Annotated in this window: 62 protein-coding genes and 1 tRNA gene (2 of these 63 cut by a window edge); 24 read left to right on the top strand and 39 right to left on the bottom strand. The window is 71.0% G+C overall.

The features are described from left to right. A protein-coding gene (locus tag ABZ815_RS38825) for an XRE family transcriptional regulator (RefSeq protein WP_357706206.1) crosses the window boundary here: on the top strand, nt 1–19 show its final stretch. It extends 536 nt beyond the left edge of the window; the window shows 19 of its 555 coding nt (coding positions 537–555); its start codon lies off the left edge, out of view; the stop codon is at nt 17–19. Here the strand turns inward: ABZ815_RS38825 and ABZ815_RS38820 are convergent. The 10 genes from ABZ815_RS38820 to ABZ815_RS38775 all read right to left on the bottom strand — a co-directional run. Beyond that, on the bottom strand, nt 1–747 hold the 5' portion of the coding sequence (locus ABZ815_RS38820; RefSeq protein WP_357706205.1) for a methylated-DNA--[protein]-cysteine S-methyltransferase. Its footprint begins 6 nt before the window's first position; the window shows 747 of its 753 coding nt (coding positions 1–747); the start codon lies at nt 745–747; its stop codon lies off the left edge, out of view. The genes ABZ815_RS38825 and ABZ815_RS38820 overlap by 25 nt on opposite strands. Next, nucleotides 744–1,304 carry a sigma-70 family RNA polymerase sigma factor gene (locus ABZ815_RS38815; RefSeq protein ID WP_357706204.1) on the bottom strand — a complete coding sequence of 187 codons (561 nt, stop codon included), beginning with the start codon at nt 1,302–1,304 and terminating at the stop codon, nt 744–746. Before ABZ815_RS38815 ends, ABZ815_RS38820 begins: the two co-directional genes overlap by 4 nt. A gap of 103 nt (nt 1,305–1,407) precedes the next feature. Beyond that, the gene (locus ABZ815_RS38810) at nt 1,408–1,710 is read right to left on the bottom strand and encodes a DUF1416 domain-containing protein (protein ID WP_357706203.1); all 303 of its coding nucleotides are present in this window, start codon (nt 1,708–1,710) and stop codon (nt 1,408–1,410) included. Further along, entirely contained in the window at nt 1,710–2,549 is an 840-nt protein-coding gene (locus tag ABZ815_RS38805) for a sulfurtransferase (RefSeq protein ID WP_357706202.1), read from the bottom strand. Before ABZ815_RS38805 ends, ABZ815_RS38810 begins: the two co-directional genes overlap by 1 nt. Continuing rightward, nucleotides 2,546–2,959: a DUF4395 domain-containing protein gene (locus ABZ815_RS38800; protein WP_357706201.1), complete on the bottom strand. Its 414-nt coding sequence runs from the start codon at nt 2,957–2,959 to the stop codon at nt 2,546–2,548. Before ABZ815_RS38800 ends, ABZ815_RS38805 begins: the two co-directional genes overlap by 4 nt. 173 nt (nt 2,960–3,132) lie before the next feature. Next, entirely contained in the window at nt 3,133–3,591 is a 459-nt protein-coding gene (locus tag ABZ815_RS38795) for a thioredoxin family protein (RefSeq protein ID WP_357706200.1), read from the bottom strand. Between the two features lie 28 nt (nt 3,592–3,619). Then, complete coding sequence (locus ABZ815_RS38790) at nt 3,620–4,432, bottom strand: zf-HC2 domain-containing protein (protein WP_357706199.1); 813 nt, start codon at nt 4,430–4,432, stop codon at nt 3,620–3,622. After that, nucleotides 4,432–4,944, bottom strand: coding sequence for a sigma-70 family RNA polymerase sigma factor (locus ABZ815_RS38785; RefSeq protein ID WP_357706198.1), 513 nt, complete (start codon nt 4,942–4,944; stop codon nt 4,432–4,434). The genes ABZ815_RS38790 and ABZ815_RS38785 overlap by 1 nt, the downstream gene beginning before the upstream one ends. A gap of 37 nt (nt 4,945–4,981) precedes the next feature. Beyond that, nucleotides 4,982–5,647 carry a DUF2993 domain-containing protein gene (locus tag ABZ815_RS38780; RefSeq protein ID WP_357706197.1) on the bottom strand — a complete coding sequence of 222 codons (666 nt, stop codon included), beginning with the start codon at nt 5,645–5,647 and terminating at the stop codon, nt 4,982–4,984. A gap of 72 nt (nt 5,648–5,719) precedes the next feature. Further along, nucleotides 5,720–5,971: a MoaD/ThiS family protein gene (locus ABZ815_RS38775; protein ID WP_357706196.1), complete on the bottom strand. Its 252-nt coding sequence runs from the start codon at nt 5,969–5,971 to the stop codon at nt 5,720–5,722. 176 nt (nt 5,972–6,147) lie between these two features. Between ABZ815_RS38775 and ABZ815_RS38770 the strand changes: the two genes are divergently transcribed. The 3 genes from ABZ815_RS38770 to ABZ815_RS38760 all read left to right on the top strand — a co-directional run bounded on the left by ABZ815_RS38770 (nt 6,148) and on the right by ABZ815_RS38760 (nt 10,857). Further along, complete coding sequence (locus tag ABZ815_RS38770; protein WP_357706195.1) at nt 6,148–6,840, top strand: response regulator transcription factor; 693 nt, start codon at nt 6,148–6,150, stop codon at nt 6,838–6,840. Nucleotides 6,841–6,940: 100 nt separating this feature from the next. Next, nucleotides 6,941–10,387 (top strand): tetratricopeptide repeat protein, encoded by a 3,447-nt coding sequence (locus ABZ815_RS38765; RefSeq protein ID WP_357706194.1) that lies wholly within the window; start codon nt 6,941–6,943, stop codon nt 10,385–10,387. 101 nt (nt 10,388–10,488) lie between these two features. After that, nucleotides 10,489–10,857 (top strand): hypothetical protein, encoded by a 369-nt coding sequence (locus tag ABZ815_RS38760; RefSeq protein ID WP_357706193.1) that lies wholly within the window; start codon nt 10,489–10,491, stop codon nt 10,855–10,857. A gap of 20 nt (nt 10,858–10,877) precedes the next feature. On the opposite strand, the gene ABZ815_RS38755 is transcribed toward ABZ815_RS38760, so the two are convergent. Together ABZ815_RS38755 and ABZ815_RS38750 are read right to left on the bottom strand one after the other, a co-directional pair. After that, complete coding sequence (locus tag ABZ815_RS38755; protein ID WP_357706192.1) at nt 10,878–11,312, bottom strand: NUDIX hydrolase; 435 nt, start codon at nt 11,310–11,312, stop codon at nt 10,878–10,880. 36 nt (nt 11,313–11,348) lie between these two features. Continuing rightward, nucleotides 11,349–12,539 (bottom strand): aromatic acid exporter family protein, encoded by a 1,191-nt coding sequence (locus ABZ815_RS38750; protein ID WP_357706191.1) that lies wholly within the window; start codon nt 12,537–12,539, stop codon nt 11,349–11,351. Between the two features lie 102 nt (nt 12,540–12,641). On the opposite strand from ABZ815_RS38750, the gene ABZ815_RS38745 reads away from it, so the two are divergent. Then, a complete protein-coding gene (locus ABZ815_RS38745) occupies nt 12,642–13,238 on the top strand; it encodes a dienelactone hydrolase family protein (protein WP_357706190.1) in 597 nt (198 codons plus the stop codon). 15 nt (nt 13,239–13,253) lie between these two features. Here ABZ815_RS38745 and ABZ815_RS38740 read toward each other — a convergent pair whose 3' ends face one another. From ABZ815_RS38740 to ABZ815_RS38725, 4 genes are all read right to left on the bottom strand, one after another. Next, nucleotides 13,254–14,102: a PHP domain-containing protein gene (locus ABZ815_RS38740; RefSeq protein ID WP_357706189.1), complete on the bottom strand. Its 849-nt coding sequence runs from the start codon at nt 14,100–14,102 to the stop codon at nt 13,254–13,256. A 17-nt stretch (nt 14,103–14,119) separates the two neighbouring features. Further along, nucleotides 14,120–14,815 (bottom strand): zf-HC2 domain-containing protein, encoded by a 696-nt coding sequence (locus ABZ815_RS38735; RefSeq protein WP_357706188.1) that lies wholly within the window; start codon nt 14,813–14,815, stop codon nt 14,120–14,122. Then, the gene (locus tag ABZ815_RS38730) at nt 14,812–15,336 is read right to left on the bottom strand and encodes a sigma-70 family RNA polymerase sigma factor (RefSeq protein ID WP_357706187.1); all 525 of its coding nucleotides are present in this window, start codon (nt 15,334–15,336) and stop codon (nt 14,812–14,814) included. Before ABZ815_RS38730 ends, ABZ815_RS38735 begins: the two co-directional genes overlap by 4 nt. Before the next feature lie 143 nt (nt 15,337–15,479). Next, nucleotides 15,480–16,061 carry a hypothetical protein gene (locus ABZ815_RS38725; protein WP_357706186.1) on the bottom strand — a complete coding sequence of 194 codons (582 nt, stop codon included), beginning with the start codon at nt 16,059–16,061 and terminating at the stop codon, nt 15,480–15,482. Nucleotides 16,062–16,322: 261 nt separating this feature from the next. Between ABZ815_RS38725 and ABZ815_RS38720 the strand changes: the two genes are divergently transcribed. Then, nucleotides 16,323–17,909, top strand: coding sequence for a Coagulation factor 5/8 type domain-containing protein (locus tag ABZ815_RS38720; RefSeq protein ID WP_357706185.1), 1,587 nt, complete (start codon nt 16,323–16,325; stop codon nt 17,907–17,909). Nucleotides 17,910–17,927: 18 nt separating this feature from the next. Here ABZ815_RS38720 and ABZ815_RS38715 read toward each other — a convergent pair whose 3' ends face one another. Next, nucleotides 17,928–19,133 (bottom strand): MFS transporter, encoded by a 1,206-nt coding sequence (locus ABZ815_RS38715; RefSeq protein WP_357706184.1) that lies wholly within the window; start codon nt 19,131–19,133, stop codon nt 17,928–17,930. 80 nt (nt 19,134–19,213) lie between these two features. Here ABZ815_RS38715 and ABZ815_RS38710 point away from each other — a divergent pair, with 80 nt between their 5' ends. Beyond that, nucleotides 19,214–20,131, top strand: a complete 918-nt coding sequence (locus ABZ815_RS38710) for a LysR family transcriptional regulator (RefSeq protein ID WP_357706183.1) — start codon at nt 19,214–19,216, stop codon at nt 20,129–20,131. Here ABZ815_RS38710 and ABZ815_RS38705 read toward each other — a convergent pair. Continuing rightward, nucleotides 20,097–20,987 (bottom strand): hypothetical protein, encoded by an 891-nt coding sequence (locus ABZ815_RS38705; protein ID WP_357706182.1) that lies wholly within the window; start codon nt 20,985–20,987, stop codon nt 20,097–20,099. The two genes, ABZ815_RS38710 and ABZ815_RS38705, sit on opposite strands and share 35 nt — an antisense overlap. 56 nt (nt 20,988–21,043) lie before the next feature. Then, nucleotides 21,044–22,315: an MFS transporter gene (locus ABZ815_RS38700; protein ID WP_357706181.1), complete on the bottom strand. Its 1,272-nt coding sequence runs from the start codon at nt 22,313–22,315 to the stop codon at nt 21,044–21,046. A 54-nt stretch (nt 22,316–22,369) separates the two neighbouring features. Here ABZ815_RS38700 and ABZ815_RS38695 point away from each other — a divergent pair, with 54 nt between their 5' ends. Both ABZ815_RS38695 and ABZ815_RS38690 read left to right on the top strand, forming a co-directional pair. Beyond that, nucleotides 22,370–23,245 (top strand): winged helix-turn-helix transcriptional regulator, encoded by an 876-nt coding sequence (locus ABZ815_RS38695; protein ID WP_357706180.1) that lies wholly within the window; start codon nt 22,370–22,372, stop codon nt 23,243–23,245. 120 nt (nt 23,246–23,365) lie between these two features. After that, nucleotides 23,366–23,620: a hypothetical protein gene (locus ABZ815_RS38690; RefSeq protein ID WP_357706179.1), complete on the top strand. Its 255-nt coding sequence runs from the start codon at nt 23,366–23,368 to the stop codon at nt 23,618–23,620. A gap of 10 nt (nt 23,621–23,630) precedes the next feature. Here ABZ815_RS38690 and ABZ815_RS38685 read toward each other — a convergent pair whose 3' ends face one another. Next, nucleotides 23,631–24,572 carry a WYL domain-containing protein gene (locus ABZ815_RS38685; RefSeq protein ID WP_357706178.1) on the bottom strand — a complete coding sequence of 314 codons (942 nt, stop codon included), beginning with the start codon at nt 24,570–24,572 and terminating at the stop codon, nt 23,631–23,633. A 93-nt stretch (nt 24,573–24,665) separates the two neighbouring features. On the opposite strand from ABZ815_RS38685, the gene ABZ815_RS38680 reads away from it, so the two are divergent. The 6 genes from ABZ815_RS38680 (at nt 24,666) to ABZ815_RS38655 (ending at nt 29,227) form a co-directional block, all read left to right on the top strand. Further along, nucleotides 24,666–25,079 carry a VOC family protein gene (locus tag ABZ815_RS38680; RefSeq protein ID WP_357706177.1) on the top strand — a complete coding sequence of 138 codons (414 nt, stop codon included), beginning with the start codon at nt 24,666–24,668 and terminating at the stop codon, nt 25,077–25,079. 5 nt (nt 25,080–25,084) lie between these two features. Then, entirely contained in the window at nt 25,085–25,453 is a 369-nt protein-coding gene (locus tag ABZ815_RS38675) for a hypothetical protein (protein ID WP_357706176.1), read from the top strand. Nucleotides 25,454–25,554: 101 nt separating this feature from the next. Beyond that, a complete protein-coding gene (locus ABZ815_RS38670; protein ID WP_357706175.1) occupies nt 25,555–26,757 on the top strand; it encodes a hypothetical protein in 1,203 nt (400 codons plus the stop codon). Nucleotides 26,758–26,862: 105 nt separating this feature from the next. Beyond that, the gene (locus ABZ815_RS38665) at nt 26,863–27,669 is read left to right on the top strand and encodes a CPBP family intramembrane glutamic endopeptidase (RefSeq protein WP_357706174.1); all 807 of its coding nucleotides are present in this window, start codon (nt 26,863–26,865) and stop codon (nt 27,667–27,669) included. A 188-nt stretch (nt 27,670–27,857) separates the two neighbouring features. Beyond that, nucleotides 27,858–28,622: a MerR family transcriptional regulator gene (locus ABZ815_RS38660; protein ID WP_357706173.1), complete on the top strand. Its 765-nt coding sequence runs from the start codon at nt 27,858–27,860 to the stop codon at nt 28,620–28,622. Then, the gene (locus ABZ815_RS38655; protein WP_357706172.1) at nt 28,619–29,227 is read left to right on the top strand and encodes a hypothetical protein; all 609 of its coding nucleotides are present in this window, start codon (nt 28,619–28,621) and stop codon (nt 29,225–29,227) included. Before ABZ815_RS38660 ends, ABZ815_RS38655 begins: the two co-directional genes overlap by 4 nt. Before the next feature lie 42 nt (nt 29,228–29,269). Here the strand turns inward: ABZ815_RS38655 and ABZ815_RS38650 are convergent, their stop codons facing one another. From ABZ815_RS38650 to ABZ815_RS38640, 3 genes are all read right to left on the bottom strand, one after another. After that, a complete protein-coding gene (locus tag ABZ815_RS38650) occupies nt 29,270–30,772 on the bottom strand; it encodes a M28 family metallopeptidase (RefSeq protein WP_357706171.1) in 1,503 nt (500 codons plus the stop codon). 122 nt (nt 30,773–30,894) lie between these two features. Next, nucleotides 30,895–31,836, bottom strand: coding sequence for an ATP-dependent DNA ligase (locus tag ABZ815_RS38645; protein WP_357706170.1), 942 nt, complete (start codon nt 31,834–31,836; stop codon nt 30,895–30,897). A gap of 33 nt (nt 31,837–31,869) precedes the next feature. Further along, nucleotides 31,870–32,706, bottom strand: coding sequence for a helix-turn-helix transcriptional regulator (locus ABZ815_RS38640; RefSeq protein WP_357706169.1), 837 nt, complete (start codon nt 32,704–32,706; stop codon nt 31,870–31,872). Between the two features lie 78 nt (nt 32,707–32,784). Here ABZ815_RS38640 and ABZ815_RS38635 point away from each other — a divergent pair, with 78 nt between their 5' ends. The 3 genes from ABZ815_RS38635 to ABZ815_RS38625 are packed head-to-tail and all read left to right on the top strand — an operon-like array spanning nt 32,785 to nt 34,325. Then, nucleotides 32,785–33,549, top strand: coding sequence for an SDR family oxidoreductase (locus ABZ815_RS38635; protein ID WP_357706168.1), 765 nt, complete (start codon nt 32,785–32,787; stop codon nt 33,547–33,549). 38 nt (nt 33,550–33,587) lie between these two features. After that, nucleotides 33,588–34,007: a CoA-binding protein gene (locus tag ABZ815_RS38630; protein ID WP_357706167.1), complete on the top strand. Its 420-nt coding sequence runs from the start codon at nt 33,588–33,590 to the stop codon at nt 34,005–34,007. A 36-nt stretch (nt 34,008–34,043) separates the two neighbouring features. After that, on the top strand, nt 34,044–34,325 hold the full coding sequence (locus tag ABZ815_RS38625) for a hypothetical protein (protein ID WP_357706166.1): 282 nt from the start codon (nt 34,044–34,046) through the stop codon (nt 34,323–34,325). A 13-nt stretch (nt 34,326–34,338) separates the two neighbouring features. On the opposite strand, the gene ABZ815_RS38620 is transcribed toward ABZ815_RS38625, so the two are convergent. Together ABZ815_RS38620 and ABZ815_RS38615 are read right to left on the bottom strand one after the other, a co-directional pair. After that, entirely contained in the window at nt 34,339–34,821 is a 483-nt protein-coding gene (locus tag ABZ815_RS38620) for a hypothetical protein (RefSeq protein ID WP_357706165.1), read from the bottom strand. A 77-nt stretch (nt 34,822–34,898) separates the two neighbouring features. Beyond that, nucleotides 34,899–36,293, bottom strand: coding sequence for a cytosine permease (locus tag ABZ815_RS38615; RefSeq protein WP_357706164.1), 1,395 nt, complete (start codon nt 36,291–36,293; stop codon nt 34,899–34,901). A gap of 113 nt (nt 36,294–36,406) precedes the next feature. On the opposite strand from ABZ815_RS38615, the gene ABZ815_RS38610 reads away from it, so the two are divergent. Then, a complete protein-coding gene (locus tag ABZ815_RS38610) occupies nt 36,407–37,810 on the top strand; it encodes an MFS transporter (protein WP_357706163.1) in 1,404 nt (467 codons plus the stop codon). A gap of 8 nt (nt 37,811–37,818) precedes the next feature. On the opposite strand, the gene ABZ815_RS38605 is transcribed toward ABZ815_RS38610, so the two are convergent. After that, nucleotides 37,819–38,703, bottom strand: coding sequence for a cytochrome c oxidase assembly protein (locus ABZ815_RS38605; protein WP_357706162.1), 885 nt, complete (start codon nt 38,701–38,703; stop codon nt 37,819–37,821). A gap of 141 nt (nt 38,704–38,844) precedes the next feature. Here ABZ815_RS38605 and ABZ815_RS38600 point away from each other — a divergent pair, with 141 nt between their 5' ends. Both ABZ815_RS38600 and ABZ815_RS38595 read left to right on the top strand, forming a co-directional pair. Continuing rightward, nucleotides 38,845–40,212 (top strand): ATP-binding protein, encoded by a 1,368-nt coding sequence (locus ABZ815_RS38600; RefSeq protein ID WP_357706161.1) that lies wholly within the window; start codon nt 38,845–38,847, stop codon nt 40,210–40,212. Nucleotides 40,213–40,251: 39 nt separating this feature from the next. Beyond that, complete coding sequence (locus ABZ815_RS38595) at nt 40,252–40,605, top strand: pyrophosphatase (RefSeq protein WP_357706160.1); 354 nt, start codon at nt 40,252–40,254, stop codon at nt 40,603–40,605. Here ABZ815_RS38595 and ABZ815_RS38590 read toward each other — a convergent pair. Next, entirely contained in the window at nt 40,598–42,424 is a 1,827-nt protein-coding gene (locus ABZ815_RS38590) for a bifunctional metallophosphatase/5'-nucleotidase (protein ID WP_357706159.1), read from the bottom strand. The two genes, ABZ815_RS38595 and ABZ815_RS38590, sit on opposite strands and share 8 nt — an antisense overlap. 107 nt (nt 42,425–42,531) lie before the next feature. Here ABZ815_RS38590 and mshD point away from each other — a divergent pair, with 107 nt between their 5' ends. Further along, complete coding sequence (mshD, locus tag ABZ815_RS38585; protein ID WP_357706158.1) at nt 42,532–43,440, top strand: mycothiol synthase; 909 nt, start codon at nt 42,532–42,534, stop codon at nt 43,438–43,440. 25 nt (nt 43,441–43,465) lie between these two features. On the opposite strand, the gene ABZ815_RS38580 is transcribed toward mshD, so the two are convergent. The 3 genes from ABZ815_RS38580 to dcd form a co-directional block, all read right to left on the bottom strand. Continuing rightward, nucleotides 43,466–44,470 (bottom strand): inorganic phosphate transporter, encoded by a 1,005-nt coding sequence (locus ABZ815_RS38580; RefSeq protein WP_357706157.1) that lies wholly within the window; start codon nt 44,468–44,470, stop codon nt 43,466–43,468. Nucleotides 44,471–44,475: 5 nt separating this feature from the next. Then, complete coding sequence (locus ABZ815_RS38575; protein WP_106243913.1) at nt 44,476–45,093, bottom strand: DUF47 family protein; 618 nt, start codon at nt 45,091–45,093, stop codon at nt 44,476–44,478. A 236-nt stretch (nt 45,094–45,329) separates the two neighbouring features. Next, entirely contained in the window at nt 45,330–45,905 is a 576-nt protein-coding gene (dcd, locus tag ABZ815_RS38570; RefSeq protein WP_357706156.1) for a dCTP deaminase, read from the bottom strand. 100 nt (nt 45,906–46,005) lie between these two features. On the opposite strand from dcd, the gene ABZ815_RS38565 reads away from it, so the two are divergent. Continuing rightward, nucleotides 46,006–46,079, top strand: a tRNA-Gly gene (locus ABZ815_RS38565). A gap of 111 nt (nt 46,080–46,190) precedes the next feature. On the opposite strand, the gene ABZ815_RS38560 is transcribed toward ABZ815_RS38565, so the two are convergent. The 7 genes from ABZ815_RS38560 to ABZ815_RS38530 all read right to left on the bottom strand — a co-directional run bounded on the left by ABZ815_RS38560 (nt 46,191) and on the right by ABZ815_RS38530 (nt 51,705). After that, nucleotides 46,191–47,357 (bottom strand): tyrosine-type recombinase/integrase, encoded by a 1,167-nt coding sequence (locus tag ABZ815_RS38560; RefSeq protein ID WP_357706155.1) that lies wholly within the window; start codon nt 47,355–47,357, stop codon nt 46,191–46,193. Next, a complete protein-coding gene (locus ABZ815_RS38555; RefSeq protein WP_357706154.1) occupies nt 47,357–47,605 on the bottom strand; it encodes a helix-turn-helix domain-containing protein in 249 nt (82 codons plus the stop codon). Before ABZ815_RS38555 ends, ABZ815_RS38560 begins: the two co-directional genes overlap by 1 nt. Further along, a complete protein-coding gene (locus tag ABZ815_RS38550; protein ID WP_357706153.1) occupies nt 47,602–49,212 on the bottom strand; it encodes a replication initiator in 1,611 nt (536 codons plus the stop codon). The genes ABZ815_RS38555 and ABZ815_RS38550 overlap by 4 nt, the downstream gene beginning before the upstream one ends. After that, nucleotides 49,209–50,618 (bottom strand): FtsK/SpoIIIE domain-containing protein, encoded by a 1,410-nt coding sequence (locus ABZ815_RS38545; protein WP_357706152.1) that lies wholly within the window; start codon nt 50,616–50,618, stop codon nt 49,209–49,211. The genes ABZ815_RS38550 and ABZ815_RS38545 overlap by 4 nt, the downstream gene beginning before the upstream one ends. Nucleotides 50,619–50,702: 84 nt before the next feature. After that, on the bottom strand, nt 50,703–51,017 hold the full coding sequence (locus ABZ815_RS38540; RefSeq protein ID WP_357706151.1) for a hypothetical protein: 315 nt from the start codon (nt 51,015–51,017) through the stop codon (nt 50,703–50,705). After that, nucleotides 51,014–51,280, bottom strand: coding sequence for a hypothetical protein (locus tag ABZ815_RS38535; protein WP_357706150.1), 267 nt, complete (start codon nt 51,278–51,280; stop codon nt 51,014–51,016). Before ABZ815_RS38535 ends, ABZ815_RS38540 begins: the two co-directional genes overlap by 4 nt. After that, a complete protein-coding gene (locus tag ABZ815_RS38530) occupies nt 51,280–51,705 on the bottom strand; it encodes a plasmid replication, integration and excision activator (RefSeq protein WP_357706149.1) in 426 nt (141 codons plus the stop codon). Before ABZ815_RS38530 ends, ABZ815_RS38535 begins: the two co-directional genes overlap by 1 nt. Nucleotides 51,706–51,868: 163 nt before the next feature. Between ABZ815_RS38530 and ABZ815_RS38525 the strand changes: the two genes are divergently transcribed. Further along, complete coding sequence (locus ABZ815_RS38525; RefSeq protein ID WP_357706148.1) at nt 51,869–52,261, top strand: DUF6234 family protein; 393 nt, start codon at nt 51,869–51,871, stop codon at nt 52,259–52,261. Between the two features lie 8 nt (nt 52,262–52,269). On the opposite strand, the gene ABZ815_RS38520 is transcribed toward ABZ815_RS38525, so the two are convergent. Further along, nucleotides 52,270–52,962 (bottom strand): GntR family transcriptional regulator, encoded by a 693-nt coding sequence (locus ABZ815_RS38520; RefSeq protein WP_357706147.1) that lies wholly within the window; start codon nt 52,960–52,962, stop codon nt 52,270–52,272. Between the two features lie 288 nt (nt 52,963–53,250). Next, nucleotides 53,251–53,532, bottom strand: a complete 282-nt coding sequence (locus ABZ815_RS38515) for a hypothetical protein (protein ID WP_357706146.1) — start codon at nt 53,530–53,532, stop codon at nt 53,251–53,253. Nucleotides 53,533–53,865: the final 333 nt, after the last annotated feature.

The raw sequence follows: 53,865 nt of genomic DNA, 5'->3' as shown, positions 1-53,865 counted from the left end.
GGCCAAGCCTTCCACCTGAGCGGGCCGGCAGGTGCGGCACGGCCGGTAGCCGGCCGCCCTGGCCTGGGCCAGGCTGCGGAAGCCGTGGCGGTGGGCGGGGGTGATCCGGCGGGCGTTGTGACAGGTCGGGAAGCACACCACGCCGGTGGTGTCGCTGGCCAGGTAGAACACCCGCTCCCCGGCCAGCGAGCGCACCCGGTCGAGATCGACGCCCTCGGCCAGCAGCAGCCGTTCCTTGGCCGCCGGGCCGAACACGTAGTCGCCGGTCACGCCGTCGGACCTGACGACCCGGTGGCAGGGCACGAGCAGCGGCACCGGGTTGGCGCCGAGCGCCGTCCCCACCGCCCGTACGGCCCGCGGCCGCCCGATCTGCGCGGCCACCCACGCGTACGGCCTGACCTCGCCCCTCGGGATCGTCCTGACCGCGTCGAGCACGTCGCGCTGGAAGCCGCTGACGCCGCGCAGGTCCAGCGGCAGCTTGCCCAGGCGGCCGGTGCGCAGCGCGGGCAGCAGCCCGGCGGGCGGCCGTTCGGCGGCCAGCAGCGGCCGGCCGAAGCGTTTCCTGAAGGAGGCGGCGAAGTCGTCGCCGGCGTGCACGTACGCCACGCCCTGGTCGGTGAAGGCCACGCGCAGCTCGCCGATCGGCGCGGGCACGCTCACCCAGCGGGCGGCGATCCGGTCGAGCAGCCCGTCGGGCGCGTCGGTGGCCAGCCCGGCCAGCCCGGCCAGTAGCGAATCGTTGTTCATCGGGCACCTCCCAGTTCACGGAGCCGCCGCAGCCCTCGCGACACGTGTGACTTGACCGTGCCCTGCGGAATCCTGAGCACGGTGGCGATCTCGCTGACCGGCAGGTCGACGACGTGCCGGAGCACCACCGCGGCCCGCTGCTCGTCGGGCAGCAGGCCGAGCAGCTCCGACAGCTCGTCGCCGGTCTCCTTGCGGACCGCCGCCTCCTCGACGTTCTGGGCGGGGTCGGGCTCGTCCACGGGTTCGTCACGCAGGTCGGGCGGCGGTTTGCGGGATTTGGCCCTGGCGCAGTTGCGCCAGATGTTCATGAGGATCGTCATCAGCCAGGCCCGCGGTTGCAACGCGGCCACGCGGTCGGGCCCGTAACCCGCCAGCGCCCGGTACGCCCGCAGGAACGCCTCGGCGGTGAGATCCTCGGCGTCGGCCCAGCGCCCGCTCAGCCGCAGCGCGGTCGAGAAGACCAGGCCGCGGTGGGCGGCGTACAGCTCGGCGAAGCCCTCGTCGAGGTCGTCGAGGAGCGCCTTGCGCACCGGGTCGAGGCAGTCGGTTCCACTCACAATCTCTCCAACACCGCCGCGCCGGTTTCGGTTGCGTCCGCCCGGAACGGGGACGGGGCCCGTGTCCGATGTGGACACGGGCCCCGCCTTGACGCTGTCGGGCTCAGACGGCGACCGCGAGCTGGGAGACCTCACCCAGCCTGGCCTCCACCTGAACGTCCCGGGTGACGCCGCCGCCCGCGATGATGCGGACGGTCCAGTCGCCGGGCGCGGCGAAGAAGCGGAAGACGCCGTCGTCGGAGACGACGACCTCACCGGTGAACTCGCCGGAGTGGTCGAGCAGCCGCGCGTAGGCGGTGGTGGCGCCCGTCACCACGCCCTGGATGACGGCCTGGTTGGACAGATCGATCCCGGCCGGCAGCGCGATGGTCTGCTCCGGCGCTCCGCAACCCTGTGCAGTGGTCATCAGCGGGCCTCTCCCAGCTCGATCGGCACGCCCACGAGCGAGCCGTACTCGGTCCACGAACCGTCGTAGTTCTTCACGTTGGCCTGGTCGAGGAGCTCGTGCAGCACGAACCAGGTGTGCGCCGAACGCTCGCCGATGCGGCAGTAGGCGATGGTGTCCTTGCCGAAGTCGACGCCGGCCTCGCCGTAGAGGGCGCGCAGCGCGTCGTCGGACTTGAAGGTGCCGTCGTCGTTGGCGGCCTTGGACCACGGGATGTTGCGGGCCGTGGGCACGTGGCCGCCGCGCTGGGCCTGCTCCTGCGGGAGGTGGGCCGGGGCGAGCAGCTTGCCGGTGAACTCGTCGGGCGAGCGCACGTCGACCAGGTTGAGCTTGCCGATCGCGGAGACCACGTCGTCGCGGAAGGCGCGGATCGCGGAGTCCTGCTCCTGGGCGACGTACTGGGTCTTGGCGCGCTCGGGCACGTCGCGGACCAGCTCGCGGGAGTCGAGCTCCCACTTCTTGCGCCCGCCGTCGAGCAGCTTGACGTCCTGGTGGCCGTAGAGCTTGAAGTACCAGTAGGCGTAGGACGCGAACCAGTTGTTGTTGCCGCCGTAGAGCACGACGGTGTCATCGTTGGAAATGCCGCGGTCCGACAGCAGGGCCTCGAAACCGGTCTTGTCCACGAAGTCGCGGCGGACCGGGTCCTGCAGGTCCTGCCGCCAGTCGACCTTCACGGCGCCACGGATGTGGCCCTTGTCATAGGCGCTGACGTCTTCGTCGACCTCGACGAGTACGACGCCAGGGGTGTCGAGGTTGGCCTCGACCCAGTCGGCGTCCACCAGGGCGGCGGAGCGGCTCATTCGGAAACCTCCATGTTGGCGGCGGGCAGTAGACGGCGGGTGAGCAGGTACGTTTCGCAGCCGAGGCAGAATCCGAAGGCTGCGTTGAGGAAGGCGGCGAGGAGAGCCGCGGCCGTGGCCCCGAGGGCCAGCGATGTGATCCCGGCGGCGAACCCGGCCAGCCCCACGACCGCGAAGAGCAGCCCGACCCCCTGCGCGAACCGCGGCGGGCGAGCGTCCTCCGTCTCCTTCGGGGCGCTTTTGACGAGCGCCTTGAAGAGCATCGTGTACGGCGAGAGCCGCGCGACTCCGAGTGCGAAGACCACCGCCTGGGCGGCAAGCAGCCACGCGCTGCCCGTCACGAGGACGAGAGCGAGGACCAGGGTGGTGATGGCCGCGGCGAAGCGCAGGGCTCTGGGATCAGCACGCATCACAGGATGCTCCTGAAGGGGGCGATGGGGCGGACCAGATGTCCGCGGTGACCGTCCTCAGGCAGCGCGACAGAGCGCGGTGGCGACGCGGCAGAAATCAACTGCGCGCCGCTTCGTGAGCAGCTCTGTCGACGGGTTCATGGCGTCGACACTACTCGTCGTCTCGCCATCTGTCACATCTCGTCCGAGTTCTGAGACAGTTCGTGAGACGGCGATGACTCCCCGGAGGGGATCGCGGCCCCCAGCGCGGCCAGCACGTCGGCCTTCCGCGGCAGGCCGGACGCCTTCTTGACGACGTTCCCTGACGGATCCAGCACAAGCACTGTGGGCGTGCGCATGATGTCGAGCCGGCGCACCAGGTCGAGCCGGGACTCGGCGTCGATCTCGACGTGCGCCACCCCGGGCACGAGCGCGCTCACGTCGGCCAGCACCCGCCTGGTCGCCCGGCAGGGCTGGCAGAACGCGGTCGAGAACTGCACCAGCGTGGCCCGCTCGCCCATGGCGGCGCCCAGCATGTCCGCGGTCAGCCGTTCTCCGGCCGCCGCGCGCACCCGTCCGTCGCGGCGCAGACGTACCACCCCGATCACCGTACCGAGCGCCAGCGTCGCCAGCGCGATCCACAGGCCCGTCACCTCAGGCTGCAACCATGACGGCCCGCGATTACTTCCGCGCCGGGCCGGCGACCTCGACCAGGACGCGTCCTGCCTGGTCGACGACCTCGAAGCGGGTGATGTTCCGCATGAGGACCGGCGTCTCCATCTGGAAGACGGTCTCTTTGCGATAGCTCTCGCGGCTGACGGTCCAGCTCCCGGCGATCTCGCGCCGCCCTCCGTCGTCGTAGACGGCCAGGCTGCACTCGGTGCCGACCGGCACGTTCCGCACGGTCACCAGCAGCTCGGTGGTCGCGCCGCCGGGCAGGGCGTAGACCGTGGCGTAGTAGTCCTTGGCCGGGTTCTCGCCCTTGAACGCCCGGCCGTCGGCGGTTCTCCCCGTTTTCGTGGGCATCGTGCTCGGTGACGGGACGGCCTTCTTGAGCCGGGTGTCGGGGGCGGCGTCACTGGCGACGTAGGACTCGGTCTTCAGCGAGTCGTCGGCCGCCGAGGACCCGGGGGCGGCCGCGGGCGCGGCGGCCGACTGCTGCGCGGTGTCCTGGCGGGTGACGGTCCAGACCGTGCCGCCGACGGCGATCACCGCGACGGAGGCGGCCACGGCCAGCACGAGCCGCCCGCGCCGGTACCGCCGGGCGCGGGCGTTGAGCAGCCGGTCGAGCACCTGGCGCGGCGGGCTGGCCACCAGCTCGACGTCGCGCTCGGACACCTTGCCGAGGAAGGCGGCGACGCCTTCGAGTTCGAGCAGCTCGGCGCCGCAGGTCTCGCAGGTGGCCAGGTGGTTGTCGATCTCCAGCGCCTCGTCGGGTTCGAGCGCGCCCAAGGCGTGCGCGCCCATCGCGATGCGCACTTCTTCACAGGTCATCACGGCGCCAGCCCCCGCTCCTCAAGTGCCAGCTTGAGCGCGCGCAGCGCGTAGTAGGTGCGCGACTTGACCGTGCCCGGCGGAATGCCCAGCGTCGCCGACGCCTCCTTCACCGATCGCCCCCGGTAGTAGACCTCCAGCAGCACCTCGCGGTGCTCGGGCCGCAGCGCGGCCAGCGCCTCGGCCACGGCCCACGACTCGACCGCCCGTTCCAGCTCGTCGTCGGCCGGCAGGACCGCGAGCGCCTCGTCGCCGGTCTCCTGCGGCCTCGCCTTCCTGGCGCGGTGCTGGTCGACCACGAGGTTACGCGCCACCGTGAACAACCACGCCCGGATGGGACGGCCGGAGAGGGCGTCGGGGTGCCGCCAGGCCCGCAGCAGCGTCTCCTGCACCACGTCCTCCGCACGTCCGGAATCACCCGTGAGTCGCAGCACGTACCCGTAGAGTGGCCCGGCGTGCTCGTCGAAGAGGGTGCGTACGAGCTCCTCGTCCGCGGTGCCTGCTGCGCTCACGCCCTCATCACGTACGGGGGGCCGCAGCGGTTCAGGCTCATCCACGGATGGGCACGTCAGACGCTTCGGCCGAGAACTCCAATCCGTCGGCCACGCTCTTGACCCCGGTGACCTTCACGTCGAAGGGCAGCCCGCCCTTGAACGGGATCGTGTAGGTCACGAAGTGGGCGAGCTGGTCGGGCAGGCCCTGGATCTTCTCCGCCTGGAGCCGGATGCCGCCGTCGGCCACGTCGACCCGCATCTCCGCGTTGAACCGCATCTTCTGCGCCCCCACCGTCACCTCTCCCGACGCCACGAGCCGCCTCCCGTTGCCGCTGATCTTGATGCCCCGGGGCGCGTACTTGTCGATCGTGGCCCGGGTGAGCGTGCCGCTCACGGTGACGCGCCCGGCCCGGACGTCGGCTCGGTTCTGCAGCACGTCGGACAGGGGGGCGGTCACGTCGTAGGCGGCGCCGCGCAGGTTCTGCACCGGCACGCCTCCGTAGGTGAGGGTGCCGAGATCGAACCGTACCTCGGGATAGTGCCCCGAGACGGCCTGAGTGAGAAACGGGATGCCCTCGATGCTCACCTTCGGGGTGTCACCGAGGTCGGAGGCGGCGGCGATGCGGTTGGCGAGGTCGCGCTCCACACCGGCCACGGCGACGCGGTCGACGACGACGAGGAGGACGGCCAGCACGAGCAGAAACATGATCAGCTTGCGCATGGGGCTCCCTGTCGTCGGCGGGGGTTCGAGCCTATCGATCCGGCGGTTCTCCTTCCCCGCCGGAGCCGCGGATCACCCGCCGGCGAAGGGCGGCAGCACCTCGACCGTGACGCCCTCGCCGAGCACGACCGTGTCGTGGGCGCGCCTGCCCACGGGAGCGCCGTCGACGAGGAAGGACGAGCGGCCGACCACCCGGGCGAGCTCGGCCCGGTTTTCTGTGATTTTCGTCATCAGTTCTTCAAGAGTTGTCGCGTCGAACGACTCTTCCGCGACTCCGGCGGCCTCCTTGGCCGCCGCCCAATAACGTACTTTTCCAGTGGCCATGCGCTGCCTCACAATCGACTCGGCTCTATTGTGCGCCGTTCTTAACACGCGTGTTTCAAAGGATCCGCTGTTCACCTGGTGGACGCGCAATGGACGCGACCAGGCCGTGGGATATCCTCGCGTACAGGACCTGGGCGACGTCGCCCCCGGGTCCTTGCGTGTTTGAGGAGGCTGTAATGAGCAACCTGCTGCTGCTGACCAATGCCCTCGAGCCGTCCTCCGAGGTGCTGCCGGCGCTCGGGTTGCTGCTCCACTCCGTCCGAGTCTCGCCGGCCGAGGTGTCGGCGCTCATCGACACGCCGCCCGCCGACGCCGTCGTGGTCGACGCGCGCAAGGAGCTCGTCCAGGCGAAGAGTCTGTGCCGGTTGATCCGCACCACGGGCATCGACTGCCCGTTGCTGGTGGTGGTGACCGAAGGGGGTCTGGCCGCCATGACCGCCGAGTGGGGGGTCGACGACGTGCTGCTCGAATCGGCGGGGCCCGCCGAGGTGGAGGCGCGGCTGCGGATGGCGACCGGGCGCAGGTCGCAGGTGTCCGCCGAGGACGTCCCCGACGAGATCCGCAGCGGCGACCTGTCGATCGACGAGGCCACCTACACCGCGCGGCTGCGCGGGAACGTGCTCGACCTGACGTTCAAGGAGTTCGAGCTGCTGAAGTACCTCGCCCAGCATCCCGGCCGGGTCTTCACCCGCGCCCAGCTGCTGCAGGAGGTCTGGGGCTACGACTACTTCGGCGGCACCAGGACGGTCGACGTGCACGTCCGGCGGCTGCGCGCCAAGCTCGGCACCGAGAACGAGTCGCTGATCGGGACCGTGCGCAACGTCGGCTACCGGTTCGTGCCCGACCGGAGCGATTCCGCGCACGTGTGATCCGTTGACCCGTGTTCGCCCGATGTGACACTTTGTCGTTGGGACTGTTTCCAACCTGTCAGGTCGAGGACACCGCCGTCCCCAGATTGGTGGTGGCGGCGTGGGTCTGTTCAGGTCACTCGTGGACGAGGGCGCGAGCCCCCGCCTCTTCCGCCGCGGCGAGCTGATCTGCTCGCCGGTCCGGCCGGTCAGCCGCGTCCACCTGATCGACCACGGATATGCCCGCGAGCACGTGCCCGGCGGTGACCGGGAGGTCGTGCACGACCTGCGCGGCCCCGGCGACCTCGTGGGCGAGCTGGCCTTCTGGAGCCCGGGGGAACGCGTCAAGGTGGACGCCCTGACCGAGGTCCGGGCCTGGCCGATCGACCTGCGGCGGTTACGCGAGCACGCCTCGGCGGGCCCGGCCGTGGCGACGGCGCTCGTCCAGGAGCTGTTCGCCAGGAACCTGGCGGCCCGCAGGCACGAGGCGCTGGCCCGCGCGCCGGTCGCGGCCCGGCTGGCGGTGTGGCTGCTGCACCTGGAGGAGCGGTACGGGCTGGCCTCCGCCGCGGCGCCGCCGCTGTCCATGGAGACGCTGGCCGACCTCGTGGGCAGCGCGCCGGACGTCGTGCAGCGGCAGCTCGCGCAATGGGTCAGGCGCGGCTGGCTGGTGCGGCCGGCGTACCGGAGGCTGCGGATCGCCGACCCGGTGGCGCTGCGCGAGGCCGCGGGGGCCTGGGAGCACCTGGCGGAGCCGTGGCGCGGCCGGGTGACGCCGTTCCTCACGCGGCCGGGCGCGCAGGCCGGGCCGCTGCCGGTCGGCGAGCTGCCCAAGCCGCGCCAGCTTCCCTCCGACGTGTCCGACTTCACCGGACGGCAGCAGAGCCTCGACCTGCTCACCGCCTGGCTGGACCGGCCACGCCGGACGAACACCATGGTCGTGCAGGGCCTGACCGGCGTGGGCAAGACCGCGCTGGTGACGCACTGGGGCCACCTGCACGCCGACCGGTTCCCCGACGGGCAGATCATGATCGACCTGCGCGGCCAGTCGCCGACCCAGCCGCCGATGAGCTCGGCCGAGGCGCTCGGGCAGATCCTGCGCTCGCTGGGCGTGGGCGAGCACATGCCGGCCGCCGACGAGGCCGAGCTGATGCTGCTGTACCGCAGCAGGATCGCCGGGCGCAGGCTGCTGCTCATCCTGGACAACGCGGCCGACCCGGCCCAGGTGCGGGCGCTGCTGCCGGGCGGCAAGGACTGCGTGGTGCTGGTGACGAGCCGGACGCGGATGGCGCCGCTGCGGGCCACCGGGCACGCCGACCTCATGGACCTGTCGGTGCTCGACCCGGGCAACGCGGTGGCGCTGCTGGTGTCGGTGCTCGGCGCGGGCTCGCCGCGGGCCGCCGACCGGGACGCGCTGGCCGAGCTGGCCCGGGTGTGCTCGTACCATCCGTACGCGTTGCGGATCTCGGCGGCCAAGCTGGCCGAGGATCCGGGGCTGAGCGTGCGGTCGCGGGCGGCGGAGCTGCGTACGCCGGACCGGCCGCTGGCCGGGGACCCGGAGGAGGCGTTCAGGTCGGCCCTGGACCTGGCGTACGAGTCGCTGAGCCACGCGCAGCGGCGGGCCTTCCGGCACGTCGGGCTGCTTCCCGGGCGGGACTTCGCGCCGGAGGTGCTGGCGGCGGCGCTGGGCGTGCCGGTGGGCGAGGCGGTGGCGGCGGTGGAGGGGCTGCACCGGGCGTACCTGGTCGAGCCGCTGCCCGGGTCGCGGTACCGGGTGCACGACCTGGTCAAGTGGCAGGCCAGGGAGCTGGGCCGGCACGCCGAGGCCGGGGTGCGCGAGGCCAGGGTGCGGCTGCTCGACCACTACCTGGCGGTCGCGACCGATCCGGAAACGCCGCGCGAGTGGTTCGAGGCCGAACGGCGTTCGCTGGTCTCGGCGGTGCGGCTGGCCGAGGAGAGCGGCGCGTACGGGATGGCCTGGCAGCTGGCCGAGGCCGTGTTCGAGCCGTTCAGGAGGCTGCGGTACTACGAGAACAACCTGGAGGTCCAGCAGGCCGGGCTGACCTCGGCCATCCAGGTGGGCAACCGGCGGGCCGTCGCGCTCATGCGCAGCCACCTCGGCTCGATCCACCGCGACATCGGGCCCTCCACGCTGGCGGCCAGGTTCATCGGCGAGGCACTGGCCGACTTCACCTCGCTCGGCGACCGCGAGGGGCTGGCCCGCGCGCTCAACGACCTGGCCGAGGTGCACGGCATCGCGGGCAACAGGGACGAGGCCCTGCGCCGCGCGGGCGAGGCGCTGGAGGCGTACCGGGAGATCGGCGACCTGGCCGGCGTGGCCGAGTGCCTGCACACGCTCGCCCTGCTGCACCTGTCGCAGGAACGGCACGACCTGGCCCTCCGGTACGCCGGCCAGGCGCTGCGCGTACGGGTGGAGCTGGGCGACCGCAGGGGCACCGCGCAGAGCCTGATCGTCTCGGCCCGGGTTCGGCAGAGCCTGGGCGAGCCGGACGCGGCGCTGTCGGAGGGCCTGGAGGCGCTGTCGATCTGCCACGAGCTGGGCGACGAGCACGCCGAGTCCGAGACGCTGCTCTGCCTGGCCGAGATCTACGACCGGCTCCGGCTGCAGCAGGACGCCCGGCGCGACGCCGAACGCGCCCTGGCCGGGTACACGGCCACCGGCGACCAGCACGGGTGCGGGCGCGCCCTGGGCGCCCTGGGCCGGATCGCGCGCAACGGCTCGCGCTACGACGAGGCGCTGGCCTGCTACGAGCAGGCGCTCGCGGTGCAGGTCGAGCTCCACCACGAGCAGGGCAAGGCCGAGACGCTGGGCGACATCGGGCTGGTGCACTGGCGGCTGTCGGACTACCTGCGCGCCGACGACTACCTGAACCAGGCGCTCGGCATCAGCCGGGTGATCCGCGACGAGCCCGTCGAGGCCCGCATGCTCAACCGGCTGGCCCGGGTACGACGCCGCCAGGGCCTCCCCCAGGTGGCCTTCGTGTACGCGCTGGAGGCGCTGGACCTGGTGCAGGGGCTGGGCAACCGGCGGGCGGAGGCGGACGTCCAGGAGACGCTGGCGTACACGTACCTGTCGCTGGGGTGGCACGAGCAGGCGCTGTGGGCGGCACGGGCCTCGCTGGCGCTCCGGGAGGAGACGGGCGACGACAGGGCCAGCGCGCTGCTGTCGGTCGCGCAGGCGCTGCACACGGGTGGCGAGCCCGCGGCGGCCCTGAAGTACGCCAGGGAGACCGTCGAGCTGCAGAAGGAGAGAGGCACCAGGGACCGGTGGGCGTCGGCGCTGACGACGCTGGCCATGGTGCTGCTCGAACTGGACCGGGCCGAGGAGGCGCTGGCCCACGCCGAGCAGGCCAGGGACGTGCACCTGGAGTGCGGGACGCGGCGCGACCTGGGCTGCGCGCTGCGGGCGCTCGGCCTGATCACCGCCAGGCTCGGGGACCGCGCGGCGGCGGTGGCCCACCTGGCCGAGGCTGTGCGCACGCTGGAGGAGGTGGGGGACGTCTTCGAGAGCCGGCGGGCGGCGCTGGAGCTGCGGGAGCTCTCCTGAAACACCGCTAAAAGTCGGGAAATCTCGGAAGTGAGGTCGCAGATCTGCTCCGGACCTTCTCGTTAGCTGGTGCCACCAGCGACGACACGGAGGTGATCCGGATGCTCAAGAACCATGTGCGTCGAGACCTGCAGTCACTCAAGCGACAGGCGCGCAGGGACCGGCGGGTGACGCTCGGCCTGCTGGCCGGGATGCTGGCCGCCTGGACCCGCCAGCTCTCCCCCGGTGACCCGCCGCCGGGGCCGGGGGTGCTGCTCGCCCTCTCGGTCGGGCTGATCACCGCGTCGGGGGCGGCCTGGCTGATGGCGGCGTACTTCGCGGTGCGGGCGGTCAAGCCGCGGTCCGAACCGGTGGAGGTGCTGGTCTGGGTGGCTCGGGTGGGCAGGAGCAAGGAGTGGGCGTTCTGCTCGCTGGCCGCGTACGTGGCCTGGCACCTGCTCCAGTTCGTCACCGCGCTGCTCCTGGCCTGAGCGGGGGGCGCGGCGGGCCGTCACCTGCGCGGTGGCGTCCCGCCGTCCGCGCGCCACGCCCTGACGGCCGCCCCGATCAGCGGCGCGTAACCGGCTTCGAGGTCGTCGGGCAGCCGGTCCACGGGGAAGAAGCGCAGGTCGCTGTGCTCCTCGCTGACACGCGGCTCGACCGGCCCGGCGGGGGTGGCGAGCAGGGCGACGACCAGGACCTTGCCGCCCGCGATGTGGAAGATCTCCGCGCCGACGACCGCGCCGACCTCGACGTCGAGGCCGCTCTCCTCCAGGACCTCGCGGCGGACGACCTCGGCGAGGGTGTCGTCGGCCCGGTCGGGCCAGCCGCCGGGGAGCTCCCAGGCGTTCCTGGGGTTCCTGCAGAGCAGGACGCCTTCGTCGGTCAGGACCACGCCCTTGATCGAGGCGTGCATGAAGTACCAGCCGGTCTCCGCGTCGATCACCAGGGGATCATGACACGGTTCGCGGGCCCTTGGGGGTCAGGGGAAGGCGGATCGGTGGGGGCCGGTGTCGGGGTCGAACTCGTGGCGGATTCTGGCGCAGTCGTCGAGCAGGGCGCCGTACAGGGGCCAGAGGGGGCCCTTGGGGCGGGAGTCGGCCAGCTCGGCGGTCAGGTGGCGCTGCTGCTGCTCGCCCTCGCGCAGGGCCGCACACAGGTCCGCCATGTCCCTGGACGCGGCCTTGCCCACCTGGATCAGCCCGAAGTTCCGGAAGATGCGCGACAGCGCGCGCAGCTCGTCGGCGAGGGGTTCGGGCAGGTCGGCGGCCTTCTCACCGGGCAGGCCGCGGGCGCCGGCGATCAGGTCCACCAGCCCGCGGGCGATGCTCCTGAGCTGGTGACCGGCGTGGTCGAGGCAGGTCGCCGCCTCGGCCGACTGGCGCAGACGGCGGTCGTAGCGGCGCCTGCGGCGGAAGGTCAGGCGCAGGGACTCGGCCGCCTGGTCGGCGGTGTCCTTGGTGTTCTCCAGGCGCTGGGACAGCTCGCGAGAGCGGTCCAGCCAGTCGCGGGCCATGTCCTCGGTCCAGTGACCGCTCAGCCCGTCGGCCATGTCCTGGGTCAGGTCGGCCAGCTCGGCCGACATGTCGCACAACTCCCTGGCCGCGTGCTCGACGAAGCGCGGCGGCAGGATGAGCAGGTTCGCCGCGATGCCGATGGCCGCGCCGAGCAGGACGTCGGCCAGGCGCGCGAAGCCGTACAGGCGGCCGAGGGAGAGCACCAGCAGGGCGGTGATCGGGATCTGGACGTTCTGGGCCGGCAGGTTGAGCAGGCGGGTCAGCACGAGCCCGGCCGCGACCAGCACGCCCAGCGTCAGCGCGTTGACGCCCATCAGCCAGATCAGCCCCGTCGCCGCCGCCACCCCGACCACGACCGCCCCGACCTGCTGGAGCCCGCGTACGACCGTGCTGTAGGCGGTCGCCGAGACCGTGAGCAGCACCCCGATCGGCACCAGCACGGGCAGCGGCACCTTCAGCGCGAACGTGGCGAGCCACCACCCGAACACGCAGGCCAGCGTCACCTTGACCGTCTGGGCGAACGCCTCCCGCTCGGCCACCAGCCACTCGCGGAACCCCTGGGCGCGCAGACGTGCCAGCCCGGCCGCCGCGCCCGAGACGATCCGCCCGAGCGGCGCGCCGGCGCTCTGCTGCTCGCGCCCCGGCTCTTTGCTCATACTCCCAGGTCAATGCCCATTCCGGCGGTGGATAGAGGTCGCCGTGCCTGGGTAGCGGCAAGGTTGTGGCGCAGCGGGGCAGCGCGCCGTCGGAGGTGAAGCATGACCGGCGACCTGGTCGTCCCTGACGCCGCCCGGGGGGTGGTGGTGTTCGCGCACGGCAGCGGCAGCAGCCGGCTCAGCCCGCGCAACCGGTACGTGGCCGAGGTGCTGAACAGAGCCGGCCTCGGGACGTTGCTGTTCGACCTGCTCACGCCGGAGGAGGAGGCCGACCGGGCGAACGTGTTCGACATCGCGCTGCTGGCCGGGCGGCTGCTGCGGCGTACCGAGGAGCTGCGCGGGCAGGAGGAGGCGGCGGGGCTGCCGATCGGCTACTTCGGCGCGAGCACGGGCGCGGCGGCGGCGCTGTGGGCGGCGGCCGAACCGGACAACGCGATCGCGGCGATCGTCTCGCGCGGCGGACGGCCTGACCTGGCCGGCGGGCGGCTGGCCGCGGTACGCGCCCCCACGCTGCTCATCGTCGGCGGCCGGGACCCGATCGTGGTGGACCTGAACGAGGAGGCTCAGCGGCACCTGCGCGCCGACACCCGCCTGACGGTCGTGCCCGGCGCGACCCACCTGTTCGAGGAGCCCGGCGCGCTGGAGAGCGTCGCCGAGCACGCCCGCGACTGGTTCACCACCTACTTCACCGCGCCGTGACGGGCACGGCCCCCTTCACCGCGCCGTGACGGGCACGGCGCCCTTCGCCTGGCCGACCAGGCGTTCGTAGACCTCCTGGGCGGTCGTCTCGCAGCCCAGCCGGTGGCCGGTCAGCTCGCCGTGGTCGTCGCTCGACCCGGTGACCTCCAGCCCGAGCCCGGCGGCGAGGCGGCGCAGGTGGGCGCGGGCCTCGTCGTCGTGGTCGAGGTGGTCGGCCTCCACGCCGAAGAGCCCGGTCTCGGCCAGCTCGGCGATCCACTCGTCGGGCACGGCCTCGCCGCGCCTGACCGCCTTCGGGTGGGCCAGCACGGGCACCCCGCCGGCGGCGCGCACCAGGCGGACCGCGCGTACCGGGTCGAGGGCGTAGCGGGTGACGTGCGCGCGGCCGCCCGTGCCGATCCACTCGGCCGTGAACGCCTCCTCGGGCGCGGCCACGGCCCCGGCGGCGACCATGGCGCGGGCGATGTGCGGCCGTCCGACCGGGCTGCCGCCGGCCAGCGTGGACACCTGCTCCCAGGTGATCGGCACGCCCAGCTCGACCAGGCGCTCGACGGTCAGCCTGCCGCGTTCCTCGCGGGCCTGCCGGATGAGCTCGCACTCGGCCAGCAGCTCGGGGTCGGCGGGGTCGAAGAGGTAGGCGAGCAGGTGGATGCTCTGCCCGGCCCGCCGGCACGACAGCTCCATGCCCGGCACCAGCGTCAGGCCCTCGGGCAGTGCCTCGACGGCCGCGCGGTGCCCGGCGACGGTGTCGTGGTCGGTCAGCGCGAGCACATCGAGGCCACGCTCGCGGGCGCGGCGCACCACGTCGGCCGGCGGCTGCGTGCCGTCGGAGGCGGTGCTGTGGCTGTGCAGGTCGATGCGCATCGCTCGATGGTAGGCGGTCACACCTGGACGGTCGCGAGGATCCGGCCGTCCAGGGTCTCGATGGTGAAGTGGTTCAGGTCGTCCTGGGTCAGGCTGGTGCCGCCGTGCAGCAGCAGGGCGTCGGGGGCGCCGGCGACGCCGTACCCCTTGTCGGGCACGCCCCAGCTCGCCACGGTCTCCGAGCGGCCGTCGTCGCCGAAGGCCACCAGGCGGCACTTCAGCGGCCCCTTGACGCCCTTGAGCTCCAGCGCCACGTGGGTGCCCCAGCCCTTGTCCTCGACGCCGACGACGCCGGACACGCCGGTCGCGGGGTCGCTGACCGGGTAGGTGCGGCCGGTCATGAGCAGCGCGCGGGCGGGGCTGTGCACGCTGTCGGGGTCGGGGCCCGAGGCCGCCGCGTTGACGGCCAGGAAGACGCCGGTCGCGACGAGGAAGCACGCGGCGGCCGACATGATCCCCCGGTGGAGGGTCCGGCGGCGGCGTTCCACGGCGGCCCGGCGGACGATCAGGGACTCGACCGGGGACTCGTCCGGCTCGGCGCGCAGGTCGTCGGGGTCGACGCCGCGCATCAGCTCCCCCATGGCCGCGAACGCGCCGACCTCGCCGGCGCAGCTCGGGCAGCCGTGCAGGTGGCGCTCGAAGGCGTTGCGCTCGTCGTCGTCCAGGAGGCCCAGCGCGTACGCCGCGACGTCCTCGTGGTGCACCTCGTTCATGGGAGCCCCACGCCCCTTTCCTCCAATGCGATGCGTAACGCCCGCATCGCGTAGTACACGCGGGACTTCACCGTGCCCACGGGCACGCCGATCGTCTCCGCGGCCTCCTGCAACGTGCGATCACGCAGGAAGGTCTCCGTGAGCACCTGGCGGTGCGCCGGCGAGAGCGAGAGCATGGCGTCGGTCACCACGATCTCGCGCAGCAGGCGGTCGTCCTCGGCGGCCACGGCGTTCGCGCGTTCGGGGACCTCCTCCACGGTGTCGAGGGGACGCGTGCCGGCCCGGCGCCGGTCGTCGATCACGACCCGGCGGGCCACGGTGGCCAGCCAGGGCATCAACGAGCCGTTGTCGGTCCGCAGGTCCCCGAGGTTGCGCCAGGCGCGCACCAGCGTCTCCTGGACGACGTCCTCCGCCCAGCGCCGGTCGCCGCCCGTCAGCCGGACGGCGAAGGCCATCAATGGGGACCCGTATTCGCGGTACAGGGCCCGGACCATGGCTTCGTCGGTCACACGATGATTCACGCGGCGACTCCTCGCGCTGCGTACATCATGAAATGTCGCCCAGACAACTACTGATATTGAATTATTGCCCTAGTCACGGGCGAGGAACAAGATACGGGATTTGCATAAATCACCAGGTTTGCCGATTCGGCAGTAAAAGATGATCATTCGGTTGATGGCACGCGGCCGTGCCGGCCCGCCGCTCGCGGCCGGGCCTCCGGACGCGCCGGCTCGTACGGACCGGCCCACGCCTCGGCCTCGCGCAGCAGCTCGCGCACCGAGGCGTGCCGGGCGGAGGCCGAATGCCCGAGCAGCACGCGCACCAGCTCCATCGCCGCCGGCCGGGCGGCCGGGTCCGGGTCACGGCACTGGTCGACCAGGGCGCGCAGGACGGGCGGCAACCGGTCGAGGCCGGTTCCGCCCTCCATGTGCCCGGCGGCGGCGAAGACGATCACGTCGGCCCACTCGCGCACGTCGGCCGGCGGCAGCTCGCTGCTCCTCGGGCCGGGCGCGAACGACGCCTCGCCGAGCGGTCCGACCAGCACGTTGTGCGGCCCGAGCCGCAGCCCCGCGATCCCGGTCAGATGCAGCCTGGCCATGGTCGCGGCCGTGCCGAGGGCGAGCCGGTGCAGCTCCTCGCCCTCGTACAGCCCCGCCGCCGCGACCACGTCGGCCAGCGGCTCACCCATCCCCAGATAGTCGCGCGGCCGGAGGGCCAGCCCGCCACCCCATCCCTGACTGTCCATCGCCGTCCTCTGGCTCGGTTCCCGTCGTCAGGGTGTACGCCGGTCCCCGCGGACAGGGTTCAACGGCTCCCATGCGGAAAACTCATGGGACGACGACCGCCGCCGGGCCGCGCCGCGGATCACCGCCTGCCTCCGCCACCTGGCCGCCTGGCATTTCGGTCGCGAATTTAGATGAGATCAGCTCATGTTCGGTCTTGCCGAGGCCCCTCCGGCGGTGGATGCTTGCGGCGACCCCGGTACCGCAGCCTGGGAGGTGGTCCCGTGTTCCACCGTCTCACCCGCCGGGCGGCCGCAGCCGTCCTTCTCCTGACCGGCGCGCTGGTCGCGCCGTCCGTCCCCACCGCCGCCGCGCACGCCGCCGCCGCTGTAAGCGGCTTCGTGGACGGCCACAGCCACCTGTTCTCGTACGAGGCGTTCGGCGGCAAGCTCATGTGCGGCGAGCCGTTCGACCCCGACGGCATCGAGCAGGCGCTGACCGACTGCTCCGACCACTACCCGAACGGCGAGCTGGCCTGGTACGAGAACTTCACCAGGACCGGCAAGCCCACCGGCACCCACGACCCGGTGGGCTATCCCACCTTCCGCGACTGGCCGGCCAACGACTCGCTGACCCACCAGCAGGCGTACTACACCTGGGTCGAGCGCGCCTGGCGGGGCGGGCTCCGGGTGCTGGTCAACGACCTGGTGGCCAACCGGCAGCTGTGCGCGATCTACCCGCTGAAGAAGTACTCCTGCGACGAGATGTCCTCCATCCGCCTCCAGGCCCTGCGGGCCCGCGAGCTGCAGGACCACATCGACGCCGAGTCGGGCGGCCCCGGACGGGGCTGGTTCCGCATCGTGAACGACCCCGCCGAGGCCAGGACCGTGGCCGCGGCCGGCAAGCTGGCCGTCGTCCTCGGGATCGAGACGTCGGAGCCGTTCGGCTGCCGGCAGATCTTCGGCATCCCCCAGTGCACGAAGGCCCAGATCGACCGGGGCCTGGACGAGATGTACGCGCTCGGCGTGCGCAGCATGTTCGTCTGCCACAAGTACGACAACGCGCTGTGCGGCGTGCGCTTCGACTCCGGCACCCAGGGCGCGATCGTCAACGTCGGCAACCTGCTGGCCACCGGCTCGTTCTGGCAGGCCCGCACCTGCACGGGGCCCGAGCACGACAACACCATCGACCCGGCCGGCGTGCTGCCCGACCAGATCGCGCGGCTGCTGCCGCCGGGCGTCTCGCTGCCGCTGTATCCGCCGGCGCCGCACTGCAACACCCGGGGGCTGACCTCGCTCGGGACGTACATGGTGCAGGGGCTGATCCGGCGCGGCATGCTGGTGGAGATCGACCACATGAGCGTCAAGGCCGCGGCCCAGACGCTCGGCCTGCTGGAGGCGGCCCGCTACCCGGGCGTGATCTCCTCGCACAGCTGGGCCGACCCGAACTTCTTCGCCCGCATCTACGCACTCGGCGGCATGATCACCCAGTACGGCCACAACTCCCAGGACTTCGTCGCGGAGTGGCGGCGTACGGCGCCGCTGCGGCAGCAGTACAACGTGCCCGGCTACGGCTACGGCCTGGACGTCAACGGCATGGGCCGGCTGCCCGCCCCGCGCGCGGGCAACGCCGCGAACCCGGTGACCTACCCGTTCGCGTCCTACGACGGGAGCGTGCGGCTCGACCGGCTGCGCACCGGGCAACGGGTCTGGGACGTCAACGTGGACGGCGTGGCCAACTACGGCCTGGTCCCCGACTGGATCGAGGACATGCGTCTGCTCGCCGGTCAGGACATCGTCCGTGACCTGGCGAGCGGCGCGGAATCGTACCTGCGGACGTGGGAGGCGACCGCCGCGCGGCGACTGCCGTGAGGCAGGCGTCCCCGTCCTTCACGCGACCGGCTGGGCGGACCGCGAGGTCCGCCGGCCGGTGGCCAGGTTGAGCAGCAGCGACGCCGCCGTCAGCGCCACGCCGAACCAGACGACGCTGGTGACCCCGAGGTGGTCGGCGAACAGCCCGCCGAAGAGCGCGCCGAGCGCGATGGAGGTGTTGTAGGCCATCGTGTTGAGCGACATGGCGGCCTCGAAGGTCTCCGGCGCGGCGGCGAGCGTCATGTTGACCTGGGCGAGCTGCACGACCCCGAACGACAGCCCCCAGACCACCAGCGCCACGATCGCCCCGGTGGCGCCGTCGCCGAAGGCGAGCAGCAGCAGCATGGCCACCACGAGCCCCGCGGCGCCGGTGACGAAGCTGCCCCGCAGGCTGCGGGTCACGGTGTGCCCGGCGATGAAGTTGCCGATCGCGCCGGCGACGCCGAACACCATCAGCACCCCCATGACGAGCAGCGGGGACGCGCCTGTGCCGGCCTCCAGGAAGGGCCGGACGAAGGTGTAGGCCCCGAAGTGGCCGAGCACGAACAGCACCACCGTGAACAGCACCGTGCGCAGCGGCACGTTCCGCAGCGGGAGCCCGAACACCTCGCGGACGGAGACCGCGTTCGCCGACGGCAGCGACGGGATCAGGACGGCGACCGTCAGGAACACCAGCGCGCTCAGCCCGCTCCAGATGAGGAACGTGGTGCGCCAGTCGGTGAGGCTCTCCAGGAAGGTGCCGAGCGGGATGCCGACCACGGTGGCGATCGAGATGCCCGACATCACGACCGCGGCGGCCCGGTTGGCCTGCCGTTCCGGGACGAGCCGCATCGCCATGCTCACGCCGATGGCCCAGAACACGCCGCTGGCGAAGCCCAGCAGGAGCCGTGCCGTCAGGATCACCGTGTAGTTCGGCGCGAGGCCCGTCACCAGGTTCCCCAGGGCCAGCACCACCAGCAGGACGGACAGCAGCACCCGCCGGTTGACCCGCCTCGACCAGGCCACGATGAACGGCACGCCCAGCCCGGCCGACACGCCCTGCAACGTCACCATCAACCCGGCGACGCCCACGGAGATGCCCAGATCCTCACTGAGCGGGGTCAGCAGGCCCACCGGCATCAACTCGGTCGTGAGAAAGACGAAAAGGCTGGCGGTGATCGCGGCGACCCCGGCCCATGCCCTGAAGGCCGGGCGGGTCGCCTGCGTCGTAAGAGTTTGCGTCATGGCGCCAAGCCTGCCGACAACCGATCGATGAGTCCAACACATAGTTTTGATCGGGATCTATCTCGTGGCACGATTGATGGATGGAGCTTCAACAGCTGAGGTACGTCCTCGCCGTCGCGGAGACCAGCAACTTCACCCGGGCCGCCGAGCGTTGCCGGGTCGTGCAGTCGGCGCTCAGCCACCAGATCGCCGCCCTGGAACGGGAGCTGGGCGCCCGGCTGTTCGAGCGCACCAGCCGCCGCGTACGGCTGACGACGGCCGGAGAGGCGTTCCTGCCCGCGGCCCGCGCCTGCCTGGAGGCCGCCGAGCGGGCGCGGACGGAGGTGGCCGCGGCCAGCGGGGAGATCCGCGGCCGGCTCGCCGTCGGCGCGATCCCCACGGTCACCGCCGTGGACCTGCCGGTCGTGCTGAAGGAGTTCCGCCGCCTGCACCCGCGGGTGCGCATCACGCTCATCTCCGCCGGCAGCGAGGACCTGATCGAACGTGTCCGGCGCGGCGAGACGGACGTCGCCTTCCTGGGCCTGCCGCCCCGCGCGGAGCCGAAGGCCGTCCAGAGCCGTCCGCTGGCCAGGGGCGAGCTGGTCGCGATCGTCGCGCCGGACCACCCGCTGGCCGGTCGCCGGACGGACCTGCGCGGCCTGGCCGACGAGCCGTTCATCGACTTCCGCGCCGGTCACGCCGGGCGCATCCAGTCGGACGTGGCGTTCGCGGCGGCCGGCGTCCACCGCGAGGTCGCCTTCGAGGTCACCTCCGGCGACTTCATGGTCGACCTCGTCCGGCACGGCCTCGGCGTCGGCCTGCTCCCGGCCGCCTACGCCCCCCGCTTCCCGAACCTCGGCCTCGTCCGGCTCGGCGACGCCCCGGCCCGGGTGGAGCACCTGATCTGGGGCGCCCACCCGTCCGCGGCGGCCACGGCCTTCCTCGACCTGATCGGCCCGCCGGCCGGCGCCGGCGAGAACGGGGTCAGCCGCGCAGCAGCGGCTGGCCGGGAAGCTTGACCTTGGTCTTCATCAGGCTGGGCGCGCCGTTGCCGCCGATGTTGACGAAGTAGAGCGCCTTGCCGTCGAAGGCCAGGCTGGCCGGGCTGTCCAGCTTGTCGGCCAGGACCTCCACGCCGCCGCCCGTGCGGACGATGCTGAGGGTGTTGCCCGTGTAGCTCGGCACGTAGAGCTGCCCACGCACGTCGAAGGCCAGGCCGTCGGCGCCGGCCAGCTTGGCGTCCTTGACGTACACGGTCGGCACGCCGGCCTTGCCGCCCTTGCCGTACGGGATGCGGACGATCTGCGCCTCGTCGGACACGGCCACGTAGAACGCGCCCGAACGCCAGGCGATGCCGTTCGCCCCGGTGCCGTCCGAGCCGACGAGCAGGGACGACTTCGCCCAGACCGCGGCCTTGCCGTCGGCCACGCGGTAGACCACGCTGTTCGAGGTGTCGGTGACGTAGAGCGCGTCGTCCGGGCCGAAGGCGAGGCCGTTGGCGAAGCCGATCGGCAGCGCGGCGTAGAGCTCGGCCTCGCCGTACGAGGTGATCCGCCAGATGCCGTTGGTGGCGGCCTGGCCGGAGTTGAGCGCGGCGTAGACGTTGCCGCGCCGGTCGGTGGCCAGGCCGTTCAGCTTGCCTTCGCCGATGGGGAGGGCGGCCAGCAGGCTGTCGGTGCCCGTGCTGTCGACCTTCCTGATCTCGCCCTTGGTCAGCAGCCCGACGTAGATCGTGCCGTCCGGCGCGACGGTGACGCCCTCGGTGAGGTCGGCGTAGGGCTGCACGACGATCGGGCGGAGCGCGGCGGCCTGGGCCGGCGTGGCGACCAGCGTCAACAGCGCGACGGTGGACAGAAAGAGGGGGATGCGCTTCATGGTGTGATCCTGTCGCCGCAAGATCGCCATGACGTCACCGCCACTTCCGCGAATCATCATGTGATCGGCACACCACGCGAGCCGACGGCCTCCTCGCTCCACTCGAAGTCGGTGAGGTCGCGCAGGCGCCGGACCGGCGACGCCAGCAGGACCAGCGGCACGCAGACGGCCGCGACGACGAAGATCAACAGGGTGGCCCGGGCGCCGAGCAACCCGGCGACCACTCCGGCGACCAGCCCGCCCACCGGGATCGCGCCCCAGGAGACGAAGCGGACCGTGGCCATCACCCGGGCCAGCAGCTCGGGCGGGCTGGCGAGCTGCCGGTACGTCCGGGTCACCACGCTGAGCACCACGACCCCGGCGGCGAACACCACGTTGCCGGCGGCGAACGCGGCGAAGCCCTGCCAGCCGCCGCCCAGAGGGATGACGAGCGCCCCGGCCACCGACACGAAGCCCGCGGCGACCAGCGTGCGGGCGGTGCCGAACCTGGACGTGAACCGGCTCGTCAACGCCGCGCCGATCAGCGTGCCGACGCCCTCCACCGCCAGCAGCAGGCCGACGAGGCCGGGCTCGGCGTGCAGCTCGCGGACCAGGTAGAGCGCGTAGAGCGCGTGCTGCGCCCCGCAGACCGTGTTCACCGCGGTGGCGGCCCACATGCACGGGCCCATGACCGGGTGGCGGACGACGAACCGCCAACCTTCGCGGATCATCTCGCGCATCGGCGGCCGGCGGTCGGCGGTCTCGGGGCGGCGTTCGGGCAGGGTCCGCAGCAGCAGGGCCGAGACGAGGTAGCTGGCCGCGTCCACGAGGAGGGTGGGCACCGCACCGAGCACCTGGACGACGAGACCCCCGACCGACGGCCCGCCGAGCTGCGTGGTGGCGTGCGCGCCGGACGTCAGGCTGTTGCGCGACTGCAGTTGCTCCTTGCTCACGATCGACGGCAGGAAGGTCGAGTTGGCGACGTCGAAGAGCACGTTCGCGAAGCTGGTCACCAGCGCCACGATCACGAGCTGGACGACCGTCAGCCGGTCCAGCCACCAGGCCAGCGGGACGGAGGCGACCGCCGCCGCGCGGGCCAGGTCGGCGGCGACCTGCACCGTTCGCATGGGGAGCCGCTGCACCAGCACCCCGGCGGGCAGGCCGATCACGATCCAGGCGACGTACCCGGCGGCGGCGATCAGGCCCATCTCGAACGCGGAGGCGTCGAGCACCGTCAGGGCCGTCAGCGGCAGCGCCACCGCGCTGACCGCCGAGCCGACCGCGCTGGTCGTGCCGGCCGTCCACCACCGCCAGAAGACGGCCGCGCCACCTCCGCTGTCGATCCCCATCCTGGCGCTCCTCACCGAGTAAGTTCCAAACTGGAACGCACTATACTGGAGCCCGTGAAGCGCGCCGATCTCCACGACTCCGACTGCGGCATCGCGCAGGCGCTCGGCGTCATCGGCGACTGGTGGACTTTCCTGGTCGTCCGTGACATCGCCGGCGGCACCACCCGCTTCGACGGCCTGCAGCGCGAGCTCGGCGTCAGCCGCCGGGCCCTGGCCGAACGCCTGGCCAAGCTCGTCGAACACGGCGTGCTCGAACGGCGGCCCTACTCCACCCGCCCGCCGCGCCACGACTACGTCCTGACGGCGAAGGGCGAGGGTCTGCTGCCCACGCTGATCGCCCTGCAGGATTGGGGCACCCGGCACGTGATGGGCGACGGCGCCCTCACCGCGACCAGCGAGGACGGCTCCGCCGAGAGCCGCCGCGTGCACGACCTGGTCGACCGGAGGCTGCCGGACGTCGTGCTGGAACGCCACGACGGCGAGCCGGTCGCGCCCAACGCGCCGGGCGGCGTCTGGACCGTGCTCTACTTCTTCCCCGGCGCCTTCGCCCCCGACGCCCACGGCTACCCGCCCGGCTGGGCCGACATCCCGGGCACGAAGGGCTGCACCCTGGAAGCCCTCACCTACGCGTCACGGTTCGCCGACTTCGAGGCGGCGGGCGCCGCGATCCGGGGCGTGAGCACCCAGCGCCCCGACCAGTTGGCGGCCTTCGTCACGCATGCCCGGTTGCCCTATCCCCTCCTGTCCGACCAGGACGACAGGCTCGCCGCCGGGCTGCTGCTGCCCACCTTCCGCGCGGCCGGCGTCGACCGCTTCAAGCGCCTCACCCTGCTGGTCGACCCCGACGCGGTCATCCGGGCGGTGCAGTTCCCGATCAGCGATCCGGCCGGGTCGGTGGACGAGATGCTCGCCCTCGTCCGCAGCCGCTGACGGCGGCCGAGGTCTCCCCGTAGGCGGATGCGCCGATCGCGGAAAATCACCCCAGAGGGGGACACCTCGTCAAAGGTCGCTTTGACGACCAGAAACGGGATGACTTCTACCGTTCTGTCCATGGTCATCAACACGAACTCGTTCCGCCGCACGGCCGCCGGCCTCGGTCTCGTCCTCACCGCCCTGGCCTTCCCCGCCGCCACCCAGGCCGCCACGGCGCAGGCCGCCACCACCCCGGTCATGGTCGGCGTCTACCCGACGTCGGACGCGTGCGCGCGTGCGGCCGCCCCGTACACCGCCGCCGGGAAGACCGCTTCCTGCCGTCCGAGCAGCATCTACGCCAGGCCCCCCTACTGGATGTTGTACGTCTCCTGAACCGGCCACGTCACCGGGCCTGGCGGGCGTACAACGTGGTGAGCTGGGCGGCGAGCTTCGCCAGCTCGTCCTGGACGGTCTGCGGGCCCTCCACGACGACGAGGTCGCCCCAGCCCGCGAGCTGGCGGGCGATGTCCAGCGCGGTCGGCGCCGTGAGCGCGACCCGGACCCGCTCGCCCTGGCCCCCGTCGGGGAGCACCTCGCAGTGGCGGCCGAAGCGGTCGCGCAGGACGCGCAGGTAGCGGGCCTCGATGGTGGCGGTGGCGGTGGTCGTCGCCCGCCGTGCCTCCATCGCGGTGACGACGTCGTCCCAGGCCGCCGCGAGGTCGAAGTTCGCCGGACGGTCGGCCGGTTCCTCCGTGACCTCGGCGTCGGTGACCCGGTCGACGCGGAAGGTCCGCTGCCCGTCGGGGGTTCCGGCGATCAGGTACCAGGTGTCGTCCTTGTCGACGAGGCCGTACGGGGCGACGACACGCTCCCGTCCCGAGTAGGTGAGCCGGACCGCCCGGCGCCGGACCACCGCGTCCTCCAGCAGATTGACGAGCGCGGGACGCGTGCGGCGATGCTCGCCCCAGCGGGCCGGATCGACCACGACCGCGTCCGCCGCCGCCTCGGCCTCCTGCCGGAACGTCGACGGCAGCGCGCGCACGAGCTTGCGCAGCGCCGCCTTGGCCTCCGGCGCGATCGCGGCGGCCGGGCCGAGCAGCAGGAACAGCGCCCTGGCCTCGGAGGCCTTGAGCCCGGACAGGTCGGTGCGGGCGCCGCCGAGCAGGGCCCAGCCGCCGCCCCGCCCGGCCTGCGGGTAGACGGGGATGCCCGCGGCCGACAGGGCCTCCAGGTCACGGCGGGCCGTCGCGACCGAGACCTCCATCTCGGCGGCGATGTCCGCCGCCGTCACCCGCCCGCGCGCCTGCATCAGCAGCAGGACGGCCACCAGTCGATCCGCTCTCATGTTTCCCACGATGCCAGAAAAAGTGCTCATTCGATGAGCACTTTGGCTGGCAGCATGGTTCTCACAAGCCACCGACCGGAAGGCGCAGAGAACATGCTCCGCGGACTCACCACCATCAGCTTCTACGCCCAGAACGTCGCCGCCGCCCGCGACTGGTACGCCGACCTCCTCGGCATGAGGGCCTACTTCCAGCGTCCCGAGCAGGGCGACCCGGTCTACGTGGAGTTCCGCGTCGGCGACTACCAGCACGAGCTCGGCATCATCGACGCCCGGTTCGCTCCGGAGGGCTGGAGCACCGAGGACGGCGGCGCGATCGTCTACTGGGCCGTCGACGACCTTGAGGCGACCTGGGAACGGCTGCTGGAGATGGGCGCCACCCCGTTCGACAAGCCGACCGAGCGCGGCCCCGGGTTCGTCACCGCCTCGGTGCGCGACCCGTTCGGCAACATCCTCGGCATCATGATCAACCACCACTACATGGACGTCCTCGCGGGCCGGAAGGGCTGACCACGATGACCGACGACGCCCTGCTCCTGGACGACGCCACCGCCTGGAAGGCCTGGCTCGCCGAGCATCACGAGACGGCCCCCGACGTCTGGCTGCTGATCGCCAAGAAGAACAGCGACGCCACCAGCGTCACCCTCGACGAGGCCCTCGACGAGGCGCTGTGCCACGGCTGGATCGACAGCCACCGCAGGGCGTTCGACGGCGACTACTACCTGCAGCGCTACTCGCCCCGCACCCGCCGCAGCCCCTGGTCCCGCATCAACGTCGCCAGGGCCGAGGCGCTCACGGCCGCCGGGCGCATGCGCCCGGCGGGCCACGCCGCGATCGAGGCCGCCAAGACCACCGGCCGCTGGCCCGCGAGCCTGCCCGCCTGAACCATCTTCGGCCCTGACGACTCCCACAACGTATGGAGAAGCGGTTACGAACCCAGACCATGGTGCGGCGGTTGGCCCCATTGGCCGGTGTCCTCTTGCTCGTGGCCTGCGCGACGGTCAGGCCCGCGCCACCGGCGTCCACGGCCACCCCGTCCCCGTCCGCGTCCCCCAAGCTGGACGTGCTGACCGACCGGCTGGGACCGCCGATGACCAACCTCACGGGCGCCTGCCCGTCCCCCGGCAGAACGGTCGACCAGCTGAACCCCGCCACCCTGCCCCGCTCGACCTGGCGACTGGCCTCGGCGGGAACGGAAGAGGGCGAACTCGACCAGGCGACGGTCACCCCGGACGGCGCGCTCTGGGCCCTCCGAGGAAGGGGCCCCACCCAGAGGCCGGTGCGGTGGACCGGCTCGTCCTGGCAGGACCTCCCCGCGTTCCCGGCCGGAAAGGATCCCCTGGTCAGGCTGGGGGCCGCGGCGGCCGACAGGGCCTGGGTGATCGTCCAGAGCGGGTCCCCCGACGACTCACCGGCGAACTACGTCGTGTCCACCTGGGACGGCCGGGCGTGGCAAAGCCGGCCGGTGGACCTGGGCGTGCCGCCCGTCAGCGGCGAGGAGCTGGCGGCGCAGGGAGCCTGGGTGCTGCTCGGCGACCGCGCGATGCGCTGGAGCGGCACGGCCTGGCAGACCGCGCCCCTGCACTCCTACAGCGACAAGCTGTCGGGCAGCACCGAGGATCCATGGGTGATCGCCTCCCCCGACCCGGACGAGGAGGTGAAGACCCAGCTGTCGAGATGGACGGACCAGGGCTGGCAGGCCGTCCCCCTTCCTGACGGGATGACCCTGCCTCCGGGCACCGAGGCCATCCACCCGGACAAACCCTCCACGCGGATCGCGGGTGTGGCGCGGACCGGGCCGGAGGAGTTCTGGGTCGTGGGCACGTACAGCTGGGGCGAGCACGAACCCGTGGACCAGGAGGACGTCACGATCGCCAGGAGCGTGCTGATGCGCAACGTCGCCGGCCGGTGGAGCTGCTGGTGGGGGCCGGTGGGCGACCGGCCGGACCCGTTCGTGGACGCGGTGGCCGACGGCCGCGGCGGGCTGTGGGCGGCCACGGAGCTCGGCCTGTTGTGGCACCTGTCGGACGGACGCTGGACCCGCGAGCGGGCGCCCGTCGACAAGGGGGTGCCGGTGATCAGGGATCTGGCCGGCTCACCGGGCGGCACCCTCTACGCGCTCGGCGGCATCGGCTCCGGGCCATGGGACGAGGACATCAGACCCGCACTGTGGCGGCTCGAACCGTGAGCGTCTCCTCCGCCACCCCCTTGTGACCTGCGCCTTTCACGGCGCCCGAAGCCGTGTCAGAACGATGTCAGGGCCGTGTCGGGCCGCCCGGCCACGATTGCCGGCATGGACACAGCAACGCGGCCCCCGGCCGGCGCACACCCGACAGGCTTCGTCGCGAAGCTCCTCGCGGACCGTCACTCCGTCCCGCTCTCCATCGCACTGCACCTGGTGCCCGGCGCGGCCATCGTCGCCGTGTACGCGTTCGTCGCCGCCCCGCTGGTGCGGGCGATGGGGGCGCCGATCTTCGCGGCCTGGGCCATGGCCCTCGCGATCGTGCTCTTCCCGATCCAGCTGTTCCTGCTGTGGCTGGGCAAGAAGCAGACCGGCCGCTTCACGATGAAGGGCGTCGTCCGCTACCGCGACAAGCCGCTCTCGCGCGGCAAGGTCATGTGGCTCGGGGGCGCGTGCCTCGTGTGGATGACCGTCGTCTCGCTCTCGCTGACCCCGCTGGACAACCTCGTCTACGACTGGTTCTTCACCTGGGTGGACTACCAGGGCGCCGGCCCCGACGGCACCACCTACCTCCAGGGCTACCCGCAGGCGGTCGTGCTCACCACGCTGCTCGTCTGCGGGCCGTTCACCGGCTTCACCCTGCCGCTGATCGAGGAGTACTACTTCCGCGGCTTCCTGCTGCCCCGCCTGCCGCAGCTCGGCAAGTGGGCCCCGATCTTCAACACCCTCCTCTTCTCCGTGTACCACTTCTGGGCCCCCTGGACCGTCCTGTCGAAGCTCGTCTTCCTCTACCCGGGCGTCTGGCTCGCCTGGAAGAAGCAGGACATCCGCATCTCGATCACCATGCACCCCGGCACGACGCTCCTGATGACCGTCGTCGGCATCGTCGCCCTCGCCTCCGGCGCCGCCTCGATGTGAGACGCACCCCTCCCTGGAACGACCACGGCCACGACCCCGCCCAACACCGTGGGGCCGTGGCCGGAGGTTCTCCCCTCGCCGGCCAGCGACGAACGGCCCGAACCACACGTTCCTCGGACCGTTCAGCCTCGCGAGCCGGAACCCCACCGGCTTGACCTTGACGCGACGTCAAACTGTTCAATGAGGGCATGCGGATCGGCGAATTGGCCGCGCTGGTCGGGGTTTCGACCCGTACCGTGCGCTACTACCACCACCTGGGAATCCTGCCCGAGCCTGAACGGCTTCCCAACGGCTATCGCGAGTACCGGCTGCGCGACGCCGTACGGCTGGCGCGGGTGCGGCATCTGGCCGGGCTCGGGCTGTCGCTGGAGGAGCTGCGGGACGCGCTGGCCGACGAGCGGGGCGTGGACTTCCGGGAGGCGTTGCAGGAGCTGGACGCCGACCTGGCCAGGCAGCAGGAGGCCATCGCGGCGCGGCGGGCCCGGCTGGCGGCACTGCTGGCCCAGCCCGACCTGAGCCCGGCGTCGATGATGTCCCCCGACGCGGCGGCCGTGCTGCGTGACCTGGGCGGCGACGGGTCGGCCTTCGGGACGTTCGACCACGAGCTGCTGACCCTGGCCACCATGTTGTCCGACGAGCAGGGCCAGACAGGGCTGGCCGAGCTGATGCGCCCGATGACCGAGCCGGGCGCGCTCGCCGCCGGGCGCGAGCTGTACCGGCGGCTCGACGAGCTGGCCGACGCGAAGGCCGGGGACGAGCGGGTCGGGCCGCTCGCCGAGGACATGGCCGCCCACATCCCCGACGAGCTGGCCGCGATGGTGCCGTCCGGGCCCGGGGCCGACCTGTCCTGGATGGAGGCGATGACCGAGGAGCTGTCGCCGGCTCAGGCGGAGGTGCTCCGGCTGCTGTTCACCGAACTGACGGAGACCGGGTCCAAGGAGGGGGCGGGATGATGGGCGTGGTGCGCGCGGTCCTCAGGTTCGAGCTGGTGGGGCTGACCAGCGTGGCCCTGTGGCTGGCCAGGCGGCGGCATGGCGTCCCGGCGGGGGCGACCGCCGTGTCGTACGCCAAGGAGCAGGCGTTCACCCTGGGCTTGTTCATGTTCGCGATGGTCGTCGAGACGGCGGTCGTGGACCTGCTGCTGGTGGTGAACGACGTACCGGCGGCGATCCGCGTGCCGGTGCTGGTCGGCGACCTGTACAGCCTGCTGTTCGTCGTCTTCATGGCCGCCGCCTCCGTCACCAGGCCCCACGTGGTCACCGAGGACGAGCTGCGCGTCCGGTACGCCGCCTACTTCGACCTCCGCGTGCCCCGCGACCTCATCGCCTCCGTCCGGACCGCGCAGAGCTACAACGAGACCGGCCTGATCAGCGTGGACGGCGGGCGGCTGGGCGTCGCGGTCGCGTCCAGGACGAACGTGACGGTGGAGCTGAGCGAGCCGGTCGTCGCGGTGCGGCCGCTGGGGAAGCGGGCCGAGGTCACCTCGATCCGGTTCTTCGCCGACGACCCCGCCGCCCTGCTGGCCGCCCTGCGCTCCCCCACGCACACCACCACGTGAGCGATCCCGGGCGGGCGGCCCAGCCCGCCCGGGATCACCGGATCAGCTTGCCGACTGCGAGGTGACAGCGGCCTTGCTCTTCGCGGCGGCGGTCCGCGGCGGGATGCCCCTCAGGTTGAAGGCGAACCTGGCCGTGGAGTCGGCCACCGCGTCGGCGTCCACGTCGAGCGCGGTCGCGTTGATGTTGGTGAGCGTGTCGCACGCCTGGTGGTAGCAGGCGTCGTAGGGCTGTCCGGCGACGCCGCCGAACAGCGCGGCCTCCTCCGCCGTCTTGATGCCCTCGGCCCCGGTGAAGATCCCGCCCGCGGGGATGCCGACCGCGATGAACGGCCCGTAGTCGGAGCGTCCGTCGAAGTCGGTGCCCACGGTGGGCAGGTGGCGGGAGGTGTAGAAGTCGGCGAGCTGCCGCTCGATCTGCGCCGATCCGGGCGGGCCGGCCGGCGAGCCCTGGCCGTCGGAGTCGTCGCCGTCGTACAGCTTGTACGCGTAGTTGGGCGAGGCGACCATGTCGAAGTTCAGGTAGACCCTGATCTTGTCGCGCTGGGCCTGGGACAGCGACTCGACGTACTGGTCGGAGCCGAGCAGGCCGATCTCCTCGGCCGCCCAGAACGCGAAGCGCACCTTGTTCTTGACCGGGAACAGCGCCATCTCCTCGGCCACCTCAAGGATGGTCGCGCTGCCCGAGCCGTTGTCGTTGATGCCCGGCCCGACGGTCACGCTGTCGAGGTGCCCGCCGATCATGACGACGTTGCGCGGGTCGCCGAACCGGGACTCGGCGATCACGTTGTCGTTGGTGCCCAGGACGAGGTTGGCGTCGACCTTGAGCCGTACGGTCGGCGTGCCGGTGGCCAGCTCGTTGCCGACGGCGAAGTCGGCGAAGACCATGGGCACGTTCGCCCGCCACTCGCCGATGTCCAGCGGGAAGGCGTCGGTCCGGCCCGGCTGGCCCTCGTTGAACACGATGATCCCGGACGCGCCGGCCCGTCCCGCGTTACGGATCTTCTGGGCGAACGCGCAGGTGCCGCGCTGGATGAGCGCGATGCGCCCGGCGACGAACCCGGCGAAGTCCGACTCCTCGCAGCCGCTGGTCGAGGTGGGCGTCGGGGTCGGGGGCAGGATCAGGTCCACGCCCTGGACCTGCGCGGTCACGTCACCGGCGGGTGAGGGCTGGAAGGAGTAGAAGTCCTCGTTGGGCGCGTACGACTTGGCGTCCGGCGCGGTCCGGTTCAGCGTGGGCGGGCTGTTCTCGGTCCAGCTCTGGACGAAGTTGATCGGCTGGAGCGTGACCTTGTAACCGGCCTTGCGCAGCTTGCCCGCCACGTAGTCGCGGGAGGCGTTGTAGCCGGGCGTGCCGGCGGCGCGGGTGCCGCCGTTGGCGTTGGCGATGGATTGGAGCGCTTCCAGGTGTTTCCGCACGTTCTCGCCCTTGACCTGCTTCACCAGCAGTTTGGCGAAGACGTCGTCGAGCGGGCCCGCGCTCGCCGGTACCGCCATGGCGACGGGTAAGGCGAGAGCGGTGACCAACGCGATGATGATTCTGCGCATGCAGGCTCCCCTAGGAGTGAGATGCGGAGAAATCCCCCGAGCCGCAATGATTCGGAAAGTAACCCGCCGACGCACCCCTGAGAAGGTCTATCGGCCTACGCCAATGCGTCAATATCCGGACACTACGGTGACTCGGCTCGCCGGGCGCGGGCGCGACGCTTGCCCTCGTGCATCGCCTGGACGCGGGCCACCGGGATCGTGTGCCCCTCCGCGACCAGGTCGGCGGGCAGCTCACGCGGCTCCGGCATGAGCTCGGCCCACGGATCGCGGTCGCCGAGCAGCCCGGCCGCGTTGTGGATGGTGAAGTCGGCGGGCGCGACCCGGTCGAGCTCGTCCCACGCGACCGGGAACGACACCGGCACGCCCGGCCGCACCCGCGGGCTGTAGGCCGACACGACCGTCGCGCCACCGGCCCTGGTGGAGTCGACGAACACCTTGCCCGCGCGGTCCTCCCTGATGAACGCCGTCGTGGCCAGCGCCGGGTCGAGCCGCTCGGCGCGGGCGGCCAGGGCCCGGGTGGCGGCGGCCAGGTCGTCCACGGCCGTGCCCGGCGGGACGGGGACGAACACGTGCACCCCCTTGGCCCCGCTGGTCTTGACCGCGCCCGCCAGCCCGGCGTCGTCGAGCGCCTGGCGGACCAGGTGGGCGGCCCGTACGGCGAGCGGGAAGGAGTCGCTGCCCTCGGGTGGGTCGAGGTCGAGGATCATGTGGGTGGGACGGCCGTCCAGGAACAGCGCCGGGTGGTACTCGACGGCTCGCTGGTTGGCGAACCAGAGCAGGGTGCGCCGGTCGTCGCAGAGCGCGTAGGAGATCTGCCTGCGGGACGCCTCGGCCCAGACGGTGACCGTCCTGATCCAGGAAGGGGCGTATTTGGGCAGGTTCTTCTGCATGAACGGTTCCTGGCCGGGCCGCACCCGCAGCACCGACAGCGCCCGCCCGCGCAGCGCGGGGACGATGCGGCCGGCGACCGCGTCGAGATAGTCGACCAGGTCGCGCTTGGTGGCGCCCGACCCGTCGAACAGCGGCTGGTCGAGGTTGGTCAGAGCGACGTCATCGGCGGTCACCCGCCCCACGATGCCCACTGGCCCGCGCCCGGGTCAACCACGGCCGGGCCGGGCGAGTTCCCCTGAGGAGCCGATCTCCTGGCGTAGTCGGGCGACCGTGCGACCGGTCTCCGACTCCGGGTCGGCGGTGTACATGACGATCACCAGGTCGGGCTGGCCGGGCACGGCCAGGGTCTCGTACTCGAAGTCCAGCTCGCCCAGCTCGGGGTGGCGCAGGCGTTTGGTCCCGTACGTCTTCTCGGCGACCCCGTGCGCGGCCCACAGGCGGACGAAGTCGGGGGCGGCCGACAGCTCCGCGACCAGCCCGGCCAGCAGCGGGTCCTCGGGGTGACGGCCGGCGTACAGCCGTAGGTAGGCGACCGTCTCGGCGGCCACCTCGGGCCAGTCGCGGTAGAGGGTGCGCGTGTGCGGCGCCAGGAACACCTGGAGGAGCTGGTTGCGCCGGCCGTCCGGGACGCCGGCGAAGCCGCTGACGCGGTCGGCCAGCGCGTTCCAGGCCAGCACGTCCATCCGGGGCCCGAGGACGAAGGCGGGCATGCCGTCGGCCAGGTCCAGCAGCCTGTTCAGTCCGGGCCGCAGGACCGGCCGGCTGACGTGCCCGGCGGGGCGGAGCAGGTCGCGCAGGTGGGCGCGTTCGGTGTCGTCCATGCGCAGGACGCGGGCGACGGCGTCGAGCACGGAGTCGGAGACGTTCTGGACCCGTTCCTGCTCCAGGCGGATGTAGTAGTCGACGCTCACGCCCGCGAGCAGCGCGACCTCCTCGCGCCGCAGGCCGCTGACCCGCCGCCGACCCGACGCGGGCAGCCCGGCGTCCTCCGGCTGGATCCGGGCCCGACGAGAACGGAGAAACTGCCCCAAATCACCTTCCACCGCTTCAGGGTAGTACTGGCTTTACCAGGAAAAGCCGTGCGCTGGGTAAGTCCGTCCGGCTCGGCCAGGGTGAGAGCCATGACGAACTACGAGAACCTCTCGGGCCGCATCGCCGTCGTGACCGGGGCCGCCAGCGGCATGGGCGAGGCCACGGCCCGCCTCCTGGCCGCCAACGGCGTCAAGGTGGCCCTGCTCGCCCGCCGCGCCGACCGGCTGGCCGAGCTGGCGGCCAAGATCGACGCTGACGGCGGCACCGCGCTGCCCGTCACCGTGGACGTCACCGACGACGCGAGCGTGGCCGCCGCCGTGGAGGTCGTCCACACCGGGCTGGGCCGTCCCGATCTGGTCGTCAACGCCGCCGGCGTGATGCTGCCGAACCCCGTCGAGGACGGCCGCCTCGACGAGTGGACGCGCATGCTGGAGACCAACGTCACCGGCGTACTCCGCGTCACCGGCGCGTTCACGGCCGACCTGCTGGCCGCCGCCGACGCGGGCCGTACGGCCGACCTGGTGAACATCTCCTCGATCGGCGCGCACGTCACGTTCCCGAACTACGCCGTCTACGGCGCGACCAAGGCCGCGCTGACCCACCTGTCGGCCTCGCTGCGCCCGGAGTTCGGGCCGAGGGGCGTACGCGTGACCAACCTCGAACCCGGCCTGACCGCGACCGAGCTCGGCGACCACATCGACAACGCCGAGCTGGGCGCGCAGCTGGCCGGGATGTTCGAGGCGTTCACCCCGCTGACCGCCGAGGAGATCGCCGACCTGATCGGCTACGCGGTCAGCCGGGCCCGGCACGTCAACCTGCGCCAGATGGTCGTGCTGCCGACCGCCCAGGCATAACCGGGAAGCCCGCACGCGCCCGGCGTGTTGACACCGGCATGGACGATCGTTTCGCGGATCAGCGCGTGATCAGGCACCTGCTGCACGATGCGGGGACGTGGGTGTTCGTGGGGCTGAGCGACGCCCCGGGGCGCACGGCCTACGACCAGGCCCAGCGCATCCAGGCGCGCGGCAAGAAGATCATCCCGGTGCACCCCGGGGGCAGGCCGGTCCTGGGCGAGCCGGGCTACACGTCGCTGGCCGAGGTGCCGGTCAAGCCCGACGTGGTGGCGATCTACCGGCGTTCGGAGTTCGCCGGCCAGGTCGTGGACGAGGCCATCGCGGCCGGCGCGGGCGCGGTCTGGCTGCCCCTCGGCGTGATCGACGAGGCGGCCGCGCAGCGCGCCCTCGACGCCGGGCTCGACGTCGTGATGGACCGCTGCCCCGCGGTCGAGTGGGCGTTGCGCCGCAACCCCTGACCGCGAGGTACGGTGCGGTGAAAGGAGGGCGGATTCATGGAAGACGACCACATCACCACGATCGGCACCTGCTTCGCATGCAAGCGCACGTTCCCCTACACCGCGGCGAACGTCACCATGATGACCATCGACCCGGAGACCGGCCTGCCTCCGGACCGGACGGTGCTGGGCACCCGGCGCGAGCCGACGCCGGAGGCGCTGGCCCGGTCGGTGCCCGAGCCCGTCTGCCCCGACTGCCTGACCAGGGCCCGGGAGTTCAAGGACCGCATGAACTCCCCCGCGCCGTTCGAGACCTGGCGCCGGCCCGACCCGAACTGACCTCGCACCGGCCTCATCCGGCCGGCGACCGGATGCTCTCGGCGGACAGCGCCTGGTAGGCCAGGGCCAGCAGCGTGACCATCGCCGTGCCCGCGGCGGGCCCCACGACGAGCGCCGCCGACAGCTCGGCCGCGTGCCATTCCGCCGCCGTGATCGCCGCCGACGTCAGCACCGTGACGCCGAACGTGCCCGCCCACAGCGGCAGCAGCCGCAGGTAGGCGAACACCAGCGGGAACGCCGTCCACACGAACGGCACCGCCGCCACCGCCAGGACGGCCCAGCACGCGGTCACCAGCCCCAGCCACACCCGCCCGAGCACCGGCCGCGCCGGGCCGGCGAAGTGCGGCGGGGCGCCTTCGAGCAGCTGGCCGACGCCGTAGAGCACGCCGAGCAGCACGCCGCCGGCGGTCTCGGCCGACCGCCCCTCGCCCAGCACGTCCGTCAGGGCGGTCGCCAGCAGCGCCCAGAAGGTGCCGTGGACGGACCATCTGAGCAACCGCAATACGGAAGACAACCACGGAAAGTCCATAACTGCTCACCAACAGTAATGGAAGCTTCCCTGTCCTGAGAAGGTCAGCGGCGGCGCAGGGTGAGGACGAAGTAGAGCGCCCCCGCCACGACCAGCGCGATCACCACGCCGATGTTGGCCGCCCCGAACGTGCTGCTCCTCAGCTCGTCGCTCATCAGGAACCCGACGACCGCCGCGATGTGCTCGTCCGCGGACGTGATCAGGCCGACGCCCACGACCGAGGCCACCACCAGGGAGACCAGTCCGGCCGGGTTGAGCGCGGGCGCGCCCGGACGCAGCAGCCGTTCGTCGTAGGCCCGGCCGCCGTCCCGCAGCCGCCACATGTCCACCAGGAAGATCGCCACCCAGGCGGCCATCACGACGCCGATGATCGCCAGGAACGCCTGGAAGGTGCCGAAGAAGTTGTCCGAGACGAACAGCAGGTAGTAGCCGCCGAGCACCATGAGGGCGCCGTCGATCAGCACCGCCAGATGCCGCCTGACCGGCACGCCGAGCGCCAGCATCGACAGCCCGGACGAGTAGATGTCCATGATCGCCCCGGCCAGGAAGCCGCCGATGGCGGTCAGCAGGTACGGCAGCAGGAACCAGGTCGGCAGCGCCGCGGCCAGCGCGCCCACCGGGTCGCCGCCCGCCGCTTCTGCCAGCTTCGGGTCGCCGCCGGCCAGCAGCACGCCGAACACCAGCAGCACCATCGGCGGCAGCGCGCCGCCGAGCGTCGTCCACAGGGCCACGGACCTGGGCCGGGAACCGGCGGGCAGGTAGCGGGAGTAGTCGGCGCCGCAGTTGACCCAGCCCAGGCCGAGCAGCGTCATGGCCAGGATGACGCCGCCCAGCCAGCCGCCGGGGCCCGCCGTCGTCTCCAGCGAGGCGCCCAGCTTGGGGGCCATGAGGATCATGTAGACGACGGTCAGTACGACGAACGCGTACGTCAGGTATCGCTGGACGACCATGATCATGGCGTGGCCGTACACGCCGACGGCGATCACGACCAGCGCGGAGACGGCGAAGCAGCCGGCGGTGGCGGTCGTCTCGGGGATGCCGGGCGCCACGCGCCGCAGGATGGCCGCGCCGCTCTGCGCCGAGAGCGTGACGAGCACGATCTCCCAGCCCACGTTCGAGACGTACGACAGCAGCGCGGGCAGCTTGTTGCCCTGGTACCCGAAGGGCGCCCGGCCCAGCGTCATCGTCGGCACGCCGGACCGGCTGCCCGCGACGGCGACCAGGCCGACCAGCAGGAACGATAAGGCGTACCCGATGGCGCCGGTCACGACGGCGGGGATGACGCCGAGGCCCAGCCCGACCACGTACACCCCGAACGCCACCCCGAACAGGGACAGGTTCGCCCCCGCCCAGGGCCAGAAGAGATCGGACGGCTTACCGTGCCGCTCACCGTCGGGGACGGCGTTGATGCCGTTCCGCTCCACGGCCATCGTGTCCATGATCACTTGCTCCTTCACGTGGACCCGGCAAAGAAATCATTGTCCGCCATGGACGATATTTCCCACCCTGGGGGGAATCCTGATCGCGGCCGCTTTCCCGCAGAGAGGTCGCGATGCAGGCATCCGGTTCCGACACGCGCCGGCGGGCGCTGGGCGTGTGCCTGGTGGCGGCGTTCATGTCGGGCCTGGACGTGAGCATCGTCAACGTGGCCCTCCCCTCGATCCGCTCGGGCCTGCACGCCTCCGACGACGGGCTGCAGTGGACGCTGTCGGGCTACGCGCTCACGTTCGGCCTGCTGCTGGTCCCGGCCGGGCGGATGGGCGACGCCAGAAGCCGCAGGGCGCTGTTCATGTGGGGCGTGGTGCTGTTCACGGCGGCCAGCGCGGCCTGCGGGTTCGCCTGGAGCATGCCGGTGCTGATCGCGGCCAGGCTCGTGCAGGGCATGGCCGCCGGGACGCTGAACCCGCAGGTGTCCGGGCTGATCCAGCAGATGTTCCTGGGCCACGAACGCGGACGGGCCTTCGGCGCGCTCGGCGCGACCATCGGCGTGTCCACCGCCGCCGGGCCGCTGATCGGCGGCGCGCTGGTCACCGGGTTCGGGGCCGAGCAGGGCTGGCGGTGGGTGTTCCTGGTCAACCTGCCCATCGGGATCGCGCTGCTGCCGCTGGCCTGGAAGTGGCTGCCCGCGCCCGCCCCCGGGCCGGTGCGGACCGGGCGGCGGGAGAGCATGGACCCGGTCGGCGTGCTGCTGCTCGGCGTGGGCGTGGCGACCCTGCTGCTGCCGTTCATCCAGCAGCACCAGTGGAAGGGCGAGGCCAAGTGGCTGCTCGTGCCGGCCGCGCTGCTGGTGCTGGCCGGGTTCGTGCTCTGGGAACGGCTGTATCCCAGAGAGCCGCTGGTGAATCTGGCGCTGTTCTCCCGGCGCTCCTACAGCCTCGGGTCGGCCATCGCCCTGTTCTACTTCGCCGGGTTCACCGGGATCTTCTTCGCCTTCACCCTGTACCTGCAGAGCGGCGAGGGCTACAGCGCGCTGCTGGCCGGCCTGTCGATCACGCCGTTCGCGCTCGGGTCCGCCGGGTCGTCGGTGGTCGGCGGCAGGCTCGTCGGGCGGGCGGGCAGGAAGCTGGTCGCGGTGGGGCTCGGGACGGTGATCGCGGGCCTGCTGGGGACCATGGTGGCCACCCTGTTGGTGCCGGGGACCGGCGTGGGGGCGGCGACCGCGCTGCCGCTGCTGGTCGCGGGCATCGGCAGCGGCCTGGTGATCTCGCCCAACCAGGCGATCACGCTGTCGGAGGTGCCGCCCGAGGGCGGCGGCAGCGCCGCCGGGGTGCTGCAGACCGGCCAGCGGCTCGGCTCGGCGATCGGCATCGCGGCGGCGGGCTCGGCGTTCTTCGGCTCGCTGCCGCAGGGCTGGCCGACGGCCTTCCGGCACGGCCTGCTGGTGGTGCTGGGGTTCGTGCTCATGGCCCTGGCCGCCGCGCTCTACGACCTCCTCCGTTCCCGCGCCGCCCGCTGACCGGACGGCTACAGGTCGGCGGGGTCGGGTTCGTCCAGGTCGTCGCCGTACTCGGAGGGGGTGAGCGGGCCGCGCGCCCTCGCGGGCTCGCGGTCGGGGACGGCCCGCCGGACGGGCTCGGGCGTCCCCGGCACCCGGACGGTGAGCCCCGTGGCCGACGACTCGACCTCGACGTTCTCAGGAGCGCGCCGTCGCAGCCAGGACGTCGCCAGGGCCAGGGCGAGCAGCAGACCCGCCGCGTCGCCGCCGTGGTGAAGGATCTCCGCCGCGCCCCTGAGCTGGTCCGACGGCACCGGCAGACTCAGCCGGCCGGCGTCCATGATCCGGGACAGGGCCACGGGCACGGCGATCGACATCGCGAGCGCGGCCAGTCGTACGGGCATCGGCGGGCGGCGCGGCGCGGGGTCCGGCCCGGCGACGACCCAGGCGAACAGGCAACCGGCCGGCAGGAAGTACGCGTGCGCCAGCGGGGCGGGGACGAGCCCGTACAGGGGCGTGCAGTACAGGGCCGCCATGCCGCCGGCGCTGAGGGCCAGCGCCGTCCCCGGGTTGGCCAGCAGGTGCGCGGCGGGCCCGCGCAGCGCCCAGGTCACCCGGCGGGCTCGCGCGGCCGTCAGCGAACGCAGCAGCAGCGTCACCGGCGCCCCCATGACCAGGACCGGGGGCGCGAGCAGGCCGATCAGCACGTGTTGCAGCATGCGGCCGCGGAAGTCGGCCGCGGCCAGCGAGGCCACGGGATCGGTGAGCGCCACGGTCACCAGCGCGCAGCCGGTGACGAAGCTCGCGGTACGCCGGCGGCTCCACGTCGTCCGCCCGGCCAGCACCACGTACGTGACCAGCACGACGAGCGCCGGAGCGGCCCAGGCCGCGCTCAGATGGTGGTGGTGCGGCACAGATCGATCACCTTGCCCATGCGTCCACTATTCGATCGGGACGCCGGGCCGGCCCGGCGGGACACCCCTCTTTGCGGGCCGCTTACCGAATCTCGATCCGCCGTTTTCCCCGTCCGGGTCCCTATGGGTAGGTCTAAGGGGATGGCGACAAGGCTCTTTCCCCGCTCGATCCGGGGACGCCTGACCACACTCGCGACATTGGTGGCGGCGGTGGTCCTGGCCGTCATGGGCACGCTCGCCCTCACCCTCGGGCCGGACAACCTGCACGGGCTCGTGGAGACCCGGGTGGAGCTGGCCGTCCGCAGGGTCGCCAGCGAGGCGCGCGCCGGGCAACTCCCCCCGACACTGGAGGCCCCGGCCCGCGTGCAGCTCCTGCAGGTGATCGACGCCAACGGACACGTCCTCGCCACCAGCCCCGGGCTGCACCACGGCCAGCGGCTGTCGGGCATGCGGGTGGAGAAGCCGGAGACCCTCTACAGCGCCGAGAGCACGCTCACCGGCCTCAGGGACGAGAAGGAGGCCCAATACCTGATCATGGCGCTCCAGGTGCGCACCCCCGAAGGCGCACCGGTCACCGTGTACGGCGCCTCCTCGCTCAGCGACGTCAACCGGGCGCTGTCCTGGCTGAACGCCATGGTGTTCCTCGGCACGCCCCTGACCCTGGTGATCGTCGCCGGCATCACCTGGGTCGTGGTCGCCTCCGCGCTGCGCCCGGTGGAACGCATCCGCGCCGAGCTCGCCGAGATCACCGGGCGCGACCTCAGCAGGCGCGTCCCCGTCCCCGACACCGGCGACGAGATCACCGACCTGGCCGCCACCACCAACCACACCCTCGACCGCCTCGAACGCTCCGCCGAGACCCAGCGCCGCTTCGTCGCCGACGCCTCCCACGAGCTGCGCAGCCCCATCTCCGCCCTGCGCACCCAGCTGGAGGTCGCCAACTCCTACCCCGACGAGACCGACTGGCCCGCCACCGGCGCCCGCGCCCTGGCCGCCGCCGAACGCCTCACCGGGATCATCGACGAGCTGCTCCTGCTGGCCCGCCTGGACGCCGGCGCCATCCCCGACCGCCGCGTCGTCGACGTGTGCCGCCTGGCCGAGGAGCAGGTACGCCGCCGCGAGGGCGGCCGGATCCCCATCGTCGTGGACATGTGCGCCCAGGCCCCCGTGCTCGGCTCCCCCGTCCAGCTCGACCGGCTGCTGACCAACCTGCTGGACAACGCCACCCGGCACGCGGCCTCCCGGATCGACCTCAAGGTCTGGGTGGAGGGGGACGACGTCTGCGTCTCGGTCACCGACGACGGCGACGGCATCCCGCCGGCCGACCGCGAGCGCGTCTTCGAACGGTTCACCCGGCTTGAGGCCGCCCGCCGGAAGGAGAAGGGCGGCAGCGGGCTGGGCCTGCCGCTGTCGCGCGAGATCTGCGCCTCGCACGGCGGCACCCTCAAGGTCGCCGACCACGGGCCGGGCGCCCGTCTCATCGCCTGCCTGCCGCTGTACCGCGGCTGAGACCACCCCTCGGCGGAGGCGTCCGCCTAGACTCGGCGGATGGATCTGCGGCGGCTGGGCCGTGACGTCGAACGCGTCTCCGACCGCTACGCCGCGCTGCTCGGGATCGTCCGCGACGACGCCTGGTACCTGCTCAAGCTCCAGGAGGAGGTCGGCGAGCTGACCCAGGCGTACCTCATGCGCGCCGGTCAGGCGCGCACCAGGGGGATGACCCCGGAGGAGATCGACGCCGGCTTCCGCGCGGAGCTTGCCGACGTGCTGTGTCACGTGCTGCTCATGGCCCGCCACCACGGCGTGGACCTGGCGGCGGAGGTCGAGCGCAAGTGGCTGGTGCGGTTGCGGGAGGAGCCGGAGGCCCCGCGCGGCGGGACCCCCGGCCCGGGGATCACTTGACGAGCGTGATGCGGTCGGCCGCCGACGGGGTGATCGGCGAGTGCGCGGTCAGGTACGCCGTGAACGCGTCCAGGTCGATCGGCCCGCTCCAGGTGTCCGTGCTCTGCGTGAACACCGAGAAGCCGTCGCCGCCGCCCATCAGGAAGTTGTTCGCGGCGATCTTGATCGACTGGGTGTCGGTGACCGGCGTGCCGTTGAGCTTGACGTCCGACACGCGCGAGCCCACCGGCTTGGTGGTGTCGAAGGTGTAGGTCAGCGACGACGACACCTGCAACATCCGGTGGTTGATCGCGCCCGTCGTCGGGTTGGGCGTCCAGACCTGCTGCTCCAGCAGGGCCTTGAGCTGCGCGCCGGTGTACGTCCGCACCTGCACGAGGTTGCTGAACGGCTGGACGGCGAACGCCTCCCCGTAGGTGACGACGCCGTCGCCCTCCGACCCCGACTGCGCGTACGTCAGCGAGGTGCGGATGCCGCCCGGGTTCATCAGCGCGATCTCGGCGCCGCCCGCCTTGGCCGCCTCCAGCTGGGAGTCGGCGATGAGGTCGCCGAGAGGCGTCTCCGGCCGGGTGGTCGCGGCCGAGGTGTTGTTGACGACGTTGGTGACGTCACCGGTGATCGTGCCGATCTTGCGGTTGGCCACCTCGGCGCTGCGCGTCCGCCATGCCTGGACCTGCGCCTCGACCTGCGGGTCCGGCGTGACCGTACGGGCGACGACCTTGTTGTCCGCGGTGACCGAGGAGCGGATCACGTCCTTGGTGCGCTTGTCGACCCGCAGGTCGATCTGGGTCAGCACGCGGCCGAACGACGAGCCCTGCGTGTAGAAGCGGTCCTGGCCGGCCGGGTCCTTGGTCTTGCAGACGTACGCCTGGTGGGAGTGGCCGCTGATGACCAGGTCGATCTGCGGGTTCAGCTCCCGGGCGATGCGCGAGCCGGCGTTGGCGGTGTTCACCGAGCAGGCGTCCGGGCTCTGGTTCGGGGTGATCGAGTCACCCTCGTGCATGAGGACGACCTGCGCCTTGACGCCCCTGCTCGCCAGGTAGGCCGAGGCCCGGTTCGCCGCGGCGACCTCCTCGGTGAACCGCAGGCCCTTGATGCCCTCGGCGGTGACGATGGTCGGCGTGGTCGCCGTCACCAGGCCGATGAAGCCCACCTGCACGCCGTTGATCTTCTTGACGTAGAACGGCGGCAGGGCGTACCGGTCGCTGCCCTCCTTGAGGACGTTGGCGGCGAGGAAGTCGAAGTCCGTGCCCTTCCACTGGCCGGCGGGCGAGCAGCCGTCCACCGGGTGGCAGCCGCCGTTCATGAGACGCTGCAGCTCGGCGTACCCCTCGTCGAACTCGTGGTTGCCGGCCGCGGTCGCGCTGAGGCCGAGCGAGCCGAGCACCTCCAGGGTGGGCTCGTCGTGGTAGGCGGCCGAGATCAGCGGGGACGCGCCGATCAGGTCGCCCGCCGCCACGACCAGCGTGTTCTCGGTGCGCGCCTGCTTGACGTACGTCGCCAGGTACGACGCGCCGCCGGCGATCGAGTACTTGCCGCCCGCGAGCCCGGTCAGCGAGCCGTCGGCGTCGACCAGCGGCCCGTCCGGGTCGAGGACGCGGCTGGAGGAGCCGGACGGGGGTTCCAGGTTGCCGTGCAGGTCGTTGATGCTCAGCAGGCGGACCGGGACGGTCGGCCCGCCGTTTCCGTGACCGTTTCCGTGTCCGTTTCCGTGGCCGGCCGAGCCGCTGGTCGCGGCGACCGCGGGCGCCATGGCCAGGGCGATCCCGGCCGCGGTGGCGACACCGGCCGTGCACAGCCGGAGGAGGGTGCGTGACGTCATGACAGGGACGTTACGACGTCTCCCTATGCAACGAATGTCGCAAAGGTAACGATTGACTGGGACAGCCAATGGCATTGTTCGCCATTGGTACGCCTAGAGTTCCTTGTGTGGGTGCGGACGTGAAGATCTGTGAACGACTCGACGACGAAGAGGTCTCCCAGGTTCTCGGCATCGTCGAGGCGGCGACCGAGGCGGACGGTGTCCGTCCGCTCAACGAGCACGTGATGCTCCATCTCCGCTACGGCGGCGACCCCCGTGCCCGCTCGCTGCTGCTGCACAGCGGCGACGGCACGCCCGTGGCCTACGCGCACGTCGACCCGACCGACGAGGTCGAGGGACCGAACGCGGAACTGGTCGTCCATCCCGCCCACCGGCGTCAGGGACACGGCACGCGGCTGCTGCGGGCCGTACTGGAGCTGGCCGGCGGCACGGTGCGGCTGTGGGCGCACGGCGACCACGCGGGCGCCGGTGCGCTGGCCGCGTCGTTCGGCTTCGAGCGCGTGCGCTCGCTGTGGCAGATGCGCCGCTCGCTGTTCGCCCCGCTGTCGCCCTACACGCTTCCTGAAGGCGTGGAACTGCGCACGTTCGTCCCTGGACAGGACGAGCAGGCGTGGCTCACGGTGAACGCCGCCGCCTTCGCCCACCACCCCGAGCAGGGCGCCTGGACGCTCGACGACCTGCTCCGGCGCGAGCACGAGCCCTGGTTCGACCCCGAGGGCTTCTTCCTGGCCATGCGCGGCGACCGGCTCGCCGGCTTCCACTGGACCAAGATCCACGGCTCGTCCGAGCACGGGCACGAGCCGCTCGGCGAGGTCTACGTCGTGGGCGTCGACCCCTCCCAGCAGGGCACCGGCCTGGGCCGGGCACTCACCCTGGCCGGCCTGACCCACCTGCGCTCGCGCGGCCTCGCCCAGGCGATGCTCTACGTGGACGAGGCCAACACGGCGGCGATCAGGCTGTACGAGTCCCTGGGCTTCGCCCGCTGGGACGTGGACGTGATGTACGCGGGCGGATAGCCCCGCCCGCGCGGGCGGGCCGCCCCTACTCCACCATCAGGTGGAGCACCGCGTAGGCCAGCGACGCCACGAGGGCCGCCGCCGGGATGGTGAGCACCCAGGCGGTCACGATGTTGCCGGCCACGCCCCACCGCACGGCGCTCAGCCGCTTGGTCGCGCCGACGCCCATGATCGCCGTGGTGATGGTGTGGGTGGTGGAGATCGGCGCGCCGAACCCGATCGCGGCACCGTACAGGACGGTGGCCGCGGCCGACTCGGCGGCGAACCCCTGGGGCGGGTCGAGCGCGATGATCCGCCGGCCGAGCGTGCGCATGATGCGCCAGCCACCGGCGTACGTGCCGAGCGAGATCGCACCGGCGGCGCTCAGGATGACCCACTGCGGGATCCCCTCGCCGGGGCTGGCGTACCCGCCGACCGTCAGCGCGAGGAAGATGACGCCCATCGTCTTCTGCGCGTCCTGCAGGCCGTGCCCGAGCGCCATGGCGGCGGCCGAGACGGTCTGCGCGTAGCGGAAGCCGCGGTTGGTCCTGCCCGGCTGGCTGTTGCGGAAGATCCAGTAAATTGCGATCATGATCAACGCGGCCAGGCTGAACCCGATCAGCGGCGACAGGATCATCGGGATGACGACCTTCTCGACGACGCCGTCCCAGTGCACCACGCTGGCCGAGGCCAGCGCGGAGCCCACCAGACCGCCGATCAGCGCGTGGCTGGAGGAGGAGGGCAGCCCGAAGTACCAGGTGATCAGGTTCCAGGCGATCGCGCCGATGAGCGCCGCGGCCACGACGACCAGACCGTGCGGACCGTTGGGAGCGTCGATGATCCCTTTTCCGACTGTCTGGGCGACCTGAGTGCCCAGGTGCGCGCCGATGAAGTTCATCGCCGCGGCCATGAACAGTGCGGCCCTGGGAGTGAGCGCCCGGGTCGAGACGGAGGTCGCGATGGCGTTCGCCGCGTCGTGGAACCCGTTGGTGTAGTCGAAGGCCAGGGAGATGACGACCACGCCGATGACGAGGGCGAGCGTGAGGTCCACTGGGCCTAGCTTTCCTTGACCGCGATCGACTCGACGGTGTTGGCCACGTGCTCGAAGGCGTCGGCGGCCTCCTCCAGGGCGTCGACGACCTCCTTCATCTTCATGACGGTGAGGGCGTCGTACTCGCCGCTGAACAGCTTGGCCAGCAGCCTGCGGTAGACCTGGTCACCCTGGTTCTCCAGGCGGTTGACCTCGATCCAGTACTCGTTGAGGTTCTTCATGGAACGCAGCCGGGGCATCGCCTCGGCGGTCAGCTCGGCGGCACGTTCCAGGACCTCGACCTGCCGGACCACGTCTTTGGGGAGGTGGTCGATCTGGTAGAGGACGATGAGGTCGGAGGCGGCCTCCATGGCGTCCATCACGTCGTCGAGGTTGGAGGCGAGGCGGTAGATGTCCTCACGGTCGAACGGAGTGATGAAGCTCTCGTTGAGCCGGTTCATGATCGCATGGGTGCGTTCGTCACCGGCGTGCTCGCAGGCGCGCATCTTCTCGGCCAGGGCTTCCCTGTCCGATCCGTCACTGATGATCTCGACCAGCAGACGGGATGCCGTGACCAGGTTGTTCGCCGAGTCGGCGAACAGGTCGTAGTAGCTGTCCTCACGTGGCGTGAGACGCAGGCGCACGTCGTTCTCCAGATGTGCGGGGATGGTCCGTGGAAGAGGGTACGGGTTACCAGGCGAAATGCGAACTTCATGTTTTCTTCGCCTTCTGGCTACCCTGCGTATGTTGTGCGACACCGGGGTCCGGAGTAGTTTGGCCGCTTTTTGCAGGGAAATCTGGCCGCCGACATGGCCTGTTGGCGGGTGCACGAAGGGCTGATCCCGCCACGGCGTTTCCTAAATGTTCACCTGTTGTTCACTCAAATCTTCGTCCGATGGAAGTTCCGGAACGACCGGGACGGCGTGGGGCCCCGCTGACCTTGATAGCGGGACTCGTACTTGGCCGACCCGTACGGGTGCTCGGCGGGCGAGCTGAGCCGGAACACGCACAACTGCCCGATCTTCATCCCGGGCCACAGCTTGATGGGCAACGTCGCCACGTTGGACAGCTCCAGGGTGACGTGCCCGCTGAACCCCGGATCGATGAAGCCGGCGGTCGAGTGCGTCAGCAGGCCGAGCCGTCCGAGCGAACTCTTCCCCTCCAGCCGTGAGGCCAGATCGTCGGGAAGCGAGATCACTTCGTAGGTGGAGGCCAGGACGAACTCCCCCGGATGCAGGATGAACGGCTCGTCACCGGACGGCTCGACCATCCGCGTGAGATCCGGCTGCTCGATGGAGGGGTCGATATGAGGGTACTTGTGGTTTTCGAAGACACGGAAGTAGCGGTCGAGCCGTACGTCGATGCTGGACGGCTGGATCATGTCCTGCTGGAAGGGGTCCAGGGCGAGCCGGCCGGAGTCGATCTCAGCAAGGATGTCACGGTCAGATAGCAACACGGTGAGCCAACTTACCGTCCCGGCCGGAAAAGGTGGGGCGTTGGGTTTGCTGTTGGGGGGCAAGTTTCCGCTACAGTGGGGGACGCGCACTTCGGTTCGTGCGGGTGTAGTTCAATGGCAGAACATCAGCTTCCCAAGCTGACAGCGCGGGTTCGATTCCCGTCACCCGCTCCACATAGTGAGGCCCAGGTCAGGACATGAATCCGAACCCGGGCCTTTGATCTTGTCAGGGCTTGTACTCGTCGGCGTGCCAGATTCGTGCCAGAACGATTGATCTTGCTGTTCTCAGCCGACCGGCGTGAGCGTGGAAACGTCGCCGTCGTCTGCTTCGCCCTTCGGCTTGAGGCCTTCCTTGACGATCTCTCCAAGGGCGTCGGCGATCACCCGGTCCCGATCCTTGGCCGCGTGCAGATAGATCACCGCAGCCTTGGTGCTGCTGTGCCCCATGCGCGTCATCAACTCCTTGAGGGACGCTCCCGTCATGGCGGCCAGGGTGTTGCCGGTGTGACGGAGATCATGAATGTGAATTGCCGGAAGACCGGCCTGCTTGATCGCCTTGGCCCAGATCTTGGAGAAGTTGCTGCGGCGAAGCTGGGCCCCTTGCTCACCCACGAAGACCAGGCCGTCAGGTTTCTCCTCGCTGAATCGCTGAAGGTGCCACTTCAGGTCACCCATGACGACCTCCGGCAGCGTGACGACGCGGACGCCGGCATCGGTCTTGGGCCGCCCTGTGACGAGTTCTCCGGTCCTCATCTCGGAGACCGACGCCTCGATCCGGACCGTCCGGGCCTCCAGGTCAACGTTGTGCCGCCGGAGCGCAGCCAGTTCGCCCCAGCGCATACTGCCGAAGGTGGCGAGCAGCACCAGGGCGCGGAAGCGAGGAGGCACGGCAGCCGCCAGGGCGAAGACCTCCGGCACCGTGAGAACCGGCCGTTCCTCCGGGCGCTCCACACCGGCGTTCTTGATCCGGCAGGGATTCTTCTTGATCAGCTCATCCTCGACGGCGGTGTTGAGGATGCCTCGCAGCAGCCGGTACGCCTTGGCAACAGTGGATGCCCCTGGACCGTCCTGCGTGAGCTTGGTGTGCCACTGCCGAACGCGGCGAGAGCTGATCTCGACGAGCAACTTCTCACCCATGGTCGGGTTGATGTGGAGCCGGAGAAGACCCTCGTAGAGCTGGGCTGTCTTGGGACGCAGGGTCCTCTCGGCCATCCAGGTGGCCGCGTACTCCCGGAAGGGGATCTTCCCGGCATCTGGATCGTTCCAATCTTGCTTGTGAATCTCTGTCTCTTTCTGCGACAGCCAGACCTCGGCGTCCGTCTTGCTTGCGAAGGTCTGGGGTGCGGTGTACTCCCGGTCGTCGGGTCCGGTGTAGCGCGCCTGGAAGCGCCCGGACGGGAGCTTTCGCACTGCCCCGAACCGTCGGCGGTGACCCTTGTTGTTGCCGCCCATCAGGCAGCCCTCCTCTTGCGAGTGGTGATCGGTGGGACGACACCGGCCCGGATGAACTCTTCAAGGGCCGATTCGGGGATGCGTACCTTCCGTCCGACACGAACGAAGGTGATCCGGCGCTCATCGATCAGTCGCCGGGGGAACCTCGGGGAGGTGTTGAGCCGGGCCGCGACCTCCTCGACGGTCAACAGCCGGCCTTTCGTGACGTCCTGCGGAGGTACCGCCTTTGCATCCCTGGCTGGAGTCAAGCCGCCCTCCCTTCAGTTGCCGAAAGATTCTGGTCTTCGAGTTGCCGCAGGTGAGCTCGCCAGCGTTGGCGATCTCGGATGAAGCGGAGGAGGCGGGTGGCCAGGGGTGGCACGTTGGCGTCTCCGGCCGGGACGGGTCGCCAGACGTAGCGGTGTGGGTCGGGTGTCTCGTCGGGTTGGCCGAGGGCTTCCAGGACCCAGATGCGGCGGTCCTGCTTGTGTTCGGCCAGGGTCTTGTTCGACCACTTGCGGGAGACCAGGACGCGGCGGCCCGCGTAGCCGAGGTGGTCGGGCTTGTGGGCCTTGCCATGGCAGCGGCCGGGGAGCATCCCACGTTTGGCGTTCTTGGGTTGGATGCCGTAGCGCAGCCAGTTGGCGCAGGTGGGTGCGCAGGGTTCGGTGCGTAGGGCCTCGATGAGGCGGGTGGCGTGCTCGCGGCGGGCCGGGTTGTCGGCGGTGGCGTCGAGGGGGTCGGCCAGGCTCTTGGTCAGGTACTTGGTGAGGTAGCCCAGCCACTTGCCCGCGGCGGGTGTGCCCGCCAGGACGCTTTGGATGTTGTGCTGCTGGCCGAAGCGGACCATGTGTAGGGGCTTGGCGTCCTCGTCGGTGTCGAGCTGGTCGAGGGCTTGGTCCCAGGTGGGTAGGACTTCGCCGGTGGCGGGGTCGAGGTAGCCGGCCCCGTCCTGCCAGATGGGCAGGTGATCGCCGTCGAAGCGGACTTCGTCGGCCGGTGGCCACCACACCTGGTGATAGGTCGCGGCGATGATCTGCTTGAGTTCGGCGCGGGGCAGCGTCCCCCGGATGGCGATGTGCAGGTGCGGAGCGAGACGCTGCTGTGGTTCGACCGTGCCGAAGTACTGCACGTCATAGCCTGCCACCCGGCGCAGGTTCTGCACGAACCGGTCCACCAGCTTGGAGAAGTGCAGCGCGTCCCGAGCAGCCCGCGCGTAGTCGTAGGTGTCCGGATCGACCGGCACCCCGTCACGAACCTTGCCGTACGAGGGCAAGGTGAGCGTTACGAACAGCGAGGGCCGGTAGACCTTGCCGTCCGGGGTTGCGAAGGTGCGGCCAAGGGTGGTGTCGGCCATCTTGCGCTTGGGCAGGTCCGGCGCGTCCTGCCGTCGCCGGGTCGAGCGGGTGCGCTTCGGGGCGTTCCGGCCGAGAACGCTGCCCCGCATCCCGGCCGCGTTGATCTCCTCGTCCAGACCGGCGATGGCGGCATCCCAGTCGGCGGTGTCCTCGCCAAGCTGTTCGGCCTCCTCACGCCGGGCCTGGAGATCGGCGCGGAACTCGACCAGCCACCGCTGATCGTCGGTCGGCTCGTCGGGGGTGATGGCGGGTTCGTGGTCGAGGTGCCAGCCTTCCCGGCACTGGGCGATGCGGAGTTGCCGGTTGCGCTTGGCGCACGGCGGGCACTTGGCCTCCAGCGTGGAGCCGCACGGGACGTCGATGATCTCCCACTGTCCGGTGTGGGTGTCGAGCCGCTTGAGCGGGACCGGCCGGATGCACACGCCGTGGAGCTTGGCGACCTCTTCCACGACATCGCGGGCCAGTGGCATCGCCATTCGGATCGTTCGGGGTAGTGCGCGGTCGTGCGGGTTGGTCATGCAGCCTCCTCTCGCTCGGTGAACAGGGCGACCATGTGGCGGATGTCGGCGTCGGAGACGTAGGCGGCGCGGACGCGGATCGGTTCGGGTGAGGTCTCCAGTCGCATGTAGGCGACGCCGGCCCCTTGTTCGGGGATGGGTGAGATGTGGTCGGCGAGTGCGCCCCGGTCGCGTGCGCCGTCGCCGAGGACCATGTCCACCTGTTCGGACTCGTCCAAGCGGAGCGCGATCTTGTCAGGGAACAGGTTGCGGATGTTCATGACCTCCTTGCGTGGGTCTTGAAGGGCGGCCATGACGCCGATGCCGACTGAGCGGCCTTGTGTTGCCAGGGTGGCCAGGGCGGCGGAGATGCGTTGCCGGAGATGCTTGTCGGGCTGGTAGGCGGTCAGGAACGCCACCTCGTCGACGAGCACCAGGACGAACGGGTCCTCGATCGTCGGCGTATGGGACCGCTGAAGCCCGGCGAAGCGGACCGCACGCTTCTGCATGACGGCGACGGCCTCGTCCAGCAGGTCGGCGCAGTCGGACGGGTCGGCGGCGTACCGGCCTTGGAACAGTTCCCGGCCGTAGGACAGTTCCATCAGTTTGGGGTCGAGCGCCCAGACTTCGGCCAGGCCCGCCCGCATCGCCGGAAGCAAGCCGCGGATCGTGTCCCACAGGAACGAGCCTTTGCCTGCCCCGGTCGCGCCCGCGATCAGGACGTGGGTGCCGTGGACCTTGAGCCGCAGCGGTCGGCCGTCCTCCTGTTTGCCGATCTCGACCGGTCCGACAGATGGTTCGTTCGGGATGGGAAGGGCGGGCATCGGCGCGGCCAGTGGATCGCTGCGCGGGAACGTCAGCAGCAACCGGCCGCCCTTGACGAGCGCGACCCGGCACGAGGTGGTGCCGAAGCCTTGGGCGAGGTTGTCGATGCGGTCGGACCAGTCCTTGACCGCCTGACCGGCGAGCATCCGCACGGTGACGCGGTCGGCCCAGCCGTCGCAGGTGACGCGCATCAGGCGCGGCACGTAGACGCGGCCGTTGACGCGCGTGGCCAGACCGGAGACATCCATGATGCCTTGCCAGTGTCGGCGATAGACCGCCATCAGCCGCCACCACGCCAGCAGCCGGAAGCCGACGAACCGGGCGAAGGAGACGGACTCGGTGAAGGCCCAGGAGAACAGGGACAGGACGACGAAACCGAGGAGGGATCCCGCAGCGGGCCAGCCGTAGAGGTGGCAGACGACGCCGAGGACGACAGGGACAGCGACGGCGACCGGGTGCCGCCACGTCGCGCGGACGAGGGCCGATAGGAAGCGCCAGATGTAGATGATGAAGGTGATGATGGCGGGTGTCTTGACGACGGCCGTGTCGGGCGTGGTGGAGACGAGGTTGCGCGCCTCGTCGCCAGGCAGCCGCTTGAACATAAGCTGGGAACCTCTCGTGATGTGGAGTCAGGGGAGAACCGAGGGGCCGCCGGAAGTTGCCGCTTCCAGCGGCCCCGCCTCATGTCAGGTCGCCGGGTGGGTGGCGTCCTTGTCGGCCTGTTCGGAGTGCAACTGTTCGCAGTCGGCCAGGTAGCGGGCAGCGGCGGTGAAGATCTCGCGGGCAGTGCTCAGGTCGGCGTCGGTGACCGGCCCGGCTCCGGTGGTGGAGATGTGCACGTTCGCCTCGGGCGAGGCGAAGTCCAGGTACGGGCGCGGGTTGCTGAGCAGCAGCCCGGCACGGGCCTTCAGACGCGAGGTGTGGAACGAGACACCGACATGCGGTGCCGAGTCGGTGTCCATGGACAAGGTGACGTAGGTGTAGGGCTTGCGCTCGCTCATGCCGCCACCCCCTTGCCGTCGGGCAGGCCGTAGAAGCTGCGCTCGATGGAGCGGGCGAAGCGGTTGGCCGCGTGGGCGAGCTGGCGGGCGAACTCCAGGTCTTCGACGGTCACGGGTCCGTTGGTAGTGACCAGGACGGAGGTGGCGCCGAAGTCGAGCGCCAGGACGGGCTCACGGCGGGCGAACGGGTGGTTCATGGTGCGGGCGGCGTGCCCGGTGGTCAGCCGGATCACGCTGTTGCGCGGGGTACGGCGTCGGGTCATCAGGCGGCGTCCTTTCCGGCCGAAGCCTTGTTCTGAGCGGGCTGGGCGCTCTGGCGAGGCGCGTACATCTCGCGAACCTTGATCGAGTAGGCGAGGCGGCCGGCGGCGTTGACGTACGGCGTGATGGCGATGCCGTTGAACTCGACCGGCGTGAACGGCAGCCCCGGCATGGGTTGCGGGGGCACCGGCTGGACCGGTGCGAGGATCTTGACCGCGACCGTCTTCTGGGCGGGCTTGAGGGTCGGGTCACCGTCCATGACCGCGACCTGCCAGACCAGCTCTGCGGTCTGCTTGTCGCGGGCCTGCACGAACCGGCCGTTGGACGAGGCGTCGAAGTCCTTGACGGGCTCGACCTCGCCGACGATGTAGCAGCCGTGTGGGAAGACCATGGCGAAGGTGACGGGGATGGGGCCTTGCAGAGCCATAAGGCTGTTCCTCTCTTGACTGACAGGCACTTGACCTATCAAGTGATGCTCTGAGATTACGTAGCCCAAACTTGCTAGGTCAAGTGTCTAAGAGAAATTTAGGCGCGGAATCGTGAATCCTCTGTGCTTTATTCATGCCAAATTGGACGAAATAGTCACAATTGTGGAGACCGCAGAAACGGAGCCCGGCACCATCAGTGGCATCGCCCTCGGACTGTTAGTGCTCATCTGGTTTTTCGGGGTACCGCTCTGCCTCATGCAGGCGTTTGAGGCCGGTCTGGCGTTTCGCGAAGTCGATCAGGCCAGCGTGAACGCTTGGTTGACCGCAGCCGCATGGATCTTCGCTGCGGCACCGGTTCTCGCCACGGGAATCTGCCTGTTCACTGACAGGCACGTAGGTGCATGGATCTTCGGCGTCATCGCAGCAGCATGCGTGATCTTCGTCCTGGGATCCGTACAGGCCCGTCAGGCGAAGCTGCACCCCGTACCGTCTCCCTCGCCGTCCAACCATTGCATGGAGCGCAGCGGTGGAGGCAATGACTGCCCAGGCGGGTAAGAGTCACCTCAGGCGATCGGGTAGGCGTCTTCCAGCTCGTGCCGGTCGGCGGGAAGCAAGACTTCCACGACGGTGAGAGGCCGGCCAGAGGCGTCGCGGACCGCGCCGAAGACCGCCAGGAGCGGCTGATTCTTCGGCATCACGAGCTGCTTGGCCTCCCCGGCCGACGGCATGCGAGCGGTGATCTGCTCCACGATGTGATCGAAGCGGACGCCCTTACGCGCCTGGAGGTGTTCCCGCAAGCCCTGTCTCAGCGGTTCTCCGCTGGTGAGGTCCGTTCCTTCGGAAAGCTCCAACGGCAGCCAGAGTGACACCAGTTCGGTCGGCTCGCCATCACGCGTGATCAGACGCCGCCGTACGAAGGTCTTGCTCTTGGGCTGGAGGTCGAGCAGAGCGCTGATCCGGTTCGGTGCGGTCACCGCGCCCACTTCGACGACCTCGCCCGCGGAGTCGGTCTCCGGCTTGGTCAGGTACGCCTGCCCTGGCCGCTTCTGCTCCACGGAGGCCATCGCCGGACGACCGCGTACGAAGCGGCCCTTGCCCTGCTGGGACTCGATCCACCCCTGCTCGCGCAGCACCCGCAGGGCGGCGACCACGGTAGGACGGGAGACGCTGAACTCCTGGATGAGCTGGTTCTCGCTCGGCAGGAGCGCACCAGGCGGGTACTCTCCCGACTCGATGCGCCTCTGGAAAGTCTGCACAAGCTGCGCATACTTAGGCGGCACGGACTCTAGCGACATCATGACCGTCCAACAGCCGACAGGTTGTTTTACCAAGTTTGAGCGTAACTGGCTTGCCGCCGACTGTCCACGTGGTTCGCCGAAGCGGGAGCCGTACATGAAGAACCGGCAGGCAGTGCAGCGACCGGGCTGGGAAGGGTGCCGCGGGGGACGCCACTGCAACTGCCTGCCGGGGAAGGCACGGCGAGACCGGACGATGACCCTCACCCCCCTTCGGAAGGGATCACCTCTGCCTCGCCGTGCCCGTCATCACCTGGCGACGTACTCAGCCAGGACGTTCGCCGCCCCCTCCGGATCGCTGGTCGGATGCCGCTTCTCGGCGTTCTGCCAGGAGTAATAGGCGCCGCCATACCCGACGAACACCCACACCGGCAGCCCTCCCTCCGGCCTCTGCACCAAAAGCGCGCTGTTGTTGTCGCGCAGTTCGGCGTTGACGCCACGACTCACGAGCCGGTCGCGCAGCCGGATCAAGGCGTTCACCTCGTCCTGCTGCCCGAGGTCGGTCATGGCCGCCTGCATGACTGAGTTCATCTCCCGCTCCTTTCGCCCTGGCCGTCGCCGAGGCAGTCGAGACACTTGCGTTCCTCGCTCCGTTCCACCTCATCCCCACCGGCATCGATCAGGAGAGAGCGGCGCGAGCTCTTGAGCTTGCAACCGCGTCCTCGACACGCACGGCAGGGCCTTGCCTCGCTGTTCTCGTCTGGCCGGGTCACCGTCGCCATCTCCTTGCGAGTCGTTCCGGTACTCCCTGCGGCGGGAGTCCGCTTCACTTAGAGCCTGCTGACGAAGGGCTTTGGTGTTCCGCGGGGAGGGTCAGGAGAGCGCCGGGGTGTGGTCATGAGTGGGTAGTTGACCCGTAAGCAG

It is taken from the genome of Nonomuraea sp. NPDC047529, from assembly GCF_040642995.1.
In the GTDB taxonomy this organism is placed as follows: Bacteria; Actinomycetota; Actinomycetes; order Streptosporangiales; family Streptosporangiaceae; genus Nonomuraea.
This window is presented reverse-complemented; position numbering and strand designations above follow the sequence as displayed.

Coding starts and splice junctions, on each gene's coding strand:
- ABZ815_RS38810 (WP_357706203.1), bottom strand. CDS start 1,710: ATGACCACTGCACAGGGTTGCGGAGCGCCGGAGCAGACCATCGCGCTG.
- ABZ815_RS38805 (WP_357706202.1), bottom strand. CDS start 2,549: ATGAGCCGCTCCGCCGCCCTGGTGGACGCCGACTGGGTCGAGGCCAAC.
- ABZ815_RS38800 (WP_357706201.1), bottom strand. CDS start 2,959: ATGCGTGCTGATCCCAGAGCCCTGCGCTTCGCCGCGGCCATCACCACC.
- ABZ815_RS38790 (WP_357706199.1), bottom strand. CDS start 4,432: ATGACCTGTGAAGAAGTGCGCATCGCGATGGGCGCGCACGCCTTGGGC.
- ABZ815_RS38780 (WP_357706197.1), bottom strand. CDS start 5,647: ATGCGCAAGCTGATCATGTTTCTGCTCGTGCTGGCCGTCCTCCTCGTC.
- ABZ815_RS38775 (WP_357706196.1), bottom strand. CDS start 5,971: ATGGCCACTGGAAAAGTACGTTATTGGGCGGCGGCCAAGGAGGCCGCC.
- ABZ815_RS38770 (WP_357706195.1), top strand. CDS start 6,148: ATGAGCAACCTGCTGCTGCTGACCAATGCCCTCGAGCCGTCCTCCGAG.
- ABZ815_RS38760 (WP_357706193.1), top strand. CDS start 10,489: ATGCTCAAGAACCATGTGCGTCGAGACCTGCAGTCACTCAAGCGACAG.
- ABZ815_RS38750 (WP_357706191.1), bottom strand. CDS start 12,539: ATGAGCAAAGAGCCGGGGCGCGAGCAGCAGAGCGCCGGCGCGCCGCTC.
- ABZ815_RS38745 (WP_357706190.1), top strand. CDS start 12,642: ATGACCGGCGACCTGGTCGTCCCTGACGCCGCCCGGGGGGTGGTGGTG.
- ABZ815_RS38740 (WP_357706189.1), bottom strand. CDS start 14,102: ATGCGCATCGACCTGCACAGCCACAGCACCGCCTCCGACGGCACGCAG.
- ABZ815_RS38735 (WP_357706188.1), bottom strand. CDS start 14,815: ATGAACGAGGTGCACCACGAGGACGTCGCGGCGTACGCGCTGGGCCTC.
- ABZ815_RS38725 (WP_357706186.1), bottom strand. CDS start 16,061: ATGGACAGTCAGGGATGGGGTGGCGGGCTGGCCCTCCGGCCGCGCGAC.
- ABZ815_RS38715 (WP_357706184.1), bottom strand. CDS start 19,133: ATGACGCAAACTCTTACGACGCAGGCGACCCGCCCGGCCTTCAGGGCA.
- ABZ815_RS38710 (WP_357706183.1), top strand. CDS start 19,214: ATGGAGCTTCAACAGCTGAGGTACGTCCTCGCCGTCGCGGAGACCAGC.
- ABZ815_RS38705 (WP_357706182.1), bottom strand. CDS start 20,987: ATGAAGCGCATCCCCCTCTTTCTGTCCACCGTCGCGCTGTTGACGCTG.
- ABZ815_RS38700 (WP_357706181.1), bottom strand. CDS start 22,315: ATGGGGATCGACAGCGGAGGTGGCGCGGCCGTCTTCTGGCGGTGGTGG.
- ABZ815_RS38690 (WP_357706179.1), top strand. CDS start 23,366: ATGGTCATCAACACGAACTCGTTCCGCCGCACGGCCGCCGGCCTCGGT.
- ABZ815_RS38685 (WP_357706178.1), bottom strand. CDS start 24,572: ATGAGAGCGGATCGACTGGTGGCCGTCCTGCTGCTGATGCAGGCGCGC.
- ABZ815_RS38680 (WP_357706177.1), top strand. CDS start 24,666: ATGCTCCGCGGACTCACCACCATCAGCTTCTACGCCCAGAACGTCGCC.
- ABZ815_RS38675 (WP_357706176.1), top strand. CDS start 25,085: ATGACCGACGACGCCCTGCTCCTGGACGACGCCACCGCCTGGAAGGCC.
- ABZ815_RS38665 (WP_357706174.1), top strand. CDS start 26,863: ATGGACACAGCAACGCGGCCCCCGGCCGGCGCACACCCGACAGGCTTC.
- ABZ815_RS38660 (WP_357706173.1), top strand. CDS start 27,858: ATGCGGATCGGCGAATTGGCCGCGCTGGTCGGGGTTTCGACCCGTACC.
- ABZ815_RS38655 (WP_357706172.1), top strand. CDS start 28,619: ATGATGGGCGTGGTGCGCGCGGTCCTCAGGTTCGAGCTGGTGGGGCTG.
- ABZ815_RS38650 (WP_357706171.1), bottom strand. CDS start 30,772: ATGCGCAGAATCATCATCGCGTTGGTCACCGCTCTCGCCTTACCCGTC.
- ABZ815_RS38635 (WP_357706168.1), top strand. CDS start 32,785: ATGACGAACTACGAGAACCTCTCGGGCCGCATCGCCGTCGTGACCGGG.
- ABZ815_RS38630 (WP_357706167.1), top strand. CDS start 33,588: ATGGACGATCGTTTCGCGGATCAGCGCGTGATCAGGCACCTGCTGCAC.
- ABZ815_RS38625 (WP_357706166.1), top strand. CDS start 34,044: ATGGAAGACGACCACATCACCACGATCGGCACCTGCTTCGCATGCAAG.
- ABZ815_RS38615 (WP_357706164.1), bottom strand. CDS start 36,293: ATGGACACGATGGCCGTGGAGCGGAACGGCATCAACGCCGTCCCCGAC.
- ABZ815_RS38610 (WP_357706163.1), top strand. CDS start 36,407: ATGCAGGCATCCGGTTCCGACACGCGCCGGCGGGCGCTGGGCGTGTGC.
- ABZ815_RS38600 (WP_357706161.1), top strand. CDS start 38,845: ATGGCGACAAGGCTCTTTCCCCGCTCGATCCGGGGACGCCTGACCACA.
- ABZ815_RS38595 (WP_357706160.1), top strand. CDS start 40,252: ATGGATCTGCGGCGGCTGGGCCGTGACGTCGAACGCGTCTCCGACCGC.
- ABZ815_RS38590 (WP_357706159.1), bottom strand. CDS start 42,424: ATGACGTCACGCACCCTCCTCCGGCTGTGCACGGCCGGTGTCGCCACC.
- ABZ815_RS38560 (WP_357706155.1), bottom strand. CDS start 47,357: ATGGGCGGCAACAACAAGGGTCACCGCCGACGGTTCGGGGCAGTGCGA.
- ABZ815_RS38550 (WP_357706153.1), bottom strand. CDS start 49,212: ATGACCAACCCGCACGACCGCGCACTACCCCGAACGATCCGAATGGCG.
- ABZ815_RS38545 (WP_357706152.1), bottom strand. CDS start 50,618: ATGTTCAAGCGGCTGCCTGGCGACGAGGCGCGCAACCTCGTCTCCACC.
- ABZ815_RS38540 (WP_357706151.1), bottom strand. CDS start 51,017: ATGAGCGAGCGCAAGCCCTACACCTACGTCACCTTGTCCATGGACACC.
- ABZ815_RS38535 (WP_357706150.1), bottom strand. CDS start 51,280: ATGACCCGACGCCGTACCCCGCGCAACAGCGTGATCCGGCTGACCACC.
- ABZ815_RS38530 (WP_357706149.1), bottom strand. CDS start 51,705: ATGGCTCTGCAAGGCCCCATCCCCGTCACCTTCGCCATGGTCTTCCCA.
- ABZ815_RS38515 (WP_357706146.1), bottom strand. CDS start 53,532: ATGAACTCAGTCATGCAGGCGGCCATGACCGACCTCGGGCAGCAGGAC.